This is a genomic window from Enterovibrio makurazakiensis (genome assembly GCF_050336585.1).
In the GTDB taxonomy this organism is placed as follows: Bacteria; Pseudomonadota; Gammaproteobacteria; order Enterobacterales; family Vibrionaceae; genus Enterovibrio; species Enterovibrio gelatinilyticus.
On record NZ_JAKJSE010000026.1, the window covers coordinates 57,672 to 99,567 of the forward strand.

34 protein-coding genes (1 of these 34 running past the window's edge) are annotated in these 41,896 nt (G+C 47.0%); 14 read left to right on the top strand and 20 right to left on the bottom strand.

Annotated features, from left to right (window positions below):
- Positions 1-241, top strand: partial view of a hypothetical protein gene (locus L4D06_RS19390; RefSeq protein ID WP_429740758.1) — the final stretch only. It extends 428 nt beyond the left edge of the window; 241 of the gene's 669 nt are visible here — the last part of the coding sequence; its start codon lies beyond the left edge, outside the window; it ends in the stop codon at positions 239-241.
- A 156-nt stretch (positions 242-397) separates the two neighbouring features.
- Here L4D06_RS19390 and L4D06_RS19395 read toward each other — a convergent pair whose 3' ends face one another.
- Positions 398-1,030, bottom strand: a complete 633-nt coding sequence (locus tag L4D06_RS19395) for a LysE family translocator (RefSeq protein ID WP_429740759.1) — start codon at positions 1,028-1,030, stop codon at positions 398-400.
- Between the two features lie 389 nt (positions 1,031-1,419).
- On the opposite strand from L4D06_RS19395, the gene L4D06_RS19400 reads away from it, so the two are divergent.
- The 3 genes from L4D06_RS19400 (at position 1,420) to L4D06_RS19410 (ending at position 6,287) form a co-directional block, all read left to right on the top strand.
- On the top strand, positions 1,420-2,523 hold the full coding sequence (locus tag L4D06_RS19400) for an efflux RND transporter periplasmic adaptor subunit (protein ID WP_429740760.1): 1,104 nt from the start codon (positions 1,420-1,422) through the stop codon (positions 2,521-2,523).
- A gap of 10 nt (positions 2,524-2,533) precedes the next feature.
- Positions 2,534-5,650: an efflux RND transporter permease subunit gene (locus L4D06_RS19405; RefSeq protein WP_429740761.1), complete on the top strand. Its 3,117-nt coding sequence runs from the start codon at positions 2,534-2,536 to the stop codon at positions 5,648-5,650.
- A gap of 145 nt (positions 5,651-5,795) precedes the next feature.
- Complete coding sequence (locus L4D06_RS19410) at positions 5,796-6,287, top strand: peptidylprolyl isomerase (protein WP_274164630.1); 492 nt, start codon at positions 5,796-5,798, stop codon at positions 6,285-6,287.
- Positions 6,288-6,401: 114 nt separating this feature from the next.
- Here L4D06_RS19410 and L4D06_RS19415 read toward each other — a convergent pair whose 3' ends face one another.
- Complete coding sequence (locus L4D06_RS19415; protein ID WP_274164631.1) at positions 6,402-7,073, bottom strand: DedA family protein; 672 nt, start codon at positions 7,071-7,073, stop codon at positions 6,402-6,404.
- A gap of 119 nt (positions 7,074-7,192) precedes the next feature.
- The gene (locus L4D06_RS19420) at positions 7,193-7,570 is read right to left on the bottom strand and encodes a hypothetical protein (protein WP_429740762.1); all 378 of its coding nucleotides are present in this window, start codon (positions 7,568-7,570) and stop codon (positions 7,193-7,195) included.
- Positions 7,571-7,963: 393 nt separating this feature from the next.
- Here L4D06_RS19420 and L4D06_RS19425 point away from each other — a divergent pair, with 393 nt between their 5' ends.
- Complete coding sequence (locus tag L4D06_RS19425) at positions 7,964-8,326, top strand: DHCW motif cupin fold protein (RefSeq protein ID WP_429740763.1); 363 nt, start codon at positions 7,964-7,966, stop codon at positions 8,324-8,326.
- Between the two features lie 195 nt (positions 8,327-8,521).
- Here the strand turns inward: L4D06_RS19425 and rlmF are convergent, their stop codons facing one another.
- The 3 genes from rlmF to L4D06_RS19440 form a co-directional block, all read right to left on the bottom strand.
- Entirely contained in the window at positions 8,522-9,559 is a 1,038-nt protein-coding gene (gene rlmF / locus L4D06_RS19430; RefSeq protein WP_429740764.1) for a 23S rRNA (adenine(1618)-N(6))-methyltransferase RlmF, read from the bottom strand.
- Positions 9,560-9,674: 115 nt separating this feature from the next.
- Positions 9,675-10,070, bottom strand: a complete 396-nt coding sequence (locus L4D06_RS19435; protein WP_429740765.1) for a cupin domain-containing protein — start codon at positions 10,068-10,070, stop codon at positions 9,675-9,677.
- Between the two features lie 10 nt (positions 10,071-10,080).
- A complete protein-coding gene (locus L4D06_RS19440; protein WP_429740766.1) occupies positions 10,081-10,428 on the bottom strand; it encodes a YkvA family protein in 348 nt (115 codons plus the stop codon).
- A gap of 205 nt (positions 10,429-10,633) precedes the next feature.
- Here L4D06_RS19440 and L4D06_RS19445 point away from each other — a divergent pair, with 205 nt between their 5' ends.
- Positions 10,634-11,662, top strand: a complete 1,029-nt coding sequence (locus L4D06_RS19445; protein WP_274164637.1) for an ion channel — start codon at positions 10,634-10,636, stop codon at positions 11,660-11,662.
- A 168-nt stretch (positions 11,663-11,830) separates the two neighbouring features.
- Here the strand turns inward: L4D06_RS19445 and L4D06_RS19450 are convergent, their stop codons facing one another.
- Both L4D06_RS19450 and L4D06_RS19455 read right to left on the bottom strand, forming a co-directional pair.
- Positions 11,831-12,811, bottom strand: a complete 981-nt coding sequence (locus tag L4D06_RS19450; protein ID WP_274164638.1) for a GTPase family protein — start codon at positions 12,809-12,811, stop codon at positions 11,831-11,833.
- A gap of 248 nt (positions 12,812-13,059) precedes the next feature.
- Complete coding sequence (locus L4D06_RS19455) at positions 13,060-14,103, bottom strand: GTPase family protein (protein ID WP_429740767.1); 1,044 nt, start codon at positions 14,101-14,103, stop codon at positions 13,060-13,062.
- A 626-nt stretch (positions 14,104-14,729) separates the two neighbouring features.
- Between L4D06_RS19455 and L4D06_RS19460 the strand changes: the two genes are divergently transcribed.
- The 3 genes from L4D06_RS19460 (at position 14,730) to L4D06_RS19470 (ending at position 18,322) form a co-directional block, all read left to right on the top strand.
- A complete protein-coding gene (locus L4D06_RS19460) occupies positions 14,730-16,130 on the top strand; it encodes a tryptophanase (protein ID WP_429740768.1) in 1,401 nt (466 codons plus the stop codon).
- A gap of 199 nt (positions 16,131-16,329) precedes the next feature.
- Positions 16,330-16,989: a response regulator transcription factor gene (locus L4D06_RS19465; protein ID WP_274164641.1), complete on the top strand. Its 660-nt coding sequence runs from the start codon at positions 16,330-16,332 to the stop codon at positions 16,987-16,989.
- Positions 16,979-18,322 carry an ATP-binding protein gene (locus L4D06_RS19470; RefSeq protein ID WP_429740769.1) on the top strand — a complete coding sequence of 448 codons (1,344 nt, stop codon included), beginning with the start codon at positions 16,979-16,981 and terminating at the stop codon, positions 18,320-18,322. The genes L4D06_RS19465 and L4D06_RS19470 overlap by 11 nt, the downstream gene beginning before the upstream one ends.
- Before the next feature lie 108 nt (positions 18,323-18,430).
- On the opposite strand, the gene L4D06_RS19475 is transcribed toward L4D06_RS19470, so the two are convergent.
- The 3 genes from L4D06_RS19475 to L4D06_RS19485 all read right to left on the bottom strand — a co-directional run bounded on the left by L4D06_RS19475 (position 18,431) and on the right by L4D06_RS19485 (position 22,547).
- Entirely contained in the window at positions 18,431-19,708 is a 1,278-nt protein-coding gene (locus L4D06_RS19475) for an LssY C-terminal domain-containing protein (RefSeq protein ID WP_429740770.1), read from the bottom strand.
- A gap of 53 nt (positions 19,709-19,761) precedes the next feature.
- Positions 19,762-20,493 carry a glycosyltransferase family 2 protein gene (locus L4D06_RS19480; protein ID WP_429740771.1) on the bottom strand — a complete coding sequence of 244 codons (732 nt, stop codon included), beginning with the start codon at positions 20,491-20,493 and terminating at the stop codon, positions 19,762-19,764.
- Positions 20,494-20,855: 362 nt separating this feature from the next.
- A complete protein-coding gene (locus tag L4D06_RS19485; RefSeq protein ID WP_429740772.1) occupies positions 20,856-22,547 on the bottom strand; it encodes an amidohydrolase in 1,692 nt (563 codons plus the stop codon).
- Positions 22,548-22,866: 319 nt separating this feature from the next.
- On the opposite strand from L4D06_RS19485, the gene L4D06_RS19490 reads away from it, so the two are divergent.
- On the top strand, positions 22,867-23,307 hold the full coding sequence (locus L4D06_RS19490; protein ID WP_429740773.1) for a MarR family winged helix-turn-helix transcriptional regulator: 441 nt from the start codon (positions 22,867-22,869) through the stop codon (positions 23,305-23,307).
- A gap of 64 nt (positions 23,308-23,371) precedes the next feature.
- Here L4D06_RS19490 and L4D06_RS19495 read toward each other — a convergent pair whose 3' ends face one another.
- The 7 genes from L4D06_RS19495 to malX all read right to left on the bottom strand — a co-directional run bounded on the left by L4D06_RS19495 (position 23,372) and on the right by malX (position 34,243).
- Positions 23,372-24,523 (bottom strand): porin, encoded by a 1,152-nt coding sequence (locus tag L4D06_RS19495; RefSeq protein ID WP_429740774.1) that lies wholly within the window; start codon positions 24,521-24,523, stop codon positions 23,372-23,374.
- Positions 24,524-24,538: 15 nt separating this feature from the next.
- Positions 24,539-25,300 (bottom strand): hypothetical protein, encoded by a 762-nt coding sequence (locus L4D06_RS19500; protein ID WP_429740775.1) that lies wholly within the window; start codon positions 25,298-25,300, stop codon positions 24,539-24,541.
- A 289-nt stretch (positions 25,301-25,589) separates the two neighbouring features.
- The gene (locus L4D06_RS19505; protein ID WP_429740776.1) at positions 25,590-28,718 is read right to left on the bottom strand and encodes an efflux RND transporter permease subunit; all 3,129 of its coding nucleotides are present in this window, start codon (positions 28,716-28,718) and stop codon (positions 25,590-25,592) included.
- Between the two features lie 11 nt (positions 28,719-28,729).
- Positions 28,730-29,773, bottom strand: a complete 1,044-nt coding sequence (locus tag L4D06_RS19510) for an efflux RND transporter periplasmic adaptor subunit (RefSeq protein WP_429740777.1) — start codon at positions 29,771-29,773, stop codon at positions 28,730-28,732.
- Between the two features lie 20 nt (positions 29,774-29,793).
- On the bottom strand, positions 29,794-31,155 hold the full coding sequence (locus L4D06_RS19515) for a TolC family protein (RefSeq protein ID WP_429740779.1): 1,362 nt from the start codon (positions 31,153-31,155) through the stop codon (positions 29,794-29,796).
- A gap of 258 nt (positions 31,156-31,413) precedes the next feature.
- Positions 31,414-32,589: a MalY/PatB family protein gene (locus L4D06_RS19520; RefSeq protein WP_429740781.1), complete on the bottom strand. Its 1,176-nt coding sequence runs from the start codon at positions 32,587-32,589 to the stop codon at positions 31,414-31,416.
- Positions 32,590-32,668: 79 nt separating this feature from the next.
- Positions 32,669-34,243, bottom strand: a complete 1,575-nt coding sequence (gene malX, locus L4D06_RS19525; protein WP_274164646.1) for a maltose/glucose-specific PTS transporter subunit IIBC — start codon at positions 34,241-34,243, stop codon at positions 32,669-32,671.
- Between the two features lie 248 nt (positions 34,244-34,491).
- Between malX and malI the strand changes: the two genes are divergently transcribed.
- From malI to L4D06_RS19540, 3 genes are all read left to right on the top strand, one after another.
- Positions 34,492-35,511: a Mal regulon transcriptional regulator MalI gene (gene malI / locus L4D06_RS19530; RefSeq protein ID WP_274164653.1), complete on the top strand. Its 1,020-nt coding sequence runs from the start codon at positions 34,492-34,494 to the stop codon at positions 35,509-35,511.
- Positions 35,512-35,609: 98 nt separating this feature from the next.
- Positions 35,610-36,692, top strand: a complete 1,083-nt coding sequence (locus tag L4D06_RS19535; protein WP_274164647.1) for a site-2 protease family protein — start codon at positions 35,610-35,612, stop codon at positions 36,690-36,692.
- A gap of 133 nt (positions 36,693-36,825) precedes the next feature.
- On the top strand, positions 36,826-37,611 hold the full coding sequence (locus tag L4D06_RS19540) for a class I SAM-dependent DNA methyltransferase (RefSeq protein ID WP_429740783.1): 786 nt from the start codon (positions 36,826-36,828) through the stop codon (positions 37,609-37,611).
- Between the two features lie 36 nt (positions 37,612-37,647).
- Here L4D06_RS19540 and L4D06_RS19545 read toward each other — a convergent pair whose 3' ends face one another.
- Positions 37,648-38,409 (bottom strand): hypothetical protein, encoded by a 762-nt coding sequence (locus L4D06_RS19545; RefSeq protein ID WP_429740785.1) that lies wholly within the window; start codon positions 38,407-38,409, stop codon positions 37,648-37,650.
- A 410-nt stretch (positions 38,410-38,819) separates the two neighbouring features.
- Positions 38,820-39,770 (bottom strand): class I SAM-dependent methyltransferase, encoded by a 951-nt coding sequence (locus tag L4D06_RS19550; RefSeq protein WP_429740787.1) that lies wholly within the window; start codon positions 39,768-39,770, stop codon positions 38,820-38,822.
- Positions 39,771-40,511: 741 nt separating this feature from the next.
- Here L4D06_RS19550 and L4D06_RS19555 point away from each other — a divergent pair.
- Positions 40,512-41,744 (top strand): DEAD/DEAH box helicase, encoded by a 1,233-nt coding sequence (locus tag L4D06_RS19555; protein ID WP_429740789.1) that lies wholly within the window; start codon positions 40,512-40,514, stop codon positions 41,742-41,744.
- The last annotated feature ends 152 nt before the right edge of the window (positions 41,745-41,896 follow it).

Below are 41,896 nucleotides of genomic sequence, written 5' to 3' on the forward strand. Positions count from 1 at the left end.
GTCGTTTCCTTATGCATGGCAACTCACTGCTCAGAAAACCCTGTATATGCTCTGTGTCGTTGCAATTGCACCATTCATCTTTGGCTTATTCTTAGTCCCTATCGCTCTCCTCTCACCGCTTCCTGCTTTGTTCACCTTTTTTAGCTATGTCGTCACCATTCTTGCTGTGATCACCCTCTCCTTCGCTTATCAAAACCTAACCGAAGCGCCTGAACCTGTGGCACCAGATGCTGAGAAGTAGCGTTTTGTTCCCATGACTCTCATTGCTAGAATGGCTGTCTTCTAAATGTCAGCAATCACACTAATGATCAGACAAAACAACCTTCAACTTAGGCCAGTGCGTTAACCACCCCTTTGATTTCAAACGGTCTTCAAATACCGACTGTTCTCTTTGCAATCAGCGATCGCTAATCGCCACTTTGCCAGCTAGCCCAATCAACAACACACCTGACACGCCCTCCAACGCTCGCGAATAGCGTTGGGCATTCGGTCGACGGAAAGCCCAACTGCCGATGGAGGCATACAACACATTAATCACTGTCGCTAGCCCGCTGAACAGTAAGCCAAGCATTAGCAATTGTAGCGACGCAGATCCTGTCGATGTATCAATAAACTGTGGCAAGAAAGAGAGGAAGAACAGCGCAACCTTGGGGTTCAATACACTCACGATCACGCCTTGCAAAAACACATTTTTGTTTGATGCCAAAGCGTCATCTTCAGTCAAAACCACCTTACTGCCCCCTTTCCACATAGAGAGCAAAGACTGGATACCCAAATACATTAAGTAGGCAGCACCTAACCACTTCACGACACTAAACAAGACCGCAGAGCTTAGAATAATTGCTGATAGCCCCAAGCACGCGGCAAGCGTATGGACAAAGTAGCCAACACCTAAGCCAAACGCCGCTTTCATGCCAGTGGCCATTTTCCCCTTCATTGTGTTGGACACAATGTAGATAACATCAGGCCCCGGGATCATGTTGATAGCAAGGCAAGCGACCACAAATAACAGCAGCGAGTTAATATCCATTTCAGATTCTCCTTGTCCAATGTTGATTGGTTTACTGCTTAACGGGGTGGTCAACTAAGGCGCTAAGATTGGCGCATTGAGAATAAACAAAAAATCAATTCATTGTTTTTGATTGTATTTTATAGCACTCCCAGCCTACGCGTGCCAACGCCCCATCTCCCAATGGCTTTTATAAACGTTCATTGAACGTCAATTCATACGCTATGACGTGTAAAGAAGTGCGGGCACATTGCCGCCGTTTCGTCCCAACAAGGACACACTTCGAATTTACTCGCAGCATATACTTTTTAAAGCACGCAGTCGGCGAAGTGAGCCGTGTTGCAACTACGCCGGCACTTTCTGCTGGCACTTTCTCGCCACCCTAGAAGAAAAAGCATGGAGAATCACACATGAGTAAGTGGGTAATAGGGATGATTGTGATCGTCGTGCTTGCCTTCGGCACAGTGATTGGTTTCAACCTCGTCGTAAACAATAAGATAAAAGACACACTCGCTAACTTGCCAGAGCCTGTGTACCCCGTCACTACTGCCAAACTCTCCCCAACTGTTTGGCCACAAAGCATCAGCGCCATCGGCTTTATTGAACCCAATCAAGGCGTCGATGTGTCCAACGAAGTGTCTGGCATTGTTAACGCCATCAACTTCAAAAATGGCGGTTCAGTATCTCAGGGGGATGTGTTAATTGAGCTGGATGCATCGGTTCAAAAAGCAGACTTGAAAGCCCAGCAAGTGCAGCTTCCTTCCGTTCGCGATGATTACAATCGCCTCGTCAAACTCTACAAAGAGCGCTCAGTGTCAGAGCAAAGTGTCGAAACTGCGCAGTCAAAATATCAGGCAATGCTAGCAAACATTGAAAGCTTACAAGCGACCATTGCACTGCGAGAAATCAAAGCGCCATTCAATGGGCTACTGGGGATTAGAAACGTCAACCTTGGCCAATATGTTTCAGTGGGAACCGATCTCGTTCGCTTGGAAGATCTTTCAGTGATGCGAGTTCGTTTCAGTGTCCCGCAAGCAGAGCTAGGAAGCATCAGCATTGGGCAAGCAATCTCTTTGACAGTCGAAGCCTACCCCGATCGCACTTATAAAGGGGCGATCAATGCGATTGAGCCTGTCGTGAGTAACCAAACAGGCTTAGTGGCGGTGCAGGCTGAACTGCCAAATGATGATCGCTCATTGCGAGGCGGCATGTTCGCCGACGTGAATATTTCACTCTCCAATCTTGATGATCAATTTGTTGTCCCTCAAACCGCCATCGTTTTCGCCCTCTATGGCAACTCCGTGTACGTTGTCGAGAAGAAAGACAATGAGACACGCGTGAAACAAGTCACCGTTGATGTAGCGCAACGCAGCGGTAACGATGCGTTGATCACTGGCGATCTAAAGTTTGACGATGAAGTCGTGACAACAGGCATATTGAATTTGGGCAACAACGCCAAAGTAGACGTTGTCCCGAACCCTATCTCGGTGCCTGACAAGATGCCGCAACTTTAAGGAGCCGGACATGAAATTTACCGATATTTTCATACATCGTCCGGTCATGGCGGCATCGCTCAGCGTGCTGCTACTGTTGCTAGGGTTGAACGCACTTAAAGATCTACATGTGCGCCAATACCCTGAAATGACAAATACCGTGATCACCGTAACCACGCCGTATCCCGGTGCCGATGCCAACTTGGTTGAAGGCTTCATTACTCAGCCACTTGAACAAGCGCTCGCACAGGTGGACAACCTTGATTTTATGACCTCCGCGAGCCAATTAGGCTCTTCGAGTATTGTGTTGAACATGATGCTCAATACCAACCCAGAAGCCGCGCTTGCAAATGTGCTGTCACAGATTAACTCAGTCACCAACCAGTTACCCAAAGAAGCCTATGACCCCTCGGTAACTTCATCGACAGGCTCAACCACCTCTATTATGTATATCTCTTTCTTTAGTGGTGATTTGAATTCTAGCCAAATAGCGGACTACTTAGAGCGCGTGGTTAACCCTCAGCTATCAACCGTCAACGGCGTATCAAACATCGTTATGATGGGGGGCGCTCCGTTTGCCCTTCGAATATGGCCAGACCCGAAAAAACTGGGGCAATATGGCATATCAACGTCTGAGCTTGTTGGTATTTTGCAGCAAAATAACTACCAATCCGCCGTCGGCCAATTCAATAGCTTTTTTACCGTATTGAACAGCACCATTGATAGTCAGGTAGATACGGTTGAAGGACTGAAAAACCTGATCATAAAAAGTGATAATGGTCAGGTAGTCATGCTGCGTGATGTTGCAGAGGTTAACTTGAGCAAAAGCAGCGACAGTTCCCGTGCACTCGCCAATGGACGAGAAGCGGTTATTGTTGGCATTAACGCCACGCCCACGGCTAACCCGCTTGATGTCGCGGCGGGCATACGCGTGCAGTTTGACTCGATAAAACGTAATCTCCCCTCCACCATCAAAGCCGAGGTGTTGTACGACTCCACGCTCGCCATTACCGACTCCATCGATGAGGTGGTAAAAACCATTATTGAAGCGGCAGTGATCGTCATTATTGTGATTCTTCTGTTCCTCGGCTCGTTCCGTGCTGTTGTCATCCCTATCGTGACGATTCCCTTATCACTGATTGGCGTCATGGTCGTGATGCAGGCCTTTGGTTTCACACTGAACTTGATGACCTTGCTCGCCATGGTATTGGCGATAGGATTGGTGGTGGATGATGCCATCGTGGTGGTGGAAAACGTCGACCGCCACATCAAAATGGGCACGCCCCCATTTAAAGCGGCGCTTGAAGGCACGCGTGAGATTGCCGTTCCCGTGATCTCGATGACCATCACACTGGCAGCGGTTTACGCGCCCATCGCATTGATGGGCGGCGTCACCGGATCCTTGTTTAAAGAATTTGCGTTAACATTGGCAGGTTCAGTGTTTATCTCAGGTTTTGTTGCATTAACACTCTCACCAATGATGTGTTCGAAAATACTCAAACATCATGAGACACCGAGCAAGTTTGAAGCCACTGTTGAACGCGTTCTAGGCGGACTCACAAAGCGCTATGAACGCGCCCTTCACGCTGTGCTTGACCGAAAACCAGTCGTCGTCGTATTCGCAATACTAGTGTTGGTGTCTTTGCCCATCATCTTCTCCTTCATCCCGTCACAACTCGCTCCGGATGAAGATCAGGGTGTAGTGGTAGTGATTGGCAGTACGCCTTCGACATCAAACAATGACTACATCCAATCAAATATGGAGCTCATCGGTAAAATCATCTCTGACCAACCTCAAGCAGAGGCCTCACTCGCCATGATTGGTGTGCCCACCAGCAGCCAAGGTATTGCAATAGGACCATTGATCCCCTGGAGTGACCGTACACAAAGCCAAAAGGAAATTTCAGCGACAATCAACGCAGCAGCCAAGAAAATACCGGGCATCAATGCGACAGCCTATCAAATGCCCTCGTTACCAGGAGCATCAGGCGGTTTGCCCGTACAATTTGTTATTACAAGCCCTGCGGATTTTGAAACCTTATATAACATCGGCAGCAAAATATTGGAGAAGGTGAAAGCCAGCCCTTTGTTTGTTTATTCCGATGTGAACTTAAAATATGACTCAGGCTTAGTGCAACTTTCCATTGACCGCGAAGCCGCAGGCGCATATGGCGTCACCATGCAAGCTATCGGCTCGACATTAGGCACCATGATGAGCGGTGGTTACATTAACCGCGTGAACATTGATGGACGCTCTTATGAGGTCACCCCAGAAGTTGAACGTGTCGACCGCGCCAACCCGCACCTTATCAATCAGTTCTATGTGACGGCGCAAAATGGTGCCGCCATTCCACTCTCTAGCTTGGTGAGCTTTGAAGTGAATGGACAAGCCAAATCCTTGCCTCACTACAATCAGATGAACTCGATTTCAATTGAAGGTGTTCCCGCTCCTAATGTCGCAATGGGAGATGCCATTAGCTTCCTAGAAAACCTTGCGGTGACCGATTTGCCGCAAGGCTACACCTATTCATTTATGGGTGAAGCGAGACAATTCGTAGAAGAAGGAAGTTCGCTCTATCTAACGTTCGCACTGGCATTAGCAATTATTTTCCTTGTACTTGCCAGCCAGTTTGAAAGCGTGCGTGACCCGTTGGTGATCATGTTCACCGTGCCGCTCGCCATCAGTGGTGCGTTAATTGCGTTGGGCTGGACACATATCTCAGGCGAAACTTCTATGAACATTTACTCGCAGGTCGGCTTGATTACCTTGGTTGGGCTTATCACCAAGCATGGCATTTTGATGTGTGAAGTGGCGAAAGAAGAACAAATCATGAAAGGAGTTTCGAAGCAGGAAGCCATTGTGGAAGCCGCCACCGTGCGCTTACGCCCTATTCTGATGACAACATCTGCCATGATAGCAGGGTTAATCCCGCTGCTATACGCCACCGGCGCAGGTGCTGCATCACGCTACAACATTGGCTTGGTAATTGTGGCTGGTCTCGCTGTGGGCACCATGTTCACCTTGTTTGTACTCCCTGTGATGTACACCTATATCTCAGGAGGACACAAGTTCCACGAAGGCGAACTGGACGATGACGTAAACGACAAAACGGATGCAATTTCAGAGCAGCCAAATACCAGCCATTAGCCACCGTGACCATTAAGACTAACCGTGCTCAGTCCTCTTGACTGAGCACGGTTTATATTCATCAGTAAACCTCGCTGAATCCTGCATCTTCACGTTGTTTGGGTATATACTGCGCCCTTTTCATTTTTAGCAATGAGTCACCCCAATGATTATCTTCACGACAAACTATGGCGATATTGAAATCGAATTAGACATGGACAAAGCGCCAGTCACTTCTAAGAACTTCATGAAGTATTGCCAAGAAGGCTTCTACGAGAACACCATCTTCCACCGCGTGATCAAAGGGTTCATGATCCAAGGCGGCGGCTTCACTGCAAAAATGAAAGAGAAGTCCACTCACGCGCCTATCGTCAATGAAGCAAATCGTGGTTTAAAGAACGTTATTGGCACGCTATCAATGGCACGTACTGATGCGCCACATTCAGCAACCGCGCAGTTTTTTATTAACTTAGAAAACAACCACTTTTTAGATTACACCGCCACCACCAACCAAGGCTGGGGTTACGCGGTATTCGGTAAAGTGACAGCAGGCATGGACGTGGTGAACAATATCGGCAACGCCATGACCACTCGCGTTGCAGGACATGACGATGTGCCGATGGACCCGATTGTTATTGAACGTGTCACCATCAAATAACAGAGTCACTCTCCGTGGTTTAGATGCAAAAAAGGCAGGTTTCATACCTGCCTTTTTCATGTCAATTTTTACGCATGCTCTTTAAGTAAAGAAACCAAGCTTGAATTCGTTCAGTTAAACCGACGGCTTCAAATCAGGACGCATTGCTTTGCGAATGCGCCATGTCAATGCAGTCAGAGTAGCGATACACAACGTAATGACTGGCGCCGCCATCAAACCCATTGTCACTAAGCGGCTAATTGGCTCAGGCAACGATGGCAACAGGAACCCGAGACCGGAAAGCAGGCATACCCACATGGTTGCACTTAACCATGAGAAGTAATGGAAACGAGGCACCTCATTCACACGCATTCCCATCATCATCGGCAGCACAGAACGTACGCCGGGAACGAAACGTGCGACAAACAACGCTACCAAGCCATGACGACAAAGCAATGCATCAACAGTTAGCATTTGTTTTTCTGGCACTCGCTTCAGCCATGACTGAACAAGAGGCAGTCGATTTAGCCAGCGCCCTTGCATAAACGCAAACCAGCTACCCATCGCCGCCGCGATAATCAGTAGCGGGAATGAAAAGAACGGGTCAAGCACACCCACGGCTGACAAGGTTCCCACTAGGACAACGATGCTATCGCATGGCAAAGGCGCTGCGGGTAAAAAGCCACTTTCCAAGCAGATCAGCGTTGCCACAATGATGTAGATAAGGGTAGCACTGCCAGGTGCTAGCAGAGCGTCGAAGTCTTGGTGCCAAATGGCCACTAAAACTTCTTGAATGGCTTCAAACATGGTTTCTCCAAAATACCAAAGTTCAAGAAATGCGCGTTACGAGGATCATTGGAACTATTTGTGCGTTTTTGAAAGCCTGACGATGTCATACATCGGCGAATAGCAACGCAAACACGTGACTAACGGGAATGAATAAAGCGAAACTGAAGATTGGCATCTTGCCAGCCTGCAAGGCGGCGGCTATCGAACAAAAGATGGTTTTTAGGTAATCCATAAAGTGTAATATTTAGCGCCAACACTCCTGTATTAGACGCTAGCATCAACGGCCAATTCACCCCCTGCTTTTTAGGCTGGCGTGATGCGGAATAGAGAACACGCGGCAGCGAAGTTCGAGACGCAAACGTATCAATTTTAGTGTCTGGCGTAGATTGCTGGCTAATCGCTCTATTATTGGCAATTTTTGCATCACTTAACCCAATCACACCAATGGCGTAACTGCTAAGTAACACAATAAGCAATGCCATGAAAAACGGCAGCTTTTTGAGCAATTTGTCCACATCAAAACCAAGAAGATAAAGTTAGTAACTATGTACTTCTAATCTGCAAAAAAGACAACATTTTTGTCAGGGATATAGCGCGTAAAGGTGAGCAAACACCCACTGTTAAAAAGTCGTCCAAACTCGCTTTGACAAAGGGCTAGGCGAGTACCTTTTTATCATCCTTGCCTCACTGCATCAGCTAGTATCAAACCGCAACAATCACGACGTTTTGCCGTGTTCAATTTGAAACACTATGCCTCTTTCTCCCTTTTCATTTATTTTCAACTCATTACAGTGATGATGAACAAAATACCACCTATTGATCCCACGCCTTTCAAATGCAAGACTGGCGATGAATGCAGAGTCAAAGAAGGTTTATCCTGATTGCTTTCGCTTTGTATGCTCTCAACAATGAACATCGCAAAACACAAGGAAGATATACGAATGGAAATGAAAGACTTGCCATTTGGCACAACGGATTGGGAGGCGATCACGCCCACCGAGCATACAGGGGAAACAGGCGTAGCATACTGGCGAACTCAACACTTCGGCGACTTAAGGGTTCGAATCGTCGAATACTCAGCTGGCTATCACGCTGATCATTGGTGTTCTAAAGGGCACATTCTGTTTTGTTTGTCCGGCGAACTAACCACCGAACTTGAAGACGGCAGTATCCACGTCCTCAAACCCGGAATGAGCTATCAAGTCGCAGACAACGCCGAAGCACACCGCTCGTCCACCGAGGTTGGTGCCAAGCTGTTTGTGGTGGATTAAGACGGAATCAGTTATTCAATCATCGTTGATAAGTGATTGGGTGGCGCGAGAAGCCAAGACAACACTCAGATACAAAAACGCGGCGAGTTCATCGCCGCGTTGATTGATCAGTCTTCTTGTTTTCTGTGGCCATGTTTTTTGAGGCCATGGTTTTTGTGACCATAGCTTCTGTGACCATAGCTTCTGTGACCAAGTTTACTCACTCCAGCCACTACACCACTCAGCTTGCGCTTCTGTACTTAAAAACGTCCACGCAACCACTCGGGTAACCTTCTGCCCTTGTGCCATTTCAATCACGCGAATGTCTTTCGCTTTCACCGCTTTTAACGCTTGCTTGATGGCAGGCAGATTCTCTTTTTTCGAGACCATGGTGGTGAACCATAAGCATTGGGTTTTGAAGTCTGCACTTTGTTCGATCATACGTTTAATGAATGCCGCTTCCCCACCGGGGCACCAAAGCTCGGCATTTTGTCCGCCGAAATTGAGTACAGGTTTCCCCTTCCCTTGGCTTACCCCTTTCGCACTTGCATGTGACATAGCGTGAGATGGGCGTGTGTCTGCGCCTTTTTTACGGGCGTTAGCAGCAAGATTGCGAACTTTTCTCTCTGAGCCTCGAGTCGCTTCTTCCATTGAGGTATGAAATGGCGGATTGCACAGAGTGAAATCGAAACGCTCTTTGGCGTTGATCATACCGGTGAAAATGTTATCTGGGTTACTCTGCAATCTGCATTGAATGCCGCCTTTCAGTGAAGAGTTCGCTTCCACCAGCAGCTTAGCGCCTTTCACCGACACAGGGTCAATGTCTGCCCCCACAAATTGCCAACCGTAAGCACGATGCCCAACCATCGGATACACGCAGTTCGCGCCCATGCCAATATCCAGACCTTTGATCTGTTTGCCTTTAGGGATTTTACCGTGATGGGTTTCTGCTAATAGATCTGCAAGATAGTGTAGATAGTCAGCACGCCCCGGGATCGGTGGGCATAAATAGCCTTTAGGTATATCCCAAAAGCTAATTTGATAGAAATGGCTCAACAGCGCTTTGTTTAAAGTTTTCACTGCGTCAGGATCAGAGAAATCCACCGACAGTTCTCCGAACGGGTTTTTCTTCACAAACGCACTCAGCGCAGGCGTGCTTTTTACTAAGGCAGGGAAGTCATATCTCGCTCTGTGCGGGTTGCGAGGATGAAGTCCCTTTTTCTGTTGTGAAGATGTCTTGCTCGGTTTTGCCATGTGAAAGCCTAATCGGTGCTGTCTGGAAATTGCAGGGCTGGCATTCTACGCCCTCAATTCACTCACGGGTAGCGACATTTAACCAAAGTCACCGGTATCTGTTCATCAAACACTTTCAACCATACGTTACCGGGGTCTCAATGCTGTGTTCTGTTGGCTGTGGGGTAATGGTGAGCACCTTAACGCCATTGGGCGTATCGAACCTGTGCCATACCATTTCAGGCACCACAATCATTTCGCCCGCCGACAACGAGACAGGACGCTCTTCGCCATTTTCTAATAGAAATACCGTGGTTTGCCCCTCAATGATTTGCACCAGTTCATCACCTGGATGACGTTCCCATTCGCTTTTTCCATCATAGTAAGCAATGAACACACCCCCATCGCGGTACGGTGATAGTGTCGCAAACGCTTCCTCACCTTCATTACTCAGCGCATGCTCAGGCGTTCGCCCTTCCAGAAATGACACTTTTTCAAATGCATGCGTTAAGTTAATACGCGTTCCTTTCATGGGATTTCCCTTAATCGAGTTTACTAAACCAATGATCGAGCTTTTCTGACGCTTTCTCGCTGTGCTCCGTTTTCACGTGCATCACAACCGCCGCGGCAGCCGCAACAAGTACACCCAGATCGTCTGAAAAGCCCACGGCGGGCGTGAGATCTGGAATGGCATCTATTGGGGTGATGAAGTACCCCAGCGCTGCAAATATTGTGGTTTTCGCCCACTTTGGTGTGTCCTCATCCGTCGCCGAATAGTAGAGCTTTAACGCTTTCTCCAATACGTCATAACCCGCTTTTTGCGCAAAGTTGCGAGCTTTCGTCCAAAAGCTATCTTCTGAATACTCATCAAGGTACTTGTTATCGCTCATCGCCGCCTCTCTTAACTTTTTAGCTTTGCTTTTTATACCTAGCGTATTTGGCTTCGCTTTTTCTTCGACATTAGCGGGAAACTATCTGTGCTTCCAGCACTAAGATGAGAACTTTTTCACAGTCAGCAGTATTGAGAAATTAGCATCTCGATTAGGCTGTTATAGTATGTGGCTAGTTGAAATAACACGTAAAGGAAGACGTCTGATGACAAAGTGGTACATGGTTCGCCGATGGATCACCTCTCAATTTCAGCGTTTAAGTGGAAAACATGTTCTAACAGCGGTGGTGGCTTACGCCGTCATAAGTTGGGTTTTGCTTAAGCTTGCCGGTGAGCAAGCGCTCACGTCGCCATTTGTTGATTATGTTTACTATTTACTCGTGACCGCATCGACGGTCGGCTATGGCGATATGTCGCCACAAACAGTTGCAGGAAAATGGATTGTCGCCTTGTTCGTGATCCCCTGCGGCTTAAGTATTTTTGCTATTGGGGTCGGTCGTTTAGCTGGCATTGCCATTGAATTTTGGCGTAGAGGATTACTGGGAAGAAGGAGCGTTGACGTGTCAGGACACATTTTGATTTTGGGCTGGAATGAAAGCCGTACCCTACACCTTATCGACATGTTGCTTCATGAGGAAAAAGACAAGCGCCCAATTGTATTGTGTGTGCGTGCTGAGATTCAAAATCCATTGCCGAAAGAAATCGATTTTGTTAGAACCACCAGCTTCACCGACGAGGTCGCGATGTCGCGAGCTGGATATGAGGACGCAAGTTGCATCATCATTGATAACCCAGAAGACGACATCACATTTGCGGCGGCGTTATTCTGTGCCAGCAAAAACCCTGATGCTCACATTCTGGCGTACTTCCAAGAGGAAGTGCTGAGTAACCTCCTTAAGAGCCATTGCCCGAAAGCAGAATGCATCCCATCGGTGTCTGTTGAGATGATGGCAAAATCGGCGGTCGACCCCGGCTCGTCAGAGTTGCATCATGAGTTACTGAATACACGAAAAGGCATGACTCAATACGCCGTCACCTACCCTGGTAATGCCAAATACACCACGGTTAGCGAGCTGTTTATGCGAATGAAGCAACAGCATGATGCAACACTTATCGGTATTCGACGTGACGATCAAGTGAAGCTGAACCCGGCACTTGAAGCGGAAGTCAAACCGAATGATTTGCTGTTCTATATTGCCGATGAACGAGTCAGTGACTTCAACTGGGACGATTAGATTCCTTTGTTCTACGCTTTAAGCGCGTCAGACGATGCACAACAGATCTGATGCAAATGAAAAAGGGAGCCACTGTGCTCCCTTTCTACTTCTTGTTACGTTGCCGGCCTTAACTAGCATGGCCTAATGGGTGCGCAAAATTAGCGCGCTTTAAATGGCTGGGCTGGCTTATTCTTGATGAAGCGTTCGACGAACGTTACGACGAACCAAATAGCCCAACTCTCGGCCCTGTTTACCCAAATACGCGCCGAGTAAACCGCCAAACCTTGCGCCATCTTTTGCGCCTTCATAAATCAGATCAAAAAGGTTATTTTCCATTTGCACGAGGTAATTGATGCGATCATCACTCTCATGCCAAGCCATGGTTTTGTTGTTTAGTGGCGCATCAAACACCATAAGCTTTTTCTCAATTGGCAGTTTTGACACCATCTCATTAACCAATTTCAACAAGTTGAAAGGACGTGCAATATCGTCTTTACGCGCAAACTCTGCAGCGTAGCACACCGGCGCGATTTCAAGCCCTGACTCATCCAACATGCAGTGACGCAACAAAGAAGCGGTGCTTTCTGGCCAAATTTCCACTTCTGGTGATGGCGTATCCATTGCGAAATCCCATTCGTAGCCGTAACTCGCCGCATCTACTTTGTTCAGACCCACGACCAAACGGCTATCAAACTGATCGCCTAACGCTGGCACGATTACCTCGCAAATTAGACGATAGCCACTATTGAGGTTTCTTTCAGCCGCATCTAGCACCACGACAACCATGTCAATAAGGGGGGTGCCGTCGCCGTCACACTCCGTTAGGGTCGCACCCAATTGCATGTCTAGCAAAGCATCTTGCTCTGCGTGACCTGTGTGTCCGGGGTAATCCCACACCACAAGACCACCCTTCTCGTAACGGCTAACTTCTAATGAATTCGACGCGGTTTGTTCGGATAATGCATCACCCACCAAGTCATCTCCAAAGAGTGCTTTTATAGTGGCGGTTTTACCAACGCCTTGCGGGCCTGCGAAAAGAATGTTGAGAGATTGCGCTTCCAGTTCATGCAGGCGCAATTGAAGTGTGGCTTTCTTAAATTCATCCAATAGCGAGGAATGGCTGATATCCATTGCCAGTTGCCTAGAGAATACAGTGCTATTTTGCATGGTGTTGCCCTCAATGAGTACTACTTAACCAAGTGCAACTATAAGCAAAGCAACAAAGTGAATCTGTCTCGCTCTTGATAGAGTTTAACAATTTGTTTACTTACAGGCTGTTGTACGGATTAATCATAAGGGATAATGGGAACGCAGTTTGCCCAAACTACGCGTCCTCTAGCCATGATTAAGTGAAAACACAGACCGAAGACGCGAAGTGAAAATAACGCAAAAGGGAAAGGCGAAATTTAATGAAATTAAACGGTGACGCCCATTTTTTCTTGTAGCGCATCAGACACAATGTTGCCCAATGCCCTGCCATGCTTACCCAAAAATGCGCCCAGTTGACCGCCAAATCGATCGCCATCTCGCGCACCAAGGTGTAAGCCATCGAAGCAAAGGTTCTCCATGCTTTGCCGATATACCTTCTTGTCATCATGCTCACGCCATTGTTCGTCGCCAAGTGTAAGAGGCTGATTGAGCAACAAAAGGCGCTTCTCTTCCGGCAAGTTTTCCAACAGACTGGCTAACAGCTTCTGCAGGTTATATGGGCGACCAGATGGCGATTCGCCTGCCAATGCATTGTATGAAATCGGACGTGTTTGAACGCCTACGTTATGGATCAAACGATATCGTAACGTCGCCGCAGTGCAATCCAGCCAAATTTCAGCGTCCAACGGCATTGTTTCATTCACACTTGTACCGCGAATGTGTCTTGCCACCTTGTCTGATTTGTTCATCAAGATCATCAAACGGTTTTCAGTCATCGTCCCCAACATTGGAATGAGGGTGTGACAAAGTTCGAGATAACAGTCATCAATATTGTTACTGGCTGCATCCAATACCACGATCACGCGGTCAATTAATGGCTCACCACTCTCAGTGGTTTCTGATAACAACGCACCCACCTCGTTCATTTGATGTGGTGCGGATTCAATTTCACTCGGCAACTGGGCTTGCCAAATCGTCATTTGATTGAGTTGATGTCGGCTTACTTTTTGAGCCTCCTCCGGCGGTTCGGTTTGCCAATCATATTCACCAAACAATGCCTTCAAGGTTGCAGATTTTCCGACCCCTTTAGCACCAATCACTAACAGGTTGAGCGTTTGATCAGAGAGATCTCGAATACGTTGATGAATACGTGATTTATAACTGGCGTCCATGTCTGAACATGCTGCCACTTTCTCCCTTATTTCCTCAAAAAAAGGCAATGTGGCAAGCGTTTTTTGATTCGCGTCATGGTGCGTTTGAGACACTAACGTGCGGAAGATTTTGGTATTTACTGGGTTATCAAATTGCATAGCGAAGGCTCTCCTCTCAATAAGAATCACTGCTGAACCGTCATGCTCTTATATCCAAGTAACCTGAATATGCAGGATTCTGAATACTTGGGTATATCTCTACTATATGCATACCTTTGAGTGGCAATGTGTCTCACACTTGATAGGAATCGTCAGGTTTCTTAAACTCGCTTTGATGACTAATGTGGGTTATTGATGTTTGAAGGAATGTAATTTCCTGCGCTAACACAGACTTGCATCCGCCCTTGAAATTGACTAAGTTATCAACACAGAGACACCAATAATCATGTTAACCAAATCAAGGAGGGTAGCGGATGAACACATGTCAGCGTGGCGATAGCACAGTGCTATTCCATTGGTATAACAACGATATTCAACTCGCCTACGACTTCCCTCGCGCTTGATCCTGTTTGACGCCTTCGCGTCACCTACACATTTTTTAATTTCTCGTTCACAAGGCATTTAGCCCTTTCTTTCGCGATCTTTTCATCTGCTTTTTTGGAAATGATTGTGCAGAAATAGCTGAAGCAATGGACCGCTTTAAATGCCACCTCTTGTGATCGAACCGCCCCACGCCACACACGTATCTATCTTTGTGGTATTGGGCGAAAAATAGGATCAAGACAATGAAACGATTACCAGAACCTTTTCGCATCAAGATGGTTGAACCCATCAAAATGACCACCCCTGAATACCGTGCTCAAGCACTACAAGATGCGGGATTGAACCCTTTCTTGCTACGCAGCGAAGATGTTTACATTGATTTGCTCACCGACTCAGGTACAGGAGCGATGAGTGACAACCAATGGGCTGGCATGATGCTGGGTGATGAGTCCTATGCAGGAAGTCGAAACTATTACCACCTCTGCGATGCGGTAGAGCACTTCTTTGGTTACAAGCTCACTGTGCCTACCCACCAAGGGCGCGGAGCAGAACAAATCTTGTTTCCATGCTTAATCGAGCGCATGCGACAAGTGCGTGGTGGCACTAATCCGGTGTTCATCTCCAATTATCACTTTGATACCACAGCGGGTCACGTTGAGCTAAATGGCGGCACTCCCGTTAATGTGTTGACTGAAAAAGCTTTCGATACCAACACCTATGACGACTGGAAAGGCAATTTTGACCTCGACAAACTGCGCGAGACCATTGCTCACTATGGTGCGGAAAACATCGCGGCAATCATTACTACGGTCACGTGCAACAGTTCAGGGGGGCAACCCGTATCCATGGCGAACATGCGGGCGGTATACGAGTTAGCGAAGGAAGCCGATATTCCTGTGGTGATCGATTCCGCGCGTTACTGCGAGAACGCATGGTTTATCAAGCAACGTGAAGCTGGATACGAAAATGCTTCGATCACTGACATCATCCGCGAAATGTATACTTACGGCGATATGCTCACCATGTCGGCGAAGAAAGATCCTCTCGTGAATATCGGCGGCTTATGCTGCGTGCGTGACCATGAGGAATTGTTCCAAGCGGTGCAAACTCGGTGCGTGCCAATGGAGGGGTTTGTGACCTACGGCGGCATGGCTGGTCGTGACATGGAAGCACTCGCCCGTGGCCTGTATGAAGGCGCAGATGAAGACTACCTCAACTATCGGATTCGTCAGGTGGAATACTTGGGCGAACGTTTGCGTGAAGGGGGTATTCCTATTCAATATCCAACAGGTGGGCACGCGGTATTTGTCGATGCGGGGAAAATGTTGCCACACCTCTCTGGCGATGAATTTCCTGGCCATGTACTCGCTAATGCGCTTTATGTGGAAGCAGGCATTCGCGCCGTCGAAATTGGTTCCTTGCTGCTCGGCAGAAACCCTGCCACCGGCGAACAAAAACAGTCTCCGATGGAGCTAATGCGACTCACCATTCCACGTCGGGTTTATACCAACGACCACATGGACTACATCGCAGATGCGTTGATTGAACTGAAAGACAAAGCTGCGTCTCTCAAAGGGCTGGAATTCACCTACGAACCAGCGGTGCTGCGGCACTTTACCGCCAAATTTAAAGAAAAAGTGTAAATAAGCAAAGCCCGCAATCGCGGGCTTTATTACATGCATTGTGTAGCGACATCTCACCTTCTTTTCACATTCTCTCTACCATACTTTTGTTATGGTGCACTGTCAGTACGTGTTGATTTACGTCGCTTTTCAGCAATGGGACGCATTTTGCCATATCAATCAGGCAGGATAGAGAAGACAACTTTGTGAGAGTACAACAATGAAAATTTTGGTGGTAGAAGACGAACCACGTTTGGGTGAACAGATACTCGAAACACTCGAGAAGAACGATTGGGTGCCTGAACTTTCACAAGACGGCATTGATGCGCTCTACCGCGCCACGTCTGAATCATGGGATGCGATCGTACTCGACCTCGGGCTACCGAAGATTGATGGTTTGACCGTATTGAAAAGCATTCGTGATGAGAACATCAACACGCCTGTCATCATTCTCAGCGCTCGGGATACCTTGTCGCAACGCGTTGAGGGATTAAATGCGGGTGCCGATGACTATCTCACCAAGCCTTTTGAAATGCTTGAGCTAACAGCGCGTTTACGGGCGCACCTTCGACGCGCCTCTGGCAGTGCTTCTCCCATTCTGCAATTGGGCGACCTGAGTTTAGATACACGGACCTCGAACGTACTTTGGCAAGGACGAGCAATTAGCTTGACGGCATTGGAGTACAAAGTCATCGCCTATTTCATGCATAACCCAGAGAAGATGATATCCAAAACCGAGTTAACCGAGCATATCTACAAGCAAGATTTTGAGCGCGATTCAAACACGGTTGAGGTATTTATCGGCCGAATAAGAAAGAAAATATCCCCCAACATCATCAAAACAGTTCGTGGTCTGGGGTATCAATTAAATGCGCAGTAGAGTCAGCTACATTGGAAAATTGAGCCTAAAAAGCCGTTTATTACTGGCGACTGTCATTTGGTTAACCGTGATGGTGTCCATTGCCGGCGTGGGCATTCCTGTGTTGGTGAATGACTACCTTGTTGATGCCACGAAAGAGCGCTTACAGCTTTCGATGACTGAAATATCGACGAACTTGCAGATCAATGACGATCAAACACTCGCCCTCACTCAACCACTTTCCGACCCCAGATTCCAGCAGCAATTTAGTGGTTTGTATTGGTCAATCAACGCAGAAAATCAACAGCTGCGCTCAACTTCTCTCGCGGGAAAAAATTTCATTGATCACCAGAACGGGCCGCTCAAAGAAGTGCATGGGGCACGCAAAGAAAACCTGATTACCATTACCGACTCTTGGATACCGGAAGGCAGCGAAAAACCTGTCGAGGTCATGATTGGTATCGATGAAGATCCCACTGAGGATGTGCTTAAAAGCCTGACCAGTAAATTATGGGTGATCCTGTCGATGCTGTTCATTGGTGTGTTAGTGCTCATTGGTTTACAAGTCGCGTGGTCGTTGCTGCCATTAAATGATATGCAACGAGAGCTGGTCGCCCTGAAAGAAGGAAAGCAGGACGCACTGAGTACTAATTACCCGCAAGAAGTGTCGCCGTTGGTGTCGGATTTGAACGCTCTGTTGTTCCATTATCATGAGCTACTTTCACGGGCACGTAACCATGCGGGTAATTTATCCCACGCGCTAAAAACGCCCTTGTCTGTGCTGAAAAATGACATTTTAGCCCTCGACGAAGACACCCAGAAAAAGCTGCTGCCGTCAGTGGCGCAAATCCAAACCCAAATAGACTATCACTTGGGTCGCTCTCGGGTTGCAGGCTCAATGAATATTTTGGCCGTGAAATCAAACCCTTCAGAACGTGTCGAAGCCATCACCATGGCGTTTGATAAAGTGTATGCTTCGCGCCAGATTATCGTGGTTAACGAACTCGATGAAGCATTGGATGTGGCGGTCGACCCTGCGGATCTGGATGAAATGCTCGGAAACCTGCTTGAAAATGGCTACAAGTGGGCAAAATCGCTCGTTCGTGTGTACGCCGTCGATGCAGACAAAGAAACGGTTCAACTGTGTATTGAAGACGATGGCGACAGCATTCCCAAAGAAGAAATGGCAAATGTGCTCGAACGCAGTGTGCGTTTGGATGAATCTGTTCCTGGTACTGGGTTGGGGTTAAACATCGTGAAGGAAATCGCCCACAGTTACCGTGGCGAGCTCGATCTGTGTCACGGGCGCATGGGCGGGTTGAAAGTGGTGTTAACCGTGAAGCGAGCGCGCTAGTTTTCTCTCTTCGCCCTCTCTATCTTCACGCCGATGCGCTATTCGGTTTGACGGGGTGACACTTAACGTTTTATCGCTTTGAGTGTCACTCCGTTAGCGCCGTAAAAATCAGTTGGCCTGATGCGTAAGCACGAGTTGATGGTCATTCACCACCAGCACACGTCCATCGCTGTAGTAATCATGGTCTTCATCAACAGTCAGCGCTGGCATGGCTTGGTAGTAATCCGTCGTGATGTCTGGTAACTCAGCGTTAATCAAAGACGCGAGCTTATCTCGCTCAGCATCAATGTTCGGGTCTATGCTGTGTAACACGGTAATGATCCCCGAATACATGGTGAGCTTTAATCCATCGTCATAACTGATTGCGCCCACCCAAATCGGCTGATTCAACCTGTCATCAACTCCCGCTTTCCACCAGCGAATATGGGCGCGTTTAAGCAAATCACCCGGCAGTTGGAACGCCATGTCTTGCGGGCGGCCATTCCAAAACAGATCGGACACGGGCGGTGTTTGCCCTTTCAGCAAACCCACGTAGTCATTCCAATCAATGTCATTGCGAGAAAAGGTCTGATTCTCTATCCATCCTAACGATGCCATCATGGTTCTTGGTGTTTCGCCAACAAACAACACGTTGATACCCTGCGCATCAAAGATCGGCGATTTCCCTGGGTACGCTTTGTAGTTCAACGATAAAGGCGAGACACTGGATGTTGGCGTCGTATCGATAAAGTTATCGGCAAACCAGAAATAGTGACTGTAATTCACGGTTAGCATGGCAGCGAGGAAAAACACACTCACCTTAGGCAGCAGCTTTTTCCAACGATACACATACCCTACCCATGCCAAAAGGAGTGTTGCCGCCACGGCGATCAGGCTGTATTTATGCTCGGCCAACATCGTCATGAGTGCGTCGATATACGGATACTGCTCAACACCTGCTGCGAGTAAATAGCCCCAGAAGATAAATTGCCCCGCCCCAAGCAATAAGCCAATGCTAGAGAAGATCGTGAATCTCCCCCATGAAATCTTTTGCGAGCCGGCCATAAACGGGACAACCCAAGCAATGGGGCCGAGCAAGCGTGAGAAGGTCAATGCTGCCGTACCTTTGGTTGCCATCAGGCGACGGCAGTGTGCGAATGCGCGTCGGGTTTTAGGTTGCCACTTCATCAGTTTTTGTTGGGCAGGCTTACCAAACTTTCTACCCGCCAAATAGCTCAATTGGTCGCCAAGAAACCCGCCGAGCAACACCATAAGAACGCCTGATACGATGCCATCGTAAAGCTGATATCCTGCGGCCAGCAGAAATGGCTCTGCTGGCACAAACAGGTTGGGCCCAATCAGCGCATCGAAAAATGCACCCAGAAACAGACCGAAAGACTCAAACATGATTGCCTCGAATTACCGTGTTTATGTTTGTTTCGCTAACAAATCCGTTCACGTTACTTTTGCTCGTGATAGTGACCGAACTTGTATTCCATTTCGTTGTTACGCATTTCCCCGAAGAAGAAACGACGCACATTAGCTTTCACGTACGTCATGCCTGTTGCCATCATGCCGTCTTGATCTAATCGGCGAGGGTCAAAGTCGAACGTGATGTTGATGAATCGAAAACGTGCATTTTTACTGGCGCGGCGCACATAATCACAGTCTTCACACAGGGTGATCCTTTCATCAAAGCCGTTCAGTTTTTCGTGGGCGGCACGTGTCGAGAAAATGCAGGCACCGACCGCGGTTGGGAAGAAGAACTGGGTGGCGAACATGCCACCATTGAAAGCCGCGTAACACAGTTTTTGCACCATTGGCAGATTGCTTGCGCCCATGTAAACGCCAGCAACGTCGAGGTCTTTGTCGTTCAGTTGATTAACCGCTTTGGTTAGAAAATCCGCAGACAAGCGAACATCGGCATCCAAAAACAGTAAACGCTCATTGTTGGCCAGCGACGCACCGGTGTTACGCCCTAGGCTTACGCCACGGGTTTCCATGCGATGAACAGTAAGAGATGGCAGGCTTTCTGCGTATGAACGGGCAACCTCGCGGGTTGCATCGTCGCTGTTCGAATCCACCAAAATGACTTCAAAATCGCGGTGAGTTTGTTGGCACAAATCGTCAAGTAAACGACCAATACGTTTTTCTTCGTTCAGAGTGATAATAACGACGCTAACTGATTCCATGTGTTGCTCCTTACCTTGCAATAGATGTTTTTGCTTAAGTTGGTAGGAAGCTTAACGGGGACACACTTAACCCAGCGTGAGGAGGTTATTCATATTCCGTTCAGGTTGCTTGGGTATATCGCTGGAGTAATGAAGTATTGGGGAATGGGAGAATGGAGTCTGCCAGCGGATAACGCACCACTGCACAAACTTGTGCGGAGGATTGCAAACCCAACAACACATTTGCAGCAGCAACGGCACTTTCTGGGCATGGTGAATGGTGAGGTTACGCTTTCACCCAAACAAAAAAAGGCCTGCTATCGCAGACCTTATATTCATTCTTAGTTCCCGTGTACCGTTCGCTCTGCGATACCCAGTCCCAATTAACTTCTTTCGTAAACCACTCGTCCTTCAAAGATAGTGGTTTCGACTTGCGTATCACGGATCTCTTTCGGATCGACCTTCAACGGGTTGCGATCGATAACAATCATATCCGCGCGCTTACCTGATTCCAGTGAGCCCGTCATGTCTTCCACACCAAATTGAATCGCACCATTGATGGTGTAAGCTTCCAACGCTTGTTGAACCGTAATAGCTTCAGAAAAGTTCAGTACATTGCCATCTTCTGTCACTCGTGTTACTGCAGTTTCAATGCCTAACCAAGGCAAAGCGGGCGTCACAGGTGCATCGTTGTGGAGTGCAACAGGCAGTCCCTGTTCAAATGCTGTGTTAACTCTGAACATATAATCTTGCGCATGCTCAAGAAAATACTGGTTCATAATTTGACCACCAGCCCAGTATGTGTGCCCAATGATAAATGTCGGGTCAACACCCAGTTCCGCCATACGAACGTATTGCTCCGGTGTAGAAACAGACAAGTGAATGGCTTGGCCTTTAAAGTTAGAATCGTCAATACCCTCAGCTTTCGCCCTATTACGAGCATATTCAACGGCATTCAACCCCATTTTTAAGCTCAAGTTTCCATTCGCATGAAAGGAATAATTCACGCCATTTTCTAAAGAATTCCAAGCCACTTCATTGAAGAGTGCCTGCGTTCCCCAAGGCTGCAATTTATTGTCTTTGTACGCGTCGTTTTGGTATTCCAGATCGGTGTAAATGTTACCGCCATGAACCGCGCCATCAAGCCACATCTTAGTTTGACTGATCCAGACTTTGTCGGTTTCAAAATCACCGCGATTCTTCAGCGTATCCAAATAACCATCAGCATTGGTTACACCAACAGCCACGCGAACATTGAAGTTTTCATCCAGCGACGCTTCAGACAAGATTTTAAGATTGTCTACATTATCCGCACCAATTTCAGATACCGTTGTGAAACCTTGTGAAGACGCCTTGTGGGTGGCTCTAATTGCCGTATCCAAGCGCGGGCCAGGGTAACTACCAATCGCTTCAAGCACAGCGTAAAGACCACTGATTTCACCCGTTAACTCACCATTTTCATCTTTTACATAAGCACTGTCTCGAGGTGGCTCTTTATCTTGAGTAATGCCTTTCAGCGCCATCCCTTTGCTGTTATACCAACCACCATGCCCCTGCATTGCGACGAACACGGGTGTATCGGGAAACAATGCATCACGCTCTTCAAGTGTCGGTACGCGACCATGCTTGCCCGCATCCCACCCTAAACCGATAACCCAACCCGGCATAAAATGATTGTCTTCTGGTAATGGTTTCCCAGTAGCAAAAATGTCCATCATTTTGTCGAAATCAGGCTCAGCCTGATAGCTCATATCGAGGAAATCCATCATCGCGGCTTCCATCATGATGTGATGATGCGTTTCAACCAAACCAGGCATTAGTGTCTTGCCTTCGAGATCAAACAAAGTGAAGTTATTCCACTCTTTTTTCAGGTCTACCAATGACCCAACGCCAACAATTTCTTCGCCGACAACAACAACGGCCTCAGCGGTCGGTGCCGCTTTATTCATCGTAAGAATGTCACCGTTGGTATAGATAACGGCTTCCGGCCCAGTGACCTCGCTGCCTTGAGTACAGCCTAACGTCGCCAGAATTGCCGCCATTGGTAGCAGTTTGAAAACATTCTTTTTATTCATTGGATACCTGCTTATGATCTTTAACGATTTGATTCCATTCTAAATGGCTCAAGAAAAATGAAAATCGCTCGAATTTTCAGTCATCAAGAATCTGAGTCATCGATCAGGTGAGCAGTACCCAAGCAATCTCAGTACCTTGTTCATTGAGTCTGTGAGGCTGTTTGGGCAAATAGACATCGTGACCCACTGCAATTGTGACTTTACAGTCGTTCACGTTTGAACCGCTTTGTTATGATCTGATGTGATTGATATACTGCTGCGACCTCTAAAGACTTGCCGTACAAGGCATTGAGGTTGTTTGATTACAAAAAGGAACACCATGGAAATCAGCAATGCATACAAAATGTATCGCGTCATACTCGAGCTAAAAGAAATCGTTTTAGCGGTTTACCCGGGTAAGGCTTCACTCAATGAGTTTTTTGTCTTGCAGCACGTCAGTTTTAATCTAGAGGGTTGCACTCAATATGACCTCGCCAAAGCAATGCAACTCAATACGTCTCGGATCAATGCGTCAGTCAAAAAGCTGGTGACCGATGAAATGGTGACGATCGAGCAAATTGAAGAAGACTCAGCTCGCGTGAAAAAACGGGTGATGATCACCGAGCAAGGCCAAGCACTGGTTGATGAGTACCATGCACGCTCCAATAAGCTTTACCAAAACGCTTTAGAGAATCTTGGGTATGTAGATGACCACGAGAAAAAACAAAAAAAGGCTGAGTTCGAAAAATCTCTAACTGCCATGTTTATAAGTATTGATTAACCTTAGTTCCGGTAATAAAAAAGCCACCGAAGTGGCTTTTTTGCTTTTGCTCTTTCTTTCACTCTTAGAAGTTCATTCGAAACGCTAAATAGAAAAAATCTTCTTGTTTATCATCTGACGCTTTTTCATACGCTTTATATTCATTCATTTTGAACTCATCAGCATGACGGAAGCTGTATTCAGCAATGAAACGAATTTTAGGCGTCAAGAAATAATGCGCATCCAACACAAAGTCGTTAATGAGTTTTTCACCATAAGCATCATTTTTCTGTGTAAAGTAGCCAGCACGAAGATCCAGCTTTTCAATGCCAGTCCAACGCACCATGGTTTCTAGGCCTTTATTGGTGCCTAAATCCGCCGCCGTACCCTCTAATTTATCTTCCGAGTAAATAAACGAAGTACCAAAGTCGCCATAGTAATATTCTGCACCTACACCCCAAAAGCTGTAACTGTCTGCCACGCTGCTTGGTCGATGATTTTCATCAGTCGCATAGGTTTTTTGGAATGCAACAACTGGCTTAATGTGGCTAAATTCAGACAAGGTGAAGTTATAGCTCGCCGCACCATTGAACCCTTTATCAACACCAGTATCACTGAAGAAACCAGAGTTCATGATGTAGCCAGTCGAGAAGGTTAACCCGCCAATCTGGTGACCATATTCAAGGGTATTATCTTGTCGAGTTACACCAGAAGCACTGCCGTCGACTAATGACGAGCGTGAAGCAATGGTTTCACCACCACCGTTAAAGGCAAAAAAATCGGTTAGATTGACGAGCTCTAGTAAACCCGAACCCACTCGACCGACAGATACCTTGCCATAGTCTTTAGAATCGATACCCGCGAAAACATAACGTGGTGCGAGATCGTTGGCATCTTTGTCCATACCCACGACTGCTTTGTCCGACGTCACATCAAACTCCATGATTCCAAACGCAGTCAAATCGTTATCAATGGGCTGGTAGGACTGAGCGCCGATTCGTGCATCAAGCCACCCTGTCGTACTACTTGACGGCAGCGCTCCATCACGTGTTTGTACATCACTTATGTTGTATTGAAGGCGACCCGTTAAAAACGTGCTCGCGGGGGGAACTTCCATCAACTGCGTTTCTTCAATTTCAACGATGTCCTGCTCCGGGTTGTCTTGAATACCGTCAGCCAATGCCATAAACGGGAACATTGCAAATGGAAATATAATACTCTTATTAATATTTTTCATCGTATTCAAACCTACTTAAAAGAAATAACGAAGACCCATGTAAACCTGAGAATTATCAGATTTCATGGTGGTCAATTCAGTGGCTTTAATATCTGTTTTTCCATAGTCAAGACGGGTGTTAACCCACATTTTCTTATTAGCCGTAATTGGCGCATTTAAAGAAAATTTGGCGCTCGTATTGGTCACAGTGAGACCGTCACCACTTAATTTTTGATACTCAGGCCAAAAAAGAATAAAAGCCCCAGAGTCGCCAACTTGACGTGTGGCTGCCAGTGCAACACTTGCACCATCAACGTTGGCCTTAGAGCCTGAAGCTTTGATGTCACCATTCACATAGGCTGCAATAGGAAAAACCATAAAGCCTGGTGTATAAACAGGATTAACACCCACCACAGTGCCAATCGCAGCCAAGTTGGTGGTGATTGAATCAGATTTTTGATGAATGTAATCAAGCGACACTCCAACAGAAGGAATAAAGCCATTGTCTGCATCGAGCACATGGAAATACTGTGCGCGAGAATCGCGGTAGTGGAGGCCAAACTGATTGTCCGCATCCTCACCTTTAGATCCGAAAGTGGCCTCTCCTAAAAAGGCAAACTTATGACCATTGTCATAGCCGCCACTGATCATAGTGACTGGTTTCAATGTTGAATCGCCGCCAACCAATAGTGCTGCTTGGGTATAAACGTTGGTCAAATCTGAGGGGTCAATGTCCTGTGCCATTGCGGCGACAGAATATCCAGTTAACAAGAGCGGAAATAGAAAGTGTTTTTTCATCTCAACCTCGGTGTAATTAGAGTTCGCTTCTCTTGTAATACTCATTAAGAGAAGTAAGGTTGAGGTGACTTTAACAATGAGGGGAACAGGCTGAAATGGCGTTTTTTTCGACCATTATATTTTTTAGCTATTGCAGATAACCACATAGAAAATAAAGCGATATACTCCCAAGCAACTTAATTATGTTTTCTACCAATAACTCTGTTTTAGGGCGCTTTATGTTTAACGAAATGAAAAAATGCCGAGACAAAGCCCGGCATATTTATCGTAAGTTTGTATTCAGTCGCGTCTAAGCAGGAACAGATGATGGCACAGCACGCTTCATCTTCTCTCTCAGTTTCTGAAATATCGCGTAGAACCCGGGAGTGATAATCGTCCCGAGAGCCAGAATACAGAGTATGCCACCCAACAGTGCAATACCCATATTATTCTGAGCAACCGCACCAGCACCCGACGCTAACGCCATTGGCAAAACACCGAGAATAAATGACCAGGATGTCATATTTACTGCGCGGAAACGCATCGTGCCACCGAGGATTGCTGCCGTCTCAATATCCTGGTTTTCTTTCTCACGTTTTAATTTAGCGAACTCGACAATCAGGATAGAGTTTCTGGCCGCCATTGAAATCAGCAACACCAAGCCTATTTGCGCATAAAGCGTGAGTGGCATTCCCGCCAAGTATAAGCCTACCATGGTGCCAACCGCAGCCATTGGCGCAGCGATGATGATGACAATAGGCAGCGCCCACGATTCGTATTGTGCAACAAGGAAGAGGTAGATAAAGACCAGCGCAGCAATCAATGCCAATGCAATGGTGTTCCCTGCCGTCTTCTCTTGCAATGCCATTGACGTCCACTCGTAGGTGTAGCCTTCTGGTAACACCTCATTTGCAACACGTTCCATCGCAGCAATGGCTTGTCCGGAAGAATAACCAGGAGCAACACCGACGAACATTTTCGTTGCTGAAAGCATGTTATACGTGTTGGTGACATCTGCATCCAGTTTTGGCTCTAATGTCGCCAGCGCAGAAAGTGGGATCATCTCTCCCGCAGCAGATCGAACGTGAATACGTGAGATATCTTCAACATCAACACGTTGCTCAGTTTTCGCCTGTAGGAAGGTGTAATACGTGCGCCCAAACATCGAGAAATCATTGACACGAGAACCCGCGAGATACGTCATCAATGTCTCGTTGATCACAGAGACTGGAATGCCGTATTGGCGCGCTTTTTCGCGGTCAATATCGATGTAGTAGTGAGGAACGTTAGCACGGAACAGCGAAAACACGCCTTGAAGTTCCGGCGCTTGATTCGCCGCCATCATCAGTTGGAATGTCGCTGCTGACAAATCAGCTTTCGTCCCACCCGCGCTATCTTGAAGCATGAACTCAAGGTTTTCACCTTGTCCAACACCGGGAATAGCAGGTGGAGCAATCGCCATCGCCATGCCTTCTTTCAGCGCTGCCATCTTCATGTTTAAACGTGCGGCAACGGCATTCACATCATTTTTTCCGTCTAGTGCTTTGCGTTCTTCCCATGGTTTAAGATTCACAAAGAATGTCGCAGAGTTAGGCTGGAAAGACATGGAAAGCGCAGCAAAACCTGTCGCGCCACCCACTTCTTGAACCGCAGGGTCGGCAAGCATGATTTCTTGAAGTGAATCGACATACGCTTGGGTACGCGCACGAGATGCTCCGTCTGGCAATGTCGCAACGGCCAACATGTTGCCTTTGTCTTCTCGTTCAACAAACGCCGTCGGAATAGAGCTACCAAGCAATATCATTGCGGCCAGCGTACCACCAAAGATCGCGAACAAGACAACAGCTTTACGCACAACCAGGGTCACCATCTTACCGTAGGCAACGGTGATACGGTCAAAGACACGGTTAAACGCAATATACCAAGCGGGTTGTTTTTCTACACGACGCATAAACATTGCACACAGTGCAGGAGATAGCGTCAGCGCATTAATACCTGAAATTACCAAAGCAATACAGATGGTTAAACCAAACTGGGCAAACATCTGACCGGTAATACCTGGCAGCATAGAAACAGGAAGGAACACCGCCAGCATCACCAAGGTTGAAGCAACGATAGGCCCCGTCACCTCCTCCATTGACCTCAAGGTTGCCTGTGCCGGCGTCATATCTTTGTTTTCACGAAGAGTGCGTTCAACGTTTTCGATTACAAGAATCGCATTATCAACCACAATACCGATGGCGAGTATCAAGCCAAACAGTGTAATGGTGTTGATCGTAAAACCTAGCAGATCCATAAAGAAGAATGAACCCACGAGTGATACTGGAATCGCCGCTAAAGGTACGAGGGTTGCACGCCAGTCACCAAGAAAGATAAAGGTGACAATCACCACCAGCACAATCGCAATGATCAAGGTTTCAACGATGTCAGAAATCGAGTCTTCCACAAACGTCGTCATGTCAAACGGCAGGTTGTACTGAACATCGTAAGGATATTCGGTGCTTTCCAGCAGCGCCTTCACTTGCTCTCCGGTATCCAACGCATTGGCTCCCGGCGCTAACGTGATGTACATCAGCGCGGATTCTGCCATGTTGTAGAATGTCGCCGCATTGTAATGCGCATCACCCAGTTCGATCTCAGCTAGATCGTTCAAGTAGATGTTCGAGCCATCTGGTGCGGTTTTAACCATGATGTTCGCAAACTCATGGATTTCATTGAGACGACCTTTCGTGAGCAATGGAATTTGCTTTTGCGTGTCGTTCAAATGCGGACCGGCACCCACCGCGCCAACTGGCATTTGGATATTTTGATCCATCAGTGCCAAACGCACTTCATTCGTCGTGACGTTAAGCGCAGCCATCTTGTCAACGTCTAGCCAGATACGCATGCCGTACGTCGGCCCTAGCAATACGGCTTCAGACACACCGCCGATACGAGTCAACTCATCAATAAGATTGATTTCCGTCCAGTTGTTCAGAAATGTCTCATCATAAGTGCCATTTGGCGAACTGACCGCAACTGCCATTAAAAAGTCAGGAGCCGCTTTGTTAACGCGCACACCAAACTGATTGACTATGTCAGGCAGGCTTCGAGAAGCTGTCGCTACACGGTTTTGAACCATCACCTGTGCCTGATCGAGATCAGTGCCAATTTCGAAGGTTACCTGCAACATATAGGTCCCGTCATTGGCAGCACGACCACTCATGTACAGCATGTTATCCACGCCGTTTATCTCGGCTTCAATCGGCTTGGCAACGACCTCTTCAATGGTCTCCGCACTTGCACCTGGATAGACAGCAATCACATTGATCATGGGAGGCGTAATGTCTGGATATTCTGAAACAGGCATCGTTTTAATTGACACGAAGCCAACCAACATCATCACGATAGAAATAACAAATGCGAACTTGGGTCTATTAATAAAAAATTTACTCAGCATATGCGACCTCCTTACTTCTCACTGACCACGACTGGCACATCTGGACGAACGCGCAGCAAGCCAGATGTAATCACCTGCTCCCCCGCATCGATACCGTCATTGACAAAAACGTTCGAGCCTTTTCGTTCCAATACATTCACAGACCGCCGCTCTGCTTTGCCATCGTTAACAACATAAACAAACTGCTCTGTCAGCGCTTGTTGCACAGAAGCCTGAGGAATCCAAACACCATCAAACGACGCGGCGTTGTTTAGGGACACGCGAACAACCTGATTCGGGAACAATGACAAATCTTCATTATCAAACTTGGCTGCCACCTGAATCGTCCCGCTCGCTGGGTTGATTTTGTTATCTACAAACTTGAGCGTTCCCTCCTGCCCGGTTTCATCCAAAGAGAACGTCACAACGCCCTGCTGCTCGGCTTTTTGCTGCAAATACTCGGCATGGCTAACAGAAAACGTCGCGGTGATTGGGTGTACCTGAACAATGTCAGTGATTGGGCCTGAAGCGGGTGTGATCATATCGCCCTTTGAGAAGTTGCTTTTGCCCAAGCGTCCACTGTAAGGCGCACGAATTTGCGTGTACGCCAAATCGTCTTGAGCTTTGTTAGCTGCAGCACTTGCCACATCAACGTTAGCGCGAGATACAGTAAGTTCAGCAGTAATGTCATCCAAATTCGATTGCGTAGAACCACCATTATTTTGGAGTGCAACCACGCGCTTATGAGAGAGCTCTACACGCGCCAGTGCCGCTTTCGCTTTTTCGAGGTTTGCTTCAGCAATCGCCAACGCTTGTTGATATGGAATGGGGTCGATATCAAACAACACATCGCCTTCGTTCACCCACGCACCATCGTTGAAATGCTGCTTTACGAGGTAGCCGGAAATACGCGTCACTAGTCTTGCGTGCTCTGCCGCTTCAAGTTTTGCCACGTAAGACTTTGTCGGCACAAAAAGCGCACTTTCTGCGGTTAGTGCGTCAACTTGAACGCCTTGTGCCAACGCCAGGCCCGGAAACAAAAGAGTGGAAAGAAGCAAGTTTTTATTCATTTTCATAATAGTGATGACTCCTAACTTTATAATTCGTGTTTCAGGCTGGCATTTAAGCCATTGATATCTTCCACAGCTAACTCTCCAGCAATAAACTTGAGCATTAGGCTATTGATAATAAAGTTGTACTTTGATTGGTTGACCTGATTCTGTGTCTGGAAGTAACGAGTGTTGGCATCTAGCACTTCAGTCATGGTTCGAGTACCGACGTCATAGCCTTTCTCAATGGCATTGAGGGCTGCTTTTGCGGATAAGAGACTTTGTTGATGAGCGCTCAGAGAATGGAATGATGCGGTCGCAAATCGCTCCGCCTGATTCACTTGCTCAGTGACACTGCGATGCGTTTGCTCTTGCACGCTCTGCGCTAAGATCAAACCTTCTTTTGCTATGTCTACCTGGCTTGACGTACGGCCGCCTGTGTAAAGTGGCAAATTAGCGGAAATACCTACTTCAATTTCAGTGAGATTATCCAGTTTTCCGTCTTCAAGTTTGTTACCACCAAGGCGTGTAATGTCCATCAGCAATTCCTGATTCACACCACCAAACAGCACAACCGTAGGTTTATGACCGCTCTGCGCAAGGTCTATCTGTTGCTTTGCGATATCAATTGCCTGAGTCGCTAAACGTAGGTCATGGTTGTTTTGTTGAGCTTTTCGCTGCCACTGCAATAGATTGTTGTCAACCGGCTTCTGGGGTGAGAACAGCGCTGCATCAATAGGGAACACACTGGTGAACTGCTTGCCTGTCAGCAGGTAGAGACTATCGAGGCTATTTTCATACACAGCGCGCGTTTGAATGATATTGGCTTTCGCCATGTCATATTTGGCCTGTGCTTCCCAATGATCGAGTTCACTGGCAAGTCCAAGCTCAACTCGCATCGAAGTCTGCTTATTGACTTCTTCAATGGTATCGAGGCTTGCCTCGGCAACCGTCAAGGCATCATTCGCACGCAACACATTGAAATAGGCTACGGACGTTCTGAGAACCAATGACGATTCTGCCTTGTCCACCAGTAAAGAAGCATTCGAGGCACCCTGCTTGGCAATATCAACACCAAGCTTTGCCGCTGGCGTGTATATGGCCTGTGTCAGCTTAGCGCCGATACCCACACTGTTACCCGAGCCCCCAATGGTTGCATCAACGCCACGATGATCGTGAAGGTGAACAGCATTAAAGTAGGCGTGTAATTGAGGAAGTAAATTTGCCATCGCCAAATCAACGCTTTGATTCGCGATACTGGCCTGTGCATTTATCTGTGAAAGTAGGGGGTCATGCGAAAGCGCTAATTGATGAAGTTTTTTTAGGTCAACGGATTCTGCATTTACAGCCCCCGAAAACAGCGCGCCCACAATCAATGAAGTAAATAGCTTTGTATGCCGATAGTCCATAGAGCCTGCTTATTGTTATTGGATAAATTCCTGTCGATGGAAGGGGATGTCCATTATCCCTAACAAGAATTTTCAACAAATTTTCAAGTTTTCTCTATGACGCTTTTTTTCACCATTAAATTTTTGAGTGATTGCAGGCGCACCATCGAGCCGAAATAATTGGTGCTGTGAGAGTCAATTACATCCTACGAAACTCACTTGGTTTTCTCTTTTTCAAAGAGTTTAGCGCCACATTTTGTGGCGCTTTTTTTATGCCTATTAAACTTGAATGCCTATTGCCCCGACCAGCGCATCTAACCCCGCCTGAACTTTCGCTCGAGGACAGCCAAGGTTCAATCGAACGTACCCTTTCCCTGACTCGCCATAAACGCCGCCGTCCATGATAGCTACATTGAAGTGCTCAATCAGGTCACTTTGTAGTTTTTGCATATCGAGATTCAACGCAGAAAGATCGATCCATGCCAAATACGTCGCATCAGGCACCTGATATTCAATGTTATCAAAAGCACTATTCAACGTATCGCGCACCAGTTCATGACTTTCTTTCACATATGCATTCAGCGCTGTTAGCCAAGTTTCACCGTGGTTATAAGCCGCCATCATCCCGATGACGCCCATAATTGATGGGGACGATAGTCCGTCGACTTCTTTCAATTTGAACAAATAATCATTGCGCGATTGTTCACTAGAAATCATGGCATAAGCGCCATTCAGCGCTGGGATATTGAAAGACTTCGATGCAGACGTCACCAACGCCCAGCGCTGTTTCATGCCAAAACCCAACCATGGCGTATGCGCTTTGAACGCAACATCCATGTGGATTTCATCCGAGATCAAGGCAACATCGTGTTCATCGCAAAGCGCTGCAATACGCTCAAGTTCTTCGCGACTCCACACTCGTCCCGTTGGGTTGTGAGGGCTGCATAACAAGAACACTGTGGTGTCAGGTTGCGCCAACTGCTGTTCCAGTAGCGACCAGTTAATCTCCCAACCGCTGGCGGTTTTTAGCAACGGATTGCGAATACAGCGACGACCTGCGCCTTCGACCAGTTTGTCGAAAGCATCATAGGCGGGTGTCTGAAACACAATGCCATCGCCAGCATGGCTCCATTTCTCAATCAACTTGGCAATGATATAAATTACCGATGGGCCATAAACAAGGGTGTCTTTATCAATCTGAGTATCGAATCTGCGTTGATACCAACTTGCAATCGCACCTTTGAAATCATCATGGTTCCAACGGCTATATCCCAGCACCGGATGCTCTAAACGTGCTTTTAATGCGTCAATCACGGCGTCTGGTGCCGCGAAGTCCATGTCCGAAATGGTGAAAGGCAGCAAACCTGCTTTACCAAACCTGTCCTGCACGTAATCCCATTGCGTGCAGTAAGTGCCCATGCGGTCAATTGAGGTATCGAAATTCTGTGTTGTCATTTTAGGGTCCACACAAACAAGAAAACCCTCGGTCTGACTTTGACCGTCAATCCGAGGGTTTTAGGGGGATACTGTTGAATTAGCTCGCTGTCATCAACGCTTGCATTTCATTCTTCACAAGGTGTACTTGCGTACCGATAACCACTTGGAGGCTGTGAGCATCTAGCTTCACCACACCCAGTGCACCGTAAGCTTTTAGCTTGTCCGCATCGACCAAGTCCATGTTATCAACGGTTAGGCGAAGGCGAGTAATACAGTTGTCTAGTGAGGTAATATTACCTTTACCACCCAGGGCTTTCAGAATCGCTGCACCTTTACCAGATTCGTTGATAAATGCCGCTTCTAGCTCACCATCCACTTCTGCGGTATCGACTTCACGACCTGGCGTTTTCAGGTTGAACTTTAGAATCGCAAACTTGAATACAGTGTAGTAAACCGCGAACCATGCCGCCGCGACCAATGGCACCAAGTACCATTTGGTTGCTGTGCCTTGAAGTACGCCAAATACCAAGAAGTCGATGATGTTGCCGTCGGTGTTACCGATGGTCACGTCAAGCAGACCCATAACCATGAAGCCAAGACCCGTCAAGATTGCGTGAACCACATACAGAACAGGTGCAACGAACAGGAACAAGAACTCTAGTGGTTCAGTGATACCACCCACCACACATGCCACAACACCAGAAATCAGCAGCGCTTTAATTTTTGAACGGTTTTCTGGTTTTGCACAGTGGTACATCGCCAATGCCGCGCCTGGTAGGCCACCTAGGAATGCTGGCATCTTGCCTTGAGATAGGAATGCAGTCACTTCTGGGGTGAAACCGTTGGTTTCCGCACACGCTAACTCAGAGTAGAAAATGTTTAGTGCGCCAGAGACTGTCTCTCCACATACTGCCATGGTGCCACCCGCTTCGGTGAAACGAACCAGAGCCACTAGGATGTGGTGCAAACCAATAGGAAGTAGTAAACGCTCACCGGTACCGAACAGCATTGGGCCAAACGCGCCAGCACTTGCAATCAGATTACCGATACCGTTGATGCCCGCAGCAAAGTAAGGCCATACGAACGGGACCAGCACACCCACAACACCCAAGGTGATCGCAGAGATAATAGGAACAAAACGCGCGCCACCAAAGAACGCCAACGCATCTGGCATCTTGAAGGTGTAAAATCGCTGGTGAAGTCTCGCAACGATAATACCCACCAACACAGCACCTAAAATACCCGTGTCGATAGACTCAATGCCAATAATGCTCTTCACACCATAGGCTTTACTCGCCACGGGGTCGCCAAGCACGTTTGCTACCGTCAAGAAGAAGTTAATCGCAAGGTTAAACGCGGCATAACCCACGAAACCTGCAAAGGCGGCAACGCCTTTCTCTTCTCGCGCCATGCCAAGTGGAATCGCGATGGCGAACATCACCGGTAAATAGATGAATGCGACCAAGCCGATCTTGGTCATCCACATGAACAGGTATTGAAGCAGTATGTTATCTAAAAAGGGGATCGCTTCACGGATAGCAGCGCTCGAAAATGAGCTACCGATACCCAATAAAATGCCTGAGAACGCAAGAAGTGCCACTGGCAACATAAACGTTTTGCCTAGGCTTTGTAGAAACTCCCACATGGTGGTTTTTGTCGCTTTGTTCGTCATAACAACTCTCCGAAACATGAGAACATGACAGATGTGGCGGGTCATCGGACCAGCACACTGAATAAGTGATTTCGGAGCCATCATAGGGGATTTAATTTTTGGTAAAACGTTTTATCAAAACAAATGTGATCTCTGCATACTCCCTTAATCCACAAATTTGATCCGGTTTAAAAAACGAGAAAATAACAGTATCCTTTCCAGGTAAAACGTTTTATCAATGCACTCTGCCCTAAGACCATGCACAAGGAATATATGTGAAAAAAGTAACCATCACGGACGTGGCTCAACATGCTGGCGTTTCTGTTACCACGGTGTCGATGGTGCTCGGAAACAAAGGGCGGATTTCTCCTGATACGATTGAAAAGGTCAACCATGCGGTGTCAGAGCTTGGCTACGTACGCAATCGCGCCGCGGCGAATCTTCGTTCAAACAGCAGTGAAATCATTGGTTTGATACTCAAAGACATCAGCGACCCATACTATGCGCAAGTGGCGGCAGGGCTTTGTGAAGAAACGGAAAAGCAAGGCTATATGGTGTTTCTCACGCAAAGTAGTGATGAGAGTCAGTTCGAACAATGCGTGCTGACCATGGCACGACAAGGTGTGGGTGGCATTGCCTTTTGCCCGGCTAATGAAAACCAGCAAGTGAATGTGGAAGCGTTACACGCACACAACTTGCCTGTGGTCTGTATTTCTCGCGCTTCCGTTAACCAACACATTGACTATGTTGGGCCAGACAATGCGAGTGCTGCCAAAATGGCGACGGAGTATTTGATCAATCAAGGACATCGACGCATTGGTTATGTGGGCGGGAAAAGCAGCTCTCTTTGTCGTGCTGAACGTGTTGGGGGGTATTGCAGCACCTTAATGCAGTTTGGATTGCCTTTTAAACCCGAATGGGTGGTTGAATGCGATGCGGGTCAAGCACCAGCGGCCTCAGCGGTAGAAACCCTCTTGGCGAATCATCCACAAGTCACCGCCATACTTTGCCATTACTCTTCAACGGCAGTGGGCGCAGTTCAAGGTGTGCACCGCTTAGGGCGAACCGTAGGCTCAGACAATATCTTCAACAAACAGATTGCGATTGTCGGCTTTGATGCCGTTCAAGATGCCGAGTTAACAGAGCCGCCCATTACGTTTGTTAATTCCGACGCCAAAGAGATTGGTCGTCAGGCCGCACGACGTCTTATCGAACAGTTTGAAACCAGTGACCCCATCGCTCGCAAAGTCATTGTTGCCCCGACCATGATCAATGCCAACCTAGACTAATGCGTAAACTCGGGCGTTCGCGCCCTTCTGTCGTTTTCTCTGCTCAACAAAAGCTGCTACATTAGCGCCCATCACTAATCAGATTCAGTACCATCATTTTGGAATTATTCAATATTTCGTGCCTAGACAAACCACTTCGCTTAGAAGGGTCTCTCGCAGGATGGCAAGCACTTTACTGGGATAACCAACTGGTCTCTCAATTGGCCGCAAGTGCGGACAGTGAAGAAGAAAAAACACACTCATTTCAACTCGCCAGAGGCGAACTGATCTTAACGGTCAACGTCGCTTCCACCGTGACGTGGCAACCTTTTACCATTGATTATCGCGTGACCGTGAACGATGAGGTGGTGGAATCAGGCTCGCGTGATGAGAAAGATATCGAACGTCAAACGCCAGTTGTTGAACCACAAGCCAAAACCAAATTTAGCCTGATTGGTTTAGCGTCTCTTGGCATGAAGCTGTTCAAAAGCGCCAAGGTCATCAAAGTGGTGCTTGCAGGTGCAAGCGTGGCAGCCTATTCATGGCTCTTTTCATGGCAATTTGCCGCCGCATTGATTGCGTGTTTAGTGGTGCATGAATACGGTCATATTCGAGCCATGAAATACTTCGGTATGAAAACCAAAGGTATTTACCTGATCCCATTCATGGGCGGTCTCGCGCTCTCTGACGAGAAAATCAATACGCGCTGGCAAGACGTAGTGATTTCCATCATGGGTCCCACCTTTGGCTTATTTATGTCACTCGCGGCGATGGTGGCTTATTGGGTGACAGGAAATGTGTTTTTTGCAGGCCTCGCAACCTTTAACGCTCTGTTAAACCTGTTTAACCTTCTGCCTATCTTGCCGCTTGATGGTGGGCACATACTGAAAAGCATCAGTTTCTCGATGAACAGTATCGCGGGCTTGATTGCGTGTGTGGCTGGTGCAGCAGTCGGTGTGTTTGTCAGTTACACCTTCGGACTTGCCCTACTCGGATTCTTGTTGTTGATTGGTAGTGCAGAAATTGTGTTTGAGTGGAAGTATCGTCACCATTCTCACCTACTACCGCTCACCCGATATGGGCAACTGTTCAGCACCGCATGGTATTTGGTCACTGTGGCCTCACTGATTGGCGTGATCATGTACTTCGCCACCAAAGGGGATGAAATGCTGGCACTGCCTCTGATGATATTGCAGAGCTAATCGTTTTTACTCACAGCTAACACATCAATCTACGCGAGCTAAGGCTCGCGTTTTTTCTATGTGATTGAAACGAAATGTACGCCGATGATATATATTGTGATTTATATCGCATTTAGATTTTTTGTGATGTAGCATGCGCCACCTTTTCTCTTTGCGGTGGTTTGGCTTGATTACTTCATCATCCAATGCGCTGTATACAGATCTATCGGGTTACTACGATCTGATGTGCGCAGACATTAACTATGAATCACAGAGTCACTGTATTCGTAGACTTCATCAGCTATTTGGTAACCAAGGAAAGCGCCATCTAGATCTGGCGTGTGGCACTGGCCCACACATTCGTCATTTCATTGATACTGGCTTTATGAGTAATGGTCTGGATTTAAATCAGCCTATGCTCGATCAGGCAAAATTGCGCTGCCCAGAAGCTGAGTTTTCTCTGCAAAACATGTGTAACTTTGTCGTTGACCAACCCTACGACTTAATCACCTGTTTTCTGTACTCCATTCACTACAGTGGAAGCATTGAAAACCTAACTGCATGTATTCGTAGCGCGCATGCTGCGTTGAAAGAAGGCGGGGTTTTCTGTTTTAACACGGTAGAGAAAGGATTGATCAACAATAACTCCTTTGTTCGCCACAGTGTTGAGCAAGACGGCAGCCATTTTGTATTTCAATCAGGTTGGTTTTACGAGGGCGAAGGTGACAAACAGGCACTGAAACTCAGCATCGAAAAAACCACCAACAAAGTAACCGAAGAATGGCATGACAACCACCCTATGGTTGCCATCACATTTGATGAGCTAAAAGGCCTGCTTGATCCTTACTTTGAAGTGACTGTGTTCGAGCACGACTATGAAAAACTTGAGCTGTGGAATACACAATCAGGAAACGCGATCTTCGTTTGCGTAAAGCGCTAACGAACAAAAGGCCGGCGAATTCGCCGGCCTAGCCGTTTAGATTGATTTACCATTAATCGTGGCGGACAAAAGTTCTTCCGATCCCGTAGTTTTCGTGCCATTTAATTGTGTTGTTTCAAACGTCTCTTTAAGCGTGATGCCATTTCCAACACCCAGATGCTGTGTAAACACAGTGCTAGACTGAACACCTTCCGAGCTAGTCACATCGAAGGTCAGTAACATCACGCACGCTTCGAACGTTCCCGCAGGCACAGTAACCTCTTCGCTACGCAGAAATTCCATGCTGTAATCCATCGTGTCGGTTTGCACATTATTCACAAATTGCGTCACCGTTGAATAGGTTTTCTTCTCACCCCTATCCAAGGCGTAATTGATCATCAAGCCGCTAGGACGATAAGTGTATTCCTTATTGTCCAACACCTGCCCAATCGTGGTGATCGTACCGGCACTGGTGTCTACAACAATATAGGTTCGGTTATCAGTACTTTCACCGTCTTGAGTCGTTTCTTCAATGGCATTGGTGTAGCCACGATAAGTTGTTATCTGAGTGATTTCAGTGGTGCTCGATTCGGTCATCGGTTGAGAGTTGCCTACAACCTCTGAATACTCTTCGGTTACCTTTGTTCCAACGGCATACAACTCTTCATTGAAGCAAGCAGACGAATTTGAAACTTGCCCGGTTGGGGTATCTTCAGTACTTGTATCTGTTCCTGAACCACTGCCCGAGTCAGAACCACCTCCTCCGCCACAACCTGAAAGAACTAGCGCAATACTCACGCCTAATAAATACAACTTCATACTTCCCTCTCCAACTTATATCTATCATTGTTCACTTTGCCGCTATTTAACAATCAGCGTGTTTACCATCGTTCAAAATTGAAAGTCTTCAATTTATGCGGAGTCTATCGTTCAGGTATAAAGGATGTTGATCTGAAAACGAGACGAGAGAGCAAAAATACATAAGCAATGCATATGCATGTAAGAGGGTATGGAAAAATGCTAGAGGACTCGAGAAATGGAGATAGTTATCATTCGTAACTATACCCAAACAATCTGTAGATGCTCGATTTCACAAGCCATCCATGTGTTCAATTCAAGGCCAATTCTTGTAGGAAGAATCATTCAATTTCAGAGGAATTTAACGACGAAGTGAGCGCACTAACCGCCTAAACACGAGCTAACCGCCTAGTAGAGAAAACGGTTTCTTGTCAAAATTTAGCGTGTTTCTGCGCGCCTTTATAATGCGTAATGATTTCTTCATCACCCACTGCGGTATTTGCCTTAGACCCAAGAAAAAACACGCCATTGGCAGCATCAATGTTATAACTTTCAGGGATCAGTCGATCAAGTAGCATCAACCAACACAAGCAAAGTTTTACAACCTTCCCTACCAAACGCGAACGAAATAACCCTCGAAAAAAGCCTTCAAACGCCCATAGTAATTGGGTTCCAGCTCCAGAGTTCACGCCAGATTTCACCAAGCTAAATTGTTTAAATAACAGTCGATGTCCACTTTCAGTAAAGCGTGTGAAATCATACGCACCTTCGTGTACATGTTGAAGAAACGGGGTTTCTGCATACACTAAACCATCAGGTTTAAGTAGCCGATGCACTTCATCAACTACGCCTTTAGGATCCAGTACGTGCTCAAGCACCGCCTGAACGATCACCGCATCGAAGCAGTTGTCTTCCAGCGGGACACTATGCGCATCGGCAATAAATTGAACATGTTTGGAGGCGTATATGTCGAACGAAACCAACTCAATGTTTTGGTCTTCATAGAAAGGAGTCATACCTTGACCGATCGTTCCTCCCCCTATGATGAGCACTCGAGGCTTTTCATGTTCATTGAACAAACGAGCAAGGATCAGCGCGACATTTTCGCGAGTGACACGATCTGATGGTGACACCAGCCACTTAATAGCTTTCATCACTCCACCATATGCCCGCCGTTGAACCATTGGTAGAGACCAATTTTGCGACGCCATCCCTTTTGAGCATTGATTAAATACAAGAGCAGAATGAGAGTGCTCAGGCGTTCTCTGAATTGAACGACTATTAGGCTTCAATGGATTGATTTCAAAGTCAACACTATCAGAATCACCGTCGCCGTGCTTACAACGCAACAAAGCAGAAACGTCTTTTCGATCGAGTAACATTGCTTATCTCACCGTAGCCTTAACATCATCTAATCGACATTTAATTTCTTGTAAAGGATGCGACAAAAACAATCCTCATCAGAAAAATCGAACCAATATAACGGAACAACCATATACACATAAATTCCAACAATCCATTGGTCAAATGAATTTAATGAAAAATTAAGACTTATAGACCAGAAAATATTCTAATTATAGATTCCACCACCCAATATAAAACCAATCCCCCACCACTATGAATGATCAATTAAGTTATTTAAAAACAACAAGTAATGATAATACTGGCAATCATGCTTGACGAAAAAACATAGTAAATCATATCAAGTTAACAACAAATCTAAACCACACCTCTCGCTCACGAAATTCTGACAATAAATTGACAAAACTCGCAAGTGGATTTCTATAAATTAAATATTTAAATAACAAAAATGCCTCCATTTTAAGACATGAAATCGTAGAAGAAATAAACTCACTTACAGTTCATTTAGTATCTTCTTATATTCTACACTGCTCAATTTTTGTACTTCCCAGCATCTTGTAACTTTATTGGCCTCTTAAAAAAAACCTCACTTCCCAATAAAAAACCAATTCCGAAACTATCCCAAAATGCCTAAAAATACATTGCGACTCCCAGTCTTGGGTGAGGTAAATCATTCGCGACTTTGAAGCATTTCTCCGCGCTGCACATTTCAAGGCAATCTGGTACACTCACGCTCCTTTTTCTTGGCCGAATGCAAAATCATGTCTAACACCGTGTTTTCACAACTTCACCCTACATTGCAGCAAACGCTCGTCCGTCTTGGTTACACTGAGCCGACTGAGATCCAGCAGCAAGCCATCCCAAAGGTGTTGGCGGGGTTTGATGTCATGGGTGCAGCGCAAACAGGCACAGGAAAAACCGCCGCGTTTACTTTGCCACTCATCCATCAACTGTTAGAACAGGGGGTGAAAGGAACAACGCGAGTATTGGTGGTGACTCCAACGCGAGAACTGGCCCAGCAGGTCTATGACAAGGTCGTCGAATACAGCCAAGATACGTCGCTCAAATGTGTCGCACTATATGGTGGTGCCAATATCAACCCACAGAAAAGTCAGCTTCAAAAAGGCCCAGAAATTGTGGTGGGTACGCCTGGTCGTCTTTTAGACCACCTACATATTGGCACGCTGAACCTTTCAAACCTCGACACCTTGGTGTTAGACGAAGCAGACCGCATGCTCGACATGGGGTTCATCTCAGACATCAAACGCTTGATGAAGAAAATGCCCAAAGAGCGCCAAACCCTTTTCTTCTCTGCGACGTACCCTAAACAAGTCATGGATTTGGCTTACCGCTTGTTGAATGAACCCGTGCGTATCGAAGTGTCTACCTCAAATAGCACTGCGGATACCGTGAACCAATTGGTTCACCCCGTCGATAAGAAACGTAAACGAGAATTACTGTCTTATTTGATTGGTAGCCGAAACCTGCAGCAGGTTTTAGTGTTTGCCAAAACTCGCCAAACTACCGAAGCGCTAGCCAACGAATTGAAACTGGATGGATTGGCGGCAGAAGCTATTCACGGTGAAAAAACGCAAGGTGCTCGCAACCGTGCATTGGAAGGTTTTAAAGAAGGCAAAGTGCGCGTGTTAGTCGCTACGGATGTTGCGGCTCGCGGATTAGACATTCCATCGCTGGATACCGTGTTCAACTACGAATTACCTCATGCACCTGAAGACTACATCCATCGTATTGGACGAACAGGTCGTGCCGGGAAAAGCGGCAACGCCATTTCACTGGTAAGTCGTGAAGAAGAAGGCATGCTCACCGCTATTGAAACCTTGATTGACCAACGCTTGCCGCAAGAGTGGCTAGCAGGGTTTGAGCCCGATTTGAATGCGGAAATTGAGCACCGCGAGAAGCGTGGTGGCAGAGGGGGCGATAAGCGTCGACTCAAACATCAATTGCTAAAAAAATCTGGTGCGAAAAAACGCTAATTAAAAATACACTTGGGCGCATTCGCGCCCTATGCCCTCTCAGGCTGTGCACACCGATGAATTACTCTCGTCCTTGATAATCCGCTACACTCACAAAGAAAATTCAATAAAACGAACACGCCTTATGCACATCCCATATATCCACTTTAACC

Bases quoted from the DNA above. Each gene is read 5' to 3' on its own strand.
- L4D06_RS19395 (WP_429740759.1), bottom strand. From the start codon at position 1,030: ATGGATATTAACTCGCTGCTGTTATTTGTGGTCGCTTGCCTTGCTATC.
- L4D06_RS19400 (WP_429740760.1), top strand. From the start codon at position 1,420: ATGAGTAAGTGGGTAATAGGGATGATTGTGATCGTCGTGCTTGCCTTC.
- L4D06_RS19405 (WP_429740761.1), top strand. From the start codon at position 2,534: ATGAAATTTACCGATATTTTCATACATCGTCCGGTCATGGCGGCATCG.
- L4D06_RS19410 (WP_274164630.1), top strand. From the start codon at position 5,796: ATGATTATCTTCACGACAAACTATGGCGATATTGAAATCGAATTAGAC.
- L4D06_RS19415 (WP_274164631.1), bottom strand. From the start codon at position 7,073: ATGTTTGAAGCCATTCAAGAAGTTTTAGTGGCCATTTGGCACCAAGAC.
- L4D06_RS19425 (WP_429740763.1), top strand. From the start codon at position 7,964: ATGAACATCGCAAAACACAAGGAAGATATACGAATGGAAATGAAAGAC.
- rlmF (WP_429740764.1), bottom strand. From the start codon at position 9,559: ATGGCAAAACCGAGCAAGACATCTTCACAACAGAAAAAGGGACTTCAT.
- L4D06_RS19435 (WP_429740765.1), bottom strand. From the start codon at position 10,070: ATGAAAGGAACGCGTATTAACTTAACGCATGCATTTGAAAAAGTGTCA.
- L4D06_RS19440 (WP_429740766.1), bottom strand. From the start codon at position 10,428: ATGAGCGATAACAAGTACCTTGATGAGTATTCAGAAGATAGCTTTTGG.
- L4D06_RS19445 (WP_274164637.1), top strand. From the start codon at position 10,634: ATGACAAAGTGGTACATGGTTCGCCGATGGATCACCTCTCAATTTCAG.
- L4D06_RS19450 (WP_274164638.1), bottom strand. From the start codon at position 12,811: ATGCAAAATAGCACTGTATTCTCTAGGCAACTGGCAATGGATATCAGC.
- L4D06_RS19455 (WP_429740767.1), bottom strand. From the start codon at position 14,103: ATGCAATTTGATAACCCAGTAAATACCAAAATCTTCCGCACGTTAGTG.
- L4D06_RS19460 (WP_429740768.1), top strand. From the start codon at position 14,730: ATGAAACGATTACCAGAACCTTTTCGCATCAAGATGGTTGAACCCATC.
- L4D06_RS19465 (WP_274164641.1), top strand. From the start codon at position 16,330: ATGAAAATTTTGGTGGTAGAAGACGAACCACGTTTGGGTGAACAGATA.
- L4D06_RS19470 (WP_429740769.1), top strand. From the start codon at position 16,979: ATGCGCAGTAGAGTCAGCTACATTGGAAAATTGAGCCTAAAAAGCCGT.
- L4D06_RS19475 (WP_429740770.1), bottom strand. From the start codon at position 19,708: ATGTTTGAGTCTTTCGGTCTGTTTCTGGGTGCATTTTTCGATGCGCTG.
- L4D06_RS19480 (WP_429740771.1), bottom strand. From the start codon at position 20,493: ATGGAATCAGTTAGCGTCGTTATTATCACTCTGAACGAAGAAAAACGT.
- L4D06_RS19485 (WP_429740772.1), bottom strand. From the start codon at position 22,547: ATGAATAAAAAGAATGTTTTCAAACTGCTACCAATGGCGGCAATTCTG.
- L4D06_RS19490 (WP_429740773.1), top strand. From the start codon at position 22,867: ATGGAAATCAGCAATGCATACAAAATGTATCGCGTCATACTCGAGCTA.
- L4D06_RS19495 (WP_429740774.1), bottom strand. From the start codon at position 24,523: ATGAAAAATATTAATAAGAGTATTATATTTCCATTTGCAATGTTCCCG.
- L4D06_RS19500 (WP_429740775.1), bottom strand. From the start codon at position 25,300: ATGAAAAAACACTTTCTATTTCCGCTCTTGTTAACTGGATATTCTGTC.
- L4D06_RS19505 (WP_429740776.1), bottom strand. From the start codon at position 28,718: ATGCTGAGTAAATTTTTTATTAATAGACCCAAGTTCGCATTTGTTATT.
- L4D06_RS19510 (WP_429740777.1), bottom strand. From the start codon at position 29,773: ATGAAAATGAATAAAAACTTGCTTCTTTCCACTCTTTTGTTTCCGGGC.
- L4D06_RS19515 (WP_429740779.1), bottom strand. From the start codon at position 31,155: ATGGACTATCGGCATACAAAGCTATTTACTTCATTGATTGTGGGCGCG.
- L4D06_RS19520 (WP_429740781.1), bottom strand. From the start codon at position 32,589: ATGACAACACAGAATTTCGATACCTCAATTGACCGCATGGGCACTTAC.
- malX (WP_274164646.1), bottom strand. From the start codon at position 34,243: ATGACGAACAAAGCGACAAAAACCACCATGTGGGAGTTTCTACAAAGC.
- L4D06_RS19540 (WP_429740783.1), top strand. From the start codon at position 36,826: ATGCGCCACCTTTTCTCTTTGCGGTGGTTTGGCTTGATTACTTCATCA.
- L4D06_RS19545 (WP_429740785.1), bottom strand. From the start codon at position 38,409: ATGAAGTTGTATTTATTAGGCGTGAGTATTGCGCTAGTTCTTTCAGGT.
- L4D06_RS19550 (WP_429740787.1), bottom strand. From the start codon at position 39,770: ATGTTACTCGATCGAAAAGACGTTTCTGCTTTGTTGCGTTGTAAGCAC.
- L4D06_RS19555 (WP_429740789.1), top strand. From the start codon at position 40,512: ATGTCTAACACCGTGTTTTCACAACTTCACCCTACATTGCAGCAAACG.